The organism is Listeria booriae, assembly GCF_000766865.1.
Classification (GTDB): domain Bacteria; phylum Bacillota; class Bacilli; order Lactobacillales; family Listeriaceae; genus Listeria_A; species Listeria_A booriae.
The window spans coordinates 1-57,671 of the sequence record NZ_JNFA01000024.1; the positions used below are offsets into that span (position 1 = coordinate 1).

Annotated in this window: 54 protein-coding genes and 1 pseudogene; 42 read left to right on the forward strand and 13 right to left on the reverse strand. The window is 42.2% G+C overall.

The annotated features are described in order from the left end of the window. The 23 genes from EP57_RS16970 to EP57_RS09820 form a co-directional block, all read left to right on the forward strand. Positions 1 to 5,168 (forward strand): Ig-like domain-containing protein (locus EP57_RS16970; RefSeq protein ID WP_077916829.1); only part of this gene is annotated, 5,168 nt, incomplete at its 5' end. 195 nt (positions 5,169 to 5,363) lie between these two features. Then, positions 5,364 to 5,858: a DUF4352 domain-containing protein gene (locus EP57_RS09715; RefSeq protein ID WP_241480720.1), complete on the forward strand. Its 495-nt coding sequence runs from the start codon at positions 5,364 to 5,366 to the stop codon at positions 5,856 to 5,858. An 18-nt stretch (positions 5,859 to 5,876) separates the two neighbouring features. After that, positions 5,877 to 7,013: a glycosyltransferase gene (locus tag EP57_RS09720; protein WP_036086254.1), complete on the forward strand. Its 1,137-nt coding sequence runs from the start codon at positions 5,877 to 5,879 to the stop codon at positions 7,011 to 7,013. A gap of 12 nt (positions 7,014 to 7,025) precedes the next feature. Then, positions 7,026 to 7,688 carry a YveK family protein gene (locus EP57_RS09725; protein WP_036086256.1) on the forward strand — a complete coding sequence of 221 codons (663 nt, stop codon included), beginning with the start codon at positions 7,026 to 7,028 and terminating at the stop codon, positions 7,686 to 7,688. Positions 7,689 to 7,691: 3 nt separating this feature from the next. Further along, the gene (locus EP57_RS09730; RefSeq protein WP_036086259.1) at positions 7,692 to 8,369 is read left to right on the forward strand and encodes a CpsD/CapB family tyrosine-protein kinase; all 678 of its coding nucleotides are present in this window, start codon (positions 7,692 to 7,694) and stop codon (positions 8,367 to 8,369) included. Next, positions 8,356 to 9,759, forward strand: coding sequence for an O-antigen ligase family protein (locus EP57_RS17170; protein WP_241480721.1), 1,404 nt, complete (start codon positions 8,356 to 8,358; stop codon positions 9,757 to 9,759). The genes EP57_RS09730 and EP57_RS17170 overlap by 14 nt, the downstream gene beginning before the upstream one ends. Continuing rightward, positions 9,752 to 10,516 (forward strand): glycosyltransferase family 2 protein, encoded by a 765-nt coding sequence (locus EP57_RS09740; protein WP_241480722.1) that lies wholly within the window; start codon positions 9,752 to 9,754, stop codon positions 10,514 to 10,516. Before EP57_RS17170 ends, EP57_RS09740 begins: the two co-directional genes overlap by 8 nt. A gap of 101 nt (positions 10,517 to 10,617) precedes the next feature. After that, positions 10,618 to 11,271, forward strand: coding sequence for a sugar transferase (locus EP57_RS09745; RefSeq protein WP_052167632.1), 654 nt, complete (start codon positions 10,618 to 10,620; stop codon positions 11,269 to 11,271). A 3-nt stretch (positions 11,272 to 11,274) separates the two neighbouring features. Next, the gene (locus tag EP57_RS09750) at positions 11,275 to 12,723 is read left to right on the forward strand and encodes a flippase (RefSeq protein WP_036086261.1); all 1,449 of its coding nucleotides are present in this window, start codon (positions 11,275 to 11,277) and stop codon (positions 12,721 to 12,723) included. Positions 12,724 to 12,730: 7 nt separating this feature from the next. Then, positions 12,731 to 13,558, forward strand: coding sequence for a hypothetical protein (locus tag EP57_RS09755; RefSeq protein WP_036086267.1), 828 nt, complete (start codon positions 12,731 to 12,733; stop codon positions 13,556 to 13,558). Next, positions 13,555 to 14,889, forward strand: coding sequence for a nucleotide sugar dehydrogenase (locus EP57_RS09760; protein ID WP_036086270.1), 1,335 nt, complete (start codon positions 13,555 to 13,557; stop codon positions 14,887 to 14,889). Before EP57_RS09755 ends, EP57_RS09760 begins: the two co-directional genes overlap by 4 nt. A 3-nt stretch (positions 14,890 to 14,892) precedes the next feature. Beyond that, positions 14,893 to 16,101 carry a glycosyltransferase gene (locus EP57_RS09765; RefSeq protein WP_036086272.1) on the forward strand — a complete coding sequence of 403 codons (1,209 nt, stop codon included), beginning with the start codon at positions 14,893 to 14,895 and terminating at the stop codon, positions 16,099 to 16,101. A gap of 3 nt (positions 16,102 to 16,104) precedes the next feature. Next, entirely contained in the window at positions 16,105 to 16,341 is a 237-nt protein-coding gene (locus EP57_RS09770) for a helix-turn-helix domain-containing protein (protein WP_036086275.1), read from the forward strand. Between the two features lie 42 nt (positions 16,342 to 16,383). Next, positions 16,384 to 17,331 (forward strand): NAD-dependent epimerase/dehydratase family protein, encoded by a 948-nt coding sequence (locus EP57_RS09775; protein ID WP_036086279.1) that lies wholly within the window; start codon positions 16,384 to 16,386, stop codon positions 17,329 to 17,331. Between the two features lie 146 nt (positions 17,332 to 17,477). Next, the gene (locus EP57_RS09780; protein WP_036086281.1) at positions 17,478 to 18,104 is read left to right on the forward strand and encodes an MBL fold metallo-hydrolase; all 627 of its coding nucleotides are present in this window, start codon (positions 17,478 to 17,480) and stop codon (positions 18,102 to 18,104) included. Positions 18,105 to 18,117: 13 nt separating this feature from the next. Next, positions 18,118 to 18,516 carry a VOC family protein gene (locus tag EP57_RS09785; RefSeq protein WP_036086282.1) on the forward strand — a complete coding sequence of 133 codons (399 nt, stop codon included), beginning with the start codon at positions 18,118 to 18,120 and terminating at the stop codon, positions 18,514 to 18,516. Positions 18,517 to 18,564: 48 nt separating this feature from the next. Then, complete coding sequence (locus EP57_RS09790; protein ID WP_221629990.1) at positions 18,565 to 19,386, forward strand: AraC family transcriptional regulator; 822 nt, start codon at positions 18,565 to 18,567, stop codon at positions 19,384 to 19,386. Positions 19,387 to 19,458: 72 nt separating this feature from the next. After that, positions 19,459 to 20,535, forward strand: coding sequence for a Gfo/Idh/MocA family protein (locus tag EP57_RS09795; protein ID WP_036086284.1), 1,077 nt, complete (start codon positions 19,459 to 19,461; stop codon positions 20,533 to 20,535). Between the two features lie 14 nt (positions 20,536 to 20,549). Then, a complete protein-coding gene (locus EP57_RS09800; protein WP_036086285.1) occupies positions 20,550 to 21,287 on the forward strand; it encodes a sugar phosphate isomerase/epimerase family protein in 738 nt (245 codons plus the stop codon). Continuing rightward, entirely contained in the window at positions 21,287 to 22,009 is a 723-nt protein-coding gene (locus EP57_RS09805) for a ThuA domain-containing protein (protein ID WP_036086286.1), read from the forward strand. Before EP57_RS09800 ends, EP57_RS09805 begins: the two co-directional genes overlap by 1 nt. Before the next feature lies 1 nt (position 22,010). Further along, entirely contained in the window at positions 22,011 to 22,979 is a 969-nt protein-coding gene (locus EP57_RS09810; protein WP_036086287.1) for a sugar phosphate isomerase/epimerase family protein, read from the forward strand. A 10-nt stretch (positions 22,980 to 22,989) separates the two neighbouring features. Beyond that, positions 22,990 to 24,045, forward strand: coding sequence for a Gfo/Idh/MocA family protein (locus EP57_RS09815; protein ID WP_036086755.1), 1,056 nt, complete (start codon positions 22,990 to 22,992; stop codon positions 24,043 to 24,045). 27 nt (positions 24,046 to 24,072) lie between these two features. After that, entirely contained in the window at positions 24,073 to 25,068 is a 996-nt protein-coding gene (locus tag EP57_RS09820) for an Abi family protein (protein ID WP_052167634.1), read from the forward strand. Positions 25,069 to 25,249: 181 nt separating this feature from the next. On the opposite strand, the gene EP57_RS16665 is transcribed toward EP57_RS09820, so the two are convergent. From EP57_RS16665 to EP57_RS09830, 3 genes are read right to left on the reverse strand one after another with little or no spacing between them, the layout of a single operon-like run. Further along, entirely contained in the window at positions 25,250 to 25,387 is a 138-nt protein-coding gene (locus tag EP57_RS16665; RefSeq protein ID WP_077916830.1) for a FeoB-associated Cys-rich membrane protein, read from the reverse strand. 14 nt (positions 25,388 to 25,401) lie between these two features. Then, positions 25,402 to 27,387, reverse strand: coding sequence for a ferrous iron transport protein B (gene feoB / locus EP57_RS09825; protein ID WP_036086288.1), 1,986 nt, complete (start codon positions 27,385 to 27,387; stop codon positions 25,402 to 25,404). Then, positions 27,384 to 27,617 carry a FeoA family protein gene (locus EP57_RS09830; protein WP_036086289.1) on the reverse strand — a complete coding sequence of 78 codons (234 nt, stop codon included), beginning with the start codon at positions 27,615 to 27,617 and terminating at the stop codon, positions 27,384 to 27,386. Before EP57_RS09830 ends, feoB begins: the two co-directional genes overlap by 4 nt. A 155-nt stretch (positions 27,618 to 27,772) precedes the next feature. On the opposite strand from EP57_RS09830, the gene EP57_RS09835 reads away from it, so the two are divergent. Continuing rightward, positions 27,773 to 28,492, forward strand: coding sequence for a pseudouridine synthase (locus EP57_RS09835; RefSeq protein ID WP_036086290.1), 720 nt, complete (start codon positions 27,773 to 27,775; stop codon positions 28,490 to 28,492). 192 nt (positions 28,493 to 28,684) lie between these two features. Next, positions 28,685 to 29,662 carry a phosphate acetyltransferase gene (gene pta, locus EP57_RS09840; RefSeq protein ID WP_036086293.1) on the forward strand — a complete coding sequence of 326 codons (978 nt, stop codon included), beginning with the start codon at positions 28,685 to 28,687 and terminating at the stop codon, positions 29,660 to 29,662. Positions 29,663 to 29,725: 63 nt separating this feature from the next. Here the strand turns inward: pta and EP57_RS09845 are convergent, their stop codons facing one another. The 3 genes from EP57_RS09845 to pdxS all read right to left on the reverse strand — a co-directional run bounded on the left by EP57_RS09845 (position 29,726) and on the right by pdxS (position 31,843). Beyond that, on the reverse strand, positions 29,726 to 30,184 hold the full coding sequence (locus tag EP57_RS09845; protein ID WP_036086295.1) for a YehR family lipoprotein: 459 nt from the start codon (positions 30,182 to 30,184) through the stop codon (positions 29,726 to 29,728). A gap of 202 nt (positions 30,185 to 30,386) precedes the next feature. Next, the gene (pdxT, locus tag EP57_RS09850; RefSeq protein ID WP_036086297.1) at positions 30,387 to 30,953 is read right to left on the reverse strand and encodes a pyridoxal 5'-phosphate synthase glutaminase subunit PdxT; all 567 of its coding nucleotides are present in this window, start codon (positions 30,951 to 30,953) and stop codon (positions 30,387 to 30,389) included. Between the two features lie 2 nt (positions 30,954 to 30,955). Then, positions 30,956 to 31,843 carry a pyridoxal 5'-phosphate synthase lyase subunit PdxS gene (gene pdxS / locus EP57_RS09855; RefSeq protein WP_036086300.1) on the reverse strand — a complete coding sequence of 296 codons (888 nt, stop codon included), beginning with the start codon at positions 31,841 to 31,843 and terminating at the stop codon, positions 30,956 to 30,958. 921 nt (positions 31,844 to 32,764) lie between these two features. Between pdxS and EP57_RS09860 the strand changes: the two genes are divergently transcribed. Beyond that, the gene (locus tag EP57_RS09860) at positions 32,765 to 34,195 is read left to right on the forward strand and encodes an aminotransferase-like domain-containing protein (RefSeq protein WP_036086302.1); all 1,431 of its coding nucleotides are present in this window, start codon (positions 32,765 to 32,767) and stop codon (positions 34,193 to 34,195) included. Position 34,196: 1 nt separating this feature from the next. Further along, positions 34,197 to 35,024 (forward strand): peptide-methionine (S)-S-oxide reductase MsrA, encoded by an 828-nt coding sequence (gene msrA, locus EP57_RS17320; RefSeq protein ID WP_036086304.1) that lies wholly within the window; start codon positions 34,197 to 34,199, stop codon positions 35,022 to 35,024. Positions 35,025 to 35,072: 48 nt separating this feature from the next. Here the strand turns inward: msrA and EP57_RS09870 are convergent, their stop codons facing one another. Together EP57_RS09870 and EP57_RS09875 are read right to left on the reverse strand one after the other, a co-directional pair. Then, on the reverse strand, positions 35,073 to 35,414 hold the full coding sequence (locus tag EP57_RS09870) for a YxeA family protein (protein WP_036086306.1): 342 nt from the start codon (positions 35,412 to 35,414) through the stop codon (positions 35,073 to 35,075). Positions 35,415 to 35,435: 21 nt separating this feature from the next. Then, a complete protein-coding gene (locus EP57_RS09875) occupies positions 35,436 to 35,795 on the reverse strand; it encodes a YxeA family protein (protein ID WP_036086309.1) in 360 nt (119 codons plus the stop codon). Between the two features lie 189 nt (positions 35,796 to 35,984). Between EP57_RS09875 and EP57_RS09880 the strand changes: the two genes are divergently transcribed. The 14 genes and pseudogenes from EP57_RS09880 to EP57_RS09940 all read left to right on the forward strand — a co-directional run bounded on the left by EP57_RS09880 (position 35,985) and on the right by EP57_RS09940 (position 51,158). Continuing rightward, positions 35,985 to 37,325 carry an MATE family efflux transporter gene (locus EP57_RS09880; RefSeq protein ID WP_036086311.1) on the forward strand — a complete coding sequence of 447 codons (1,341 nt, stop codon included), beginning with the start codon at positions 35,985 to 35,987 and terminating at the stop codon, positions 37,323 to 37,325. 435 nt (positions 37,326 to 37,760) lie between these two features. Further along, positions 37,761 to 40,037 carry a ribonucleoside-diphosphate reductase subunit alpha gene (locus EP57_RS09885; RefSeq protein ID WP_036086313.1) on the forward strand — a complete coding sequence of 759 codons (2,277 nt, stop codon included), beginning with the start codon at positions 37,761 to 37,763 and terminating at the stop codon, positions 40,035 to 40,037. An 81-nt stretch (positions 40,038 to 40,118) separates the two neighbouring features. Then, positions 40,119 to 41,168 carry a ribonucleotide-diphosphate reductase subunit beta gene (locus EP57_RS09890; RefSeq protein WP_036086316.1) on the forward strand — a complete coding sequence of 350 codons (1,050 nt, stop codon included), beginning with the start codon at positions 40,119 to 40,121 and terminating at the stop codon, positions 41,166 to 41,168. Then, positions 41,165 to 41,605, forward strand: coding sequence for a flavodoxin (locus EP57_RS09895; protein ID WP_036086317.1), 441 nt, complete (start codon positions 41,165 to 41,167; stop codon positions 41,603 to 41,605). Before EP57_RS09890 ends, EP57_RS09895 begins: the two co-directional genes overlap by 4 nt. Then, complete coding sequence (locus tag EP57_RS09900; RefSeq protein WP_036086318.1) at positions 41,602 to 41,931, forward strand: thioredoxin family protein; 330 nt, start codon at positions 41,602 to 41,604, stop codon at positions 41,929 to 41,931. The genes EP57_RS09895 and EP57_RS09900 overlap by 4 nt, the downstream gene beginning before the upstream one ends. Positions 41,932 to 42,134: 203 nt before the next feature. Beyond that, positions 42,135 to 42,251, forward strand: a pseudogene (locus EP57_RS17185) (hypothetical protein); the annotation flags it as partial. Between the two features lie 2 nt (positions 42,252 to 42,253). Further along, the gene (locus EP57_RS09905; RefSeq protein ID WP_036086757.1) at positions 42,254 to 42,685 is read left to right on the forward strand and encodes an SMI1/KNR4 family protein; all 432 of its coding nucleotides are present in this window, start codon (positions 42,254 to 42,256) and stop codon (positions 42,683 to 42,685) included. Between the two features lie 440 nt (positions 42,686 to 43,125). Beyond that, the gene (locus tag EP57_RS09910; RefSeq protein WP_036086320.1) at positions 43,126 to 44,565 is read left to right on the forward strand and encodes a PTS mannitol transporter subunit IIBC; all 1,440 of its coding nucleotides are present in this window, start codon (positions 43,126 to 43,128) and stop codon (positions 44,563 to 44,565) included. A 15-nt stretch (positions 44,566 to 44,580) separates the two neighbouring features. Continuing rightward, positions 44,581 to 46,665: a BglG family transcription antiterminator gene (locus EP57_RS09915; protein WP_036086323.1), complete on the forward strand. Its 2,085-nt coding sequence runs from the start codon at positions 44,581 to 44,583 to the stop codon at positions 46,663 to 46,665. A gap of 2 nt (positions 46,666 to 46,667) precedes the next feature. Then, positions 46,668 to 47,102 carry a PTS mannitol transporter subunit IIA gene (locus tag EP57_RS09920; RefSeq protein ID WP_077912859.1) on the forward strand — a complete coding sequence of 145 codons (435 nt, stop codon included), beginning with the start codon at positions 46,668 to 46,670 and terminating at the stop codon, positions 47,100 to 47,102. After that, positions 47,099 to 48,244 carry a mannitol-1-phosphate 5-dehydrogenase gene (locus tag EP57_RS09925; protein ID WP_036086328.1) on the forward strand — a complete coding sequence of 382 codons (1,146 nt, stop codon included), beginning with the start codon at positions 47,099 to 47,101 and terminating at the stop codon, positions 48,242 to 48,244. The genes EP57_RS09920 and EP57_RS09925 overlap by 4 nt, the downstream gene beginning before the upstream one ends. Positions 48,245 to 48,293: 49 nt before the next feature. Continuing rightward, positions 48,294 to 48,599: a nucleotide pyrophosphohydrolase gene (locus EP57_RS09930; RefSeq protein WP_036086330.1), complete on the forward strand. Its 306-nt coding sequence runs from the start codon at positions 48,294 to 48,296 to the stop codon at positions 48,597 to 48,599. 158 nt (positions 48,600 to 48,757) lie between these two features. Continuing rightward, entirely contained in the window at positions 48,758 to 49,771 is a 1,014-nt protein-coding gene (gene mreB / locus EP57_RS09935; RefSeq protein WP_036086332.1) for a rod shape-determining protein, read from the forward strand. A gap of 145 nt (positions 49,772 to 49,916) precedes the next feature. Further along, positions 49,917 to 51,158 (forward strand): hypothetical protein, encoded by a 1,242-nt coding sequence (locus EP57_RS09940; RefSeq protein WP_036086335.1) that lies wholly within the window; start codon positions 49,917 to 49,919, stop codon positions 51,156 to 51,158. A 37-nt stretch (positions 51,159 to 51,195) separates the two neighbouring features. Here EP57_RS09940 and EP57_RS09945 read toward each other — a convergent pair whose 3' ends face one another. After that, positions 51,196 to 51,378, reverse strand: a complete 183-nt coding sequence (locus EP57_RS09945) for a hypothetical protein (RefSeq protein ID WP_036086337.1) — start codon at positions 51,376 to 51,378, stop codon at positions 51,196 to 51,198. A gap of 288 nt (positions 51,379 to 51,666) precedes the next feature. Between EP57_RS09945 and EP57_RS09950 the strand changes: the two genes are divergently transcribed. Further along, complete coding sequence (locus EP57_RS09950) at positions 51,667 to 52,683, forward strand: PTS sugar transporter subunit IIC (RefSeq protein ID WP_036086339.1); 1,017 nt, start codon at positions 51,667 to 51,669, stop codon at positions 52,681 to 52,683. A gap of 896 nt (positions 52,684 to 53,579) precedes the next feature. Here EP57_RS09950 and EP57_RS09955 read toward each other — a convergent pair. The 4 genes from EP57_RS09955 to EP57_RS09970 are packed head-to-tail and all read right to left on the reverse strand — an operon-like array spanning position 53,580 to position 57,666. Next, the gene (locus tag EP57_RS09955; protein WP_036086341.1) at positions 53,580 to 54,053 is read right to left on the reverse strand and encodes a GNAT family N-acetyltransferase; all 474 of its coding nucleotides are present in this window, start codon (positions 54,051 to 54,053) and stop codon (positions 53,580 to 53,582) included. Positions 54,054 to 54,068: 15 nt separating this feature from the next. Next, positions 54,069 to 55,304: an ABC transporter permease gene (locus EP57_RS09960; protein ID WP_036086342.1), complete on the reverse strand. Its 1,236-nt coding sequence runs from the start codon at positions 55,302 to 55,304 to the stop codon at positions 54,069 to 54,071. Continuing rightward, positions 55,297 to 56,193 carry an ABC transporter ATP-binding protein gene (locus EP57_RS09965; protein ID WP_036086344.1) on the reverse strand — a complete coding sequence of 299 codons (897 nt, stop codon included), beginning with the start codon at positions 56,191 to 56,193 and terminating at the stop codon, positions 55,297 to 55,299. Before EP57_RS09965 ends, EP57_RS09960 begins: the two co-directional genes overlap by 8 nt. A gap of 18 nt (positions 56,194 to 56,211) precedes the next feature. Continuing rightward, the gene (locus EP57_RS09970) at positions 56,212 to 57,666 is read right to left on the reverse strand and encodes an AcpB/EbpR/MafR family transcriptional regulator (RefSeq protein WP_036086346.1); all 1,455 of its coding nucleotides are present in this window, start codon (positions 57,664 to 57,666) and stop codon (positions 56,212 to 56,214) included. Positions 57,667 to 57,671 lie beyond the last annotated feature (5 nt).

A 57,671-nucleotide genomic window follows, 5' to 3' on the forward strand; every position in this document is an offset into this window, starting at 1 on the left:
AAAATGCAGTGGCAGAGGCCACACCAACTGCTGCACCAGCTAACGCAACAGAGGTATCCACATTCGCAGAGCTAAAAACAGCCTTGGATAGCAAAACGATAACAGATATTAAATTAATGGCGGATATTAAAGTAACAGCCACTTTTAATTTCACAACACAAAAAAATCTATACGGTAACGGGCACACACTTGATATGAATAATAACAAAATTGGTGTTGCCAAAGCAGATTCTGTCAACCGTATTGAAGATTTAACAATCACTAACCAAAATATTTATCCATTGTTCTGGTCAGAATATGCTGGCGTACAAGTTACTTATAAGAACGTAACGTCTAGCGGTAAACAGTTTATCTACAATGCTAAAGGTACAGCTATTTTGGAAGGAAATATTAAAGCAACTTCTAATCTTGAAGAAATTTTCCAAGGAACGAACTTGATCGTCAAAGAGGGAGCGGACGTTGATTTCTCTTCTGTTGATTCTGGTTTAACGGCACTTTACGTAGTGGGAAATCTAACGCAAGAAGCCAATTCGAGTATGAAAGTTGATTCGAAGTCATATACGCTTTATGTGCCTAATACCAGTACACAAATTTCTATCGCTGGAAATTTAGAGTTGAGATCTGCAACGAAACAAGCCATTTATACAACTGGCGGAAATATGGTCGTTAAAACAGGCGCTAAATTCAAGGCTGACGCAGGTGATACGGTTGAAGAAGGTATTTCTATTACAAACGGTAGCTTGACGGTTCAATCAGGAGCGGATTTCATTGCGACTTCTAAAGGCCTGCAAGGAACAGTTCAAACAGGTAAAGCATTAACATTTGAGAACGGTTCGAATTTTGCTATTACAAATACGAATGCTACTGGATCCGTTTTTGCGAACTATGCTGGCGCCTCTACTAAAATTAACATCAATTCCGATAGAGGACTATCTACTTGGGATTACGGTTTCATCAATAACGACAAACCAACGCACAACTACAACGACTTCAAAACAGCAACCTTTGACTTATCTGGTTGGGATAAAGGTAACTTGAGTCAAAAGAACCTAACGTCAAACAGCGCGCAATTCCAATCACAATTTGTAAGTAAAACAACTGGGAAATTATTTGGTGGTAGCTATGCCTTAACAAATATCGCCCAAACAACCATCGACGATCTTACAACAGATTCTACACAAGTAGTCGGCATAGCAGAGCCAAATGCAAACATCGTAATTAAGGATGCAGCAGGAAAAGTCTTAGGTTCTGGTCGTGTTGGATCTGACGGTTATTACGAGGTTACTATTGGGAAACAAGTAGCAGGAACAGTCGTAACAGCAACAGCTGACTCTAATGGCATTACATCTTCTGCATCAACGACAGTCATCCAAGCTTCTATTGAACAAACAACAATTGCTGCCCTAACTACAGATTCAAAAACAGCAACAGGAACAGCAGAACCAAATGCAGATATCGAAATTAAAGCAAATGGCGAAGTTATTGGTTCAGGAAAAGTAGCATCAGACGGCAAGTATAGTATCTCAATCTCACAACAAGATGTAGGTACAAGAGTAACGGCAACAGCGACAAAAGGAACAGCAACTTCTCATGCTACCACGACTGTAACACAAGGTGACCTTGACCAGACAACGATTTCAGCGTTAACAACAAAATCAACAACTGCAGAAGGAACAGCAGAGCCGAATGCAACGATTGAGATAAAAAATAATGCTGGTGACCTGCTTGGTTCAGGAAAAGTAGGATCAGACGGCAAGTACAGTATTACCATTCCGAAACAAACTGTTGGAACAGAAGTAATTGCGATTGCGACATCAAACGGTAAAACATCCACAGCACAAACAACAGTCGTTCGCGGCGAAATTGATGCGACAACAATTAACAAAGTTACTACGGAATCAGTATCTATTTCAGGAACAGCAGAACCGAATGCATCACTTCTTGTAACAGATCAAGACGGTGTACTATTGGCATCAGGTCGTGTTGGATCAGACGGAATTTATGGCTTAACAATTGGCAAACAACCAGAAGGAACAACGATTTCAGTATCAGCATCTTTAGGCGGATTCACATCTAAAGCGTCAACGATTGTAGAACGCGACGGTATCGATCAAACAACAATTAACGCACTAACAACGGATTCTGTGTCTGTTTCAGGAAAAGCAGAACCAAACGCAACCATCGTTATTACAGATCAAAATGATAAACAATTGGCAACAGGGCGTGTCGGATCAGACGGAATCTATCTCTTGACGATTGCGAAACAAGCAGAAGGAACAGTAGTAACAGCAACAGCTACAAAAGATGGCAAAACATCCAAAGCCAACACAACGGTAATCCGTGATGCAATCGCGTCAACAACGATTAACGCTTTGACGGCTGATTCTACAAACGCAACAGGAACAGCAGAACCAAATGCAGACATCGTACTCAAAAATGGAGCAGGAACAACAATCGGATCAGGAAAAGTCGGATCAGATGGTAAATACAACTTAACTATTGATAAGCAAACAGCAGGCACAGTAGTAACAGCAACGGCTACAAAAGATGGCAAAACAGCAAGTGCAGAAACAGTAGTAACAGCAGGTAAAGATATTGCACCAACAACGATTAACGCTTTGACAACTGATTCCGTAAACGTAACAGGAACAGCAGAACCAAATGCAGACATCGAAATCAAAAATGGGGCAGGAACAATCATTGCATCAGGAAAAGTAGGATCAGACGGTAAATACAGTTTGACAATTGACAAACAACCAGAAGGAACAGTAGTAACAGCGATAGCAACAAAAGATGGCAAATCAAAATACGCGCAAACAACGGTAATACGTGATGCGATTTCTCCAACAACAATTGATGCTTTAACAGCCGATGATACAGTTGTAAAAGGAACAGCAGAACCGAATGCGGCCATCGTAATTAAAGACACAGCGGGATCAACAATTGCATCAGGAACAGTCGGATCAGATGGTAAATACAGCTTCTTCATTTCCAAACAAGCAGCAGGAACAGTCATAACAGCTACAGCTACAAAAAATGGCAAAATAGCTACTGCAGAAACAGTCGTAGCAGCGGGCCAAACGATTGCTCCAACAACAATTAATGCCCTAACGACTGATTCCGTAACAGCAACAGGAACAGCAGAACCAAATGCAGACATCGTACTCAAAAACGGAGCAGGAACAACAATCGGATCAGGAAAAGTAGGATCAGACGGTAAATACAGCTTGGCGATTGATAAACAAGCAGCAGGAACAGTAGTAACAGCAACAGCTACAAAAAACGGTAAAACTGCGAGTGCAACCACAACCGTAGTAGACAATCATTTTGCAGCACCAACGATTAATGACTACTATGTGAACGACGGCTATGTTTCCGGTACAGCTCCAGCAGGCGCGAAAAAAGTAACAATTGAAGTAGGCGGAAACATCATCCGTACGGTAGATGTCGCGGCAAACGGCACATACAGAGTATACGTGAACGATAATGCAGCAATGGGACAAGCAGGAACAGTTTTCCATGCGTATGCAACAGATGCTAACGGCAAAACAAGCGACAAAGCATCAAGTACAGTCAAAGCAAAAGCAGTAGTCGTTGCTCCTCCAACAATCAATAACTATGTGGTAGACAGCGGTTATGTCACTGGTAAAGCAACAGCTCCAGCAACAAAAGTAACGATTTCTATTGGTGGTAAAGACGTTCGCACAGGTGACGTAGCAGCAGACGGCACATTCAAAATCTACGTGAACGACAATGCAGATTTTAAAGTGGTAGGTAAAGAATTTACAGCCGTTGCAAAAGACGCAGCAGGCAATGTAAGTCAACCAGCAAAATCAACCGTACAAGGTACGCAACTGGCGCAACCAACGATTGACGCTTACTACGCAGGTCAAGAATATGTAACAGGTAAAACCGACAAAGCAACAAGCAAAATTGGTCTTTACGACAAAGATGGCAACTTACTTCGTTATGGCGCAGTAGACGCAGCAACAGGTACGTACAAAATTTACGCTTCTGACAAAACATCTATGCGTGTTGTCGGCGACGAATTCTCTGTCAAAGCTATTGACGTAGCCGGCACAGCCACAGCACCAACGAAAAGCACCATTTTAACAGCGATTTTAGGAAAGCCATCGATTGATGATTACAATAAAGGCGATGAGTATGTAACAGGTAAAACCGACATTGCAACAAGCAAAATTGGTCTTTATGACAGCCAAGGCAATTTGCTACGTACAGGTCTCGTAAACCCAGACGGCACGTACAAAATTTATGCATCAGATAAAGCATTCATGCAAGTCATTGGCAATGTATTCACAGTTCGTGCGATTAACTCTGCGAACGTTCCTGGTGTAGCCGCAACTTCTCCAGTTTTAGGCGAACGTGTACCATCTAAAGTAACAGCAGCAGCTTACAACTTAGGCGATAACAACGTAACTGGAACATATTCAGGCGCTGGTGCGAAAGTACAACTCTTTGTTAACGGCGTATTGGTTAAAAACGGTGCGTTAGACACAGCAACAGGTACGTACCAAGTTTACGCAAAAGACTACATCAAAGCAGCAACAGATAACGTCGAAATCGTACTATACGATAAAAACTGGCAAGAACTAGATCGCACAAAAGTAGACGTAAAAGCAGCAGCAGGTCAAACATTAAAAATTACTCCAGATACGTATACAATTGGCGACTCTAACCTAACAGGAACATTTGATGGCGTAAGTCAAAGCATTAAACTTTACGTGAATGGCGAACTTGCCCGCACAGGTCAAATTAGCGGAGACGGCAAAACATTTGTTGTTTATGCACAAGATAAAATCAAATCAGTAACAGATGTTGTCACAGTAGTTGGCGTTGATAAAGACGGCAAGGAAGTAACAGCACCCGTAACAGTAAAAGCAGCAAGTGAAGCAGCAGATGCACTAAAAATTGGCGCTATTTCTTACAAATTAAACACAGACAACTTAACTGGTTCATATACTGGTACGATGAACGGCGTAGAACTTTGGGTTAATGGTGTCAAGGCACGTACAGGTGGATTTGATGCAACAGCACAAACATTCACTGTATACGCAAAAGACAAAATCACGTCGACAAGTGATGTCGTTCAAATCAAAGGTTATGACAAGAACTGGAATGTAGTAACAATTGATGTCACTGTAAACTAAATTTTTGGAAAGGCAGGCATCTTAGGCCGCTGGTTTAAGATGCCGCCTTTCAAATAATAAAAAAGCATTATCAAGTGTGTCACCAGACGCGCATTTAAAATGGCCAATAAATCTTGATACAGACAGGATTTTATATACCTTCCCATGACATATGGCAGATAAAAATAAGAAATAAGCGAAATGAGGATTTTTTCGATGAATAGATATAAAAAAGTAATGATTGCCGCAGCAACGGTTTTAACATTAAGTACAACAATGGTAGGCTGTAGCGCAGCAAAAGAAGACGCTAGTCCTAAGAAAACAGAACAAACGCAAACCGATCTAGGCAAGAAAAAAGTTATGGCAGATATTGAAATGACACCAAAAAACTTCACGTACAAACAAGACGACACTTTTAACGAAAAAGGAAAAGAACTAACGGTTATTCCGATGCATATTGCCAACAAGACAAAATCAGAATTCGGTGTTGGAGCAGGTGACTTCCATTTAGAAACAGCAGATGGCAAGAAAATCGACACATTCGGTTACCACGATAGCTTCGGCGATGTCATTCCCGCTGGAAAAACACTGGACGGCAACGCATACTTCGCTATTCCGAAAAACGGTAAAAATTATACATTAGTATACCACCCAACAAACGCTGCAAAAGAACGAACTCTAAAATGGACAATCGGTTCACCTAAAAAATAAAGAAGAGAAGGAAACGACATGTTACAAGAGAAAAAAATAATGATGTTCAGTTCCGTTCATGTTTGGAACGACACACGCATTTTTTATAAAGAAGCAATGACGCTCGCTGATGCGGGGTTTGAAGTTGACTTCTACGCGATTGATAACGGGATGGAAGTTGTGGAACACCCTGGCCTGCGGGTTCATTTACTGCCTGCAAGCACATCACGGTTGGCCCGTCCCCTTCGGTGGCGCAAACTTTATAAAATTGCCAAAGCATCCGATGCAATGTACTACCACATTCACGATCCAGAACTACTCCTACTTTTACCGAAGTTACGCAAGAAAAAGCCAGACGCGATTCTAACCTATGATATGCATGAAAATTTCCCAGCAGACATTGAAACAAAAACATGGATTCCAGCTCTTTTACGAAAACCACTCAAAAAATGGATTTTGCGGATAGAAAAACACACAATGGCGAGCTGTGATCACATTATTTTCGCAGAAGAATCCTATTTGGCAAGCTACGAACACATTGATTGCAAGAAAACCACTATTTACAATTACCCCACTTATATGGAAGCCATACCAAAAACAGCATCAGAATCCCCATTCACACTGATTTATGTCGGTAGCATTACGGAAGATCGCGGTATTTTTGAGATGTTAGAGCTGATTCGGCGCCTACAAGAAAAGCGACCAACAGCCTATTATTTGAAGCTCTTAGGTCCGATGACAAATAGTCTAGAGATAGAAGTGCAAGAGTTTATTACGAAACATAAGCTTGAAGCAGTTGTGCAAGTATACGGTCGTGTGCCTTATCCAGAAATTTGGCAAGCATACGCGGCATCTGATTTAGGTCTTTGTCTGTTACATCCGATTCCTAATTACCTTCAATCGATGGCGACCAAATTATATGAATACATGGCGGCATCGCTACCAATTCTCGCTTCTGACTTTCCAGATTGGCAAAATTTTATCGAAAAACACCAAAGCGGGGCGGTTAGTTCTCCCTTCGATACAGAAAAGCTAATAAGCGAAATCGAAAAACGGGCGGCGAATCCGCATTTGTACGCACAAGAAGGCGAGCGAGGCCGCTTGGCTTATGAGCAGGAATATCACTGGGGAATTGAAGCACAAAAAATGCTAAGCCACGTTTATAACACGCAGTAATTGGAGGAAATTATGAAACAAGGAATGAAAACAAAACAGATTTTACGCAGTTTTAAAAAATCGTGGTACTGGTTGGTTATCGTCCCTGCCATCCTTATCATGCTCACCTTTGGAATTGAGAAATTTTGGATTACTCCGAATTATACAACATCCACACAAGTGCTAGTCACAACCGTCACTTCCAAAAATGAAGTACAGGCTTCGGACAATGTACGATCCTCGATTCAATTGAGCGATACCTACAGTACAACGATTGGAAGCGCAAGAACAATGCAAGAAGTTATCGATAAATACGATTTAAATATGACACCAGAAGAACTTACAAAAAAAGTCACTGTGAAGGGGAACGTAAACTCACTCGTCTTTACGATTACCGTGGTGGATTCAAATCCAGAACAAGCCGAAATAATCGCAAATGGCATTGCATCCGTTGTTCAAAGCGATTTCCCAGAGCTATTCAGTGGCACCAAAATGATTAATTTAGAAAAAGCAAGTAAACCAGTCGCTGTTAGCAGTTTGACGAAATATATATTAGCAGCAGGCTTCGGATTAGGAATTGCGCTAGTGATTGTACTGTACCGAGCAAGCTACGATAATATTATCCGCCAGCGAGAAAGCTTTGATGATATGGGGCTTCGATTCTTAGGCGACATTCCATTGATAGAAGGAGAATAAAACATGGCTAGATTAAAGAAAAATAAACTGTTTTTTGACGGCAAATCCAAATCATTTGAAGCTGAAAAAATTCGTTCGGCACAAGTAAGTCTCCAATTTGCACTTACAACGCTGAAAAAAGCCCAAACCATCATGTTTACATCTGCCAATAAAGGCGAAGGAAAAACATTTTGTATTAGCAATATCGCCAAAGAATACGCCAAACTAGGCAAAAAAGTATTATTAGTCGATTTAGATTTACACAGGCCACGTCTGTCCCAAGCGATTGCCCCACGAGAACTCGGCGGTTTAATGCTGGGCGTACATGACCAATCGGTGTTGATGGATCAAATTATCCCTTTGGCTGAGGAAAATCTCTTTTTCTTACCAACAGGTCAATTACCCTCGAACCCGCTGGAAGTAGTTAGTTCAGGACTATTAGCCGAAATGTTTGCGAGATTAGAAGACGAATTCGATATGATTTTCATTGATACACCGCCGGTTCGCGTGCTGTCAGATGGTCGTATGATCGCCACATTATGTGACGGTGTAGTCTTAGTCGTGCGTAGTGGTGTGACTAAAGTGAATGAAGTAGAAGAAGCCAAAGCGCACATTGAAAATACAGGCGTTCCGATTATTGGCACCATTTTAAACGGTCAGCAGTATAACAAAAAAGAGAAGAACACCTATGCCTATTATTAACTGGCTACAAACGCATTTCAAACCAATGTTATTTATTATCGGCATCACGGCCATACTCCAAGCTTGCGTCTTCCTTCCTTACGGTTTCTTAGCCTTACCACTTTTCTTGGTTGCCGTCTTTATTTTTCTACCAATCAATATGGAAAAATTCACAACAGCACTTAGTTTTGTGATTATCTTTTCTGGCTTTTTTGGATCTTATTTAGGAATACCTGGTAACGAGAACATCTTTTTATTTCGCCTCTTAATCCCGATTCACCTTTTTCTCTTCGTATTCTTTGTAAAGAAAGATTGGCTAAGATTGCGCTACGTGAAAGTCTTTCTCTTCCTGTTTATTGCCTTCTTTATCGGGATGATGGCAACAGGATTTTGGGCACCGGAGTTAGGACAAAGCTTTCGATATCTGTATTTTATTTTTGAATGGTTGTATGTCATTTTTCTATGTGTTTACTACATTCGAACGGAAAAAATATATGATGCCTTTGCAAAATGGCTGACAGTACTGTATATCGGTATTTTAATGCTTGGTGTTTGGGAATGCTTGACTGGACAGCATTTGAGTCAATCGGGTTCGCTCTTTTATGAAACGACGACGAGTGCTTTTCAACCGACAGGATTTCAGTTTAATACGAATGATTTTGCTTCCTTAATCACTATTTTTTTCCCGATTGTGATGTTGTATATTACGACTTGGAAGAGGAAACTAATCATGCTTAGCGGTTTGCTAGGTGTTAGTTCACTCTCACTTTATCTCGTTATTATGACCAATTCTCGACTTGCAATGGTGGTGCTTGTGCTAGAAATGCTTGTCCTGTTGTTCGGATGGTCTAAAATTTGGTCTTTCGTGGCGGTTTATGTGTTAGGTATGGGCGCTTTGCTAGTTTCGACTTTTCATGCCTCTGGTTTCGTTCAAAAATTGCTCGGGATGGTGAATAATTCTTTCACGGACAAAGGAGACTCGACAAGTGAGCGGATACAAATGTACCAAGCTTCCTGGAATATGATCAAAGAATCACATTTTATGGGTATTGGCGCGGGAAATTTGCCGATTCGACTAGATGAATATATGTATGGTTTTGAACGTGCGTCTGATAATTACTGGGCGCCGCACAACTACTGGCTGGAAGCTTTGGCGAATGGTGGTTTGCTCGCTTTTATACCGTTACTTGCTTTTTTCATCACGTATTTTGTTTTTGCGATTCGTTATTGGGTGACGGAAAAGTACAGTGCATTCTCCGCGATTCCGCTTTTAATTGGTATTGCTTTTGTAGCAGCGAGCATTGGTCTTAGTAGCACGATTGATAAACGACACCTGAGTTTAGGTATCGGAATGGGGCTTGCGGCCTTGAATATTTATTATTTACAGAAAGGAAGGATAAAAATTGATTAGTATTATCATGCCTGCACATAACGCAGAAGCGCACATTCAAGCAGCGATAGACAGTGTTTTAGCACAAAGTTGGACTGATTTTGAGCTATTAATTTTAGATGACTGTTCGACAGATGAGACTGTGGCACTTGTTCAAGCCTATACCGATCCGCGGATTCGATTGTATATGCTCGAAGAAAATTTAGGTGCAGCAGGAACGCGGAATTATGGTATTCGTCAGGCGACGGGTCGCTATATTGCTTTTTTAGACAGTGATGATTGTTGGAAGCCGAAGAAGTTGGAGTTGCAACGAGCGTTTATGCAAGAAAATAAGGCGGCGCTTAGCTACACGGCCTATGATGTGATGAGTCCAGACGGAGAGCGCATAACCGGGCATGTCGATGTACCCGAATCGGTGACCTATCGCTATTTGCTGCGCAACACCATTATTGGTTGCCTGACAGTAATGATTGACACCAAACAAACCGGTCTAGTGCAAATGCCAAGTTTTAAAGGCGCGGAAGATACAGCAACATGGCTTTCGATTTTGAAAAAAGGATATGTTGCAAAAGGTCTGACCGAGCCACTAGCGCTTTATCGTAAAGGCAATGCATCGTTATCCAGCAATAAATTTCAGATGGCAAAACACATTTGGCAAGTCTATCGAAAAAGTCAAAACATGTCGGTGTTTACAGCATTGACCCATTTCCCATTTTATTTATGGAATGGGCTTGTGAAACATTTACGAACAGGTGGTTCCGTCAAACTCGTGAAGTAGATGACGCTCCACAAAACTACAACCAAACTCGCGGAATATACTACGCTGTGCCAGCTAGTTAACGAGTTTATCAAATAAAAGACAAGGAAGTGTCAGTAATTATGGAACAAAAAGCAATACTAGTCGTCAGTCATGAATACAGAAGAGCCAAAAGAATGTGTGACTTTGTTTTAGCGCTCATTGGAATCCTTTTGTTAAGCCCTGTTTTTCTCATCGTGGCACTCATGATTAAGCTCGACTCACCAAAGGAAAAAGTAATTTTTGTGCAAACCAGAACCGGTCTAAGAAATGAACCGTTCTCCATTTTCAAATTCCGCTCGATGCGAAAAAGTAACCAGCCTGGCGGTGCTAGAAAACATGTGTATGATTGGGAAAATGGCGTGCCGGATGATTTTGTTTTTAAATCGGTATCTGGAAATGATCCAGAAGTTTCTCCGATTGGTGCTTTCGTTCGCAAGTTCAGCTTGGATGAATTGCCACAGCTTTTCAATGTACTGCGCGGGGATATGAGTCTGGTAGGGCCACGGCCAGAAATACCAGCTATCACGGATCTTTATTCCAGAGCGCAACAAACACGACTACTTGTGAAACCAGGTGTCACAGGATGGGCGCAAGTTAATGGCAGAAGCAATATGAATCATGGCCAGAAAATGGCGCTAGACAGCTATTATGTACAGAAACTCAGTTTGAAATTAGACATCCAAATTATCGGTATGACGATAAAACAAGTGCTAACGGGTAAGGATGCGGTTTAATCGATGAAGAAAGTAACGACTAACTATATTTTCGTTTTACTTTATCAACTACTCATCATTATTACGCCGATTTTCACAATGCCTTATGTTATTCGGGTTTTAATGCCAGAGAATGTTGGTGTGGAAGCGTACGTGAGCTCGATTGTACAGATTTTCACAGCTTTTGCAGCGCTTGGCATGGGAGATTACGGTCGAAAAGTGATCGCAAGTGTTAAGCGCGAGCAAGATTTGAAAGTGGAATTTTACAGTTTGTATGTGGTGCAAAGTTTCTTTTCCGTTATTGTTCTCCTTATATATCTTATTTTCACCTTCCATACAAAGCAATACCAAATGCTGTTTCTGATTAATATTTTGACCATTTTGTCGTATGTTTTTGATATTACGTGGTTCTATACGGGACAAGAAAATATGAAAAACATCATGATTCGGAATATGGTGGTTCGCCTCGGTTCGATGATTGGTATCTTTAGCTTCGTGAAAGGAGCAGATGATTTAGCGATTTATGTTTGGATTAATGCAGCAACACTTCTTTTAGGACAACTCGTGACATGGCTGCCTCTGTTAAGAAAATGGAAAGGCTTTGAAGTTCGATGGGAGAAAGCAAAAAGGCATGTGATTCCCGTGATGACGGTTGCTATCGTGCCAATTATCACGCTCATTCCACTCGCTTTAAACAAAGTTATTTTAGGAAATATGACTACGGCGATGGATGTTGGTTTTTATAATCAAGCGTTTAAATTGATGACATTGTTTGTCGTATTTGTCACTGCTTTATCAACCGTTATGAGCCCACGAATGGTCAAACAATACAATGGTGCAAAAAAGGAAGACTTCGAACGCTCCATGTATTTTTCCTTTCGCTATGTAGCGCTTAGTACGTTACCACTTGTGACCGGTTTAATCGCAATCGCGCCGCTATTTATACCATTGTTTTTAGGTAGCGCTTTTCAGTCCTCGGTCCTTAATCTACAAATTTTAGCTCCTAGTTTATTTTTCTCCGGTTTAGCTGGTATTTTTGGTTTACAAATTTTAGTGACTACGGGCAAAAATAAAAGCTATGCCTTTAGCGTTCTTATTGCGGCGGTCATAAGTCTAGGCACGAACATTGTTTTCATTCGATGGTGGGGGAGCTATGGCACGGCAGTTTCCTACACGATTTTCATGACGATGACGTGTTTACTACAAGCTTACTTTGCTAGAAAATATTTTTCAATTAAAAAAATGATACAACAAATAGCCCCGTATGTGGCGGCGAGTTTGATAGCTTTTGCAGCAGAAAAAGGCATCGCATACGTCTTAAATGGGCATGCCGTGACAGTTATTGCCGCGCAGGTATTTGTGGGTGGGATTGTATATTTCGGAATATTGCTTCTTTTTCGGGACCCGCTTCTTTTGAAAGTCGGACAAATCATCCAATCAAAAATAGTACGTAAAAAACAAGCAGAAAGGTGATGCACACATGCTTAACTTTGACAGTATCCGAAATATGGAAGACCTACTTGCTAAAAAAACAGCAATGCTAGCCGAGTGTACCGAAGAAAAAGTCGTTTTACTAGGCGGAAGTAGCGTCCTATATGGCTTTAATACAGATGAAATACAACAAAGTCTCGGCAAACCGACATTCAATGCAGGCGTCAATGTTGGACTAGGTTTTCGATATTTGCTCGATAACATAGAACCGCATTTAAAACCGGGCGATCAAGTACTTTTGCCGTTGGAATTTAATCAGTATACCAATCCGCTTTATTACGTATTTGGCTTTGGTATTGATACATTTGTCCATCGCGAGTACTGGAAAAACCGAAGAAAATACCGACAAAAATGGAAGTTGCTCCTTATTTCTCTCAAACATGCCAGAACTTCGGCGACACCGGAAAAACTGGCGAAACGTAAAGCCGCGACACTCACAGAAACAGGCTGTTATCTCGGATTGGATACCCAGTTGCGAGACCCAGCGACCTTAAAAGCAATCCCCGTCCCAGAAACGTTCCAAGAAACCGACACGATGAAAGAAATCGCCGCATTTATGACGAGATGCCAAGAGAACAAAATCGGTGTGACACTGTTACCGCCAGTTTTCTACGCGAAAGAATTACGTACTGCCTATCTCGAAAAACTGTACGCCTATTTTGGCGAATCGATATCCCCAGAGCTGTTCCGATTAGACGCAACCGAAGTATATGACTCCGTTTACCACGCTAATCAAGCCGGTCAAACGCGCGTGACACAACGCCTTATTCAATTGTTAGAACAACCCCAAATCAGAAAGGAATTAAACGCAATATGAAAAATAAATTTTTAAATAAAGAAGCAAAAATCGCTATTATCGGGCTTGGCTACGTAGGTTTACCGCTCGCCGTGGCTTTTGTCCAAAAAGGATTTCAAACGATTGGCTACGATACAAGCGCCAAAAAAATTCAGTCGCTCGCAAGTGGCATGTCCGATATTGCCGATATTTCGAATCAGACACTTCAAACGTGTTTAGACACGAACGCTTTCGAGTTATCAGCCAGTCCAGAAATTTTGCACGAGGCAGATGCCATTATCATTTGCGTCCCAACACCGCTAACCGAAGCAATGGAACCAGATATGGGCTTTATTAAACACGCAGTACAAGATATTGTCATCCACGCCAAAGAAGAAGTCTTTATTTCACTTGAAAGTACCACATATCCAGGCACAACACGCGAACTCATCTGCGCACCAATGCTCGAAAAAGGCCACATCCTAGGCCACGATTTCTTCGCATGCTATTCTCCAGAACGCGTAGATCCGGGCAACAAGAAATTCCACACATTGAACACACCAAAAGTCGTAGGTGGCGTGGACGCGACATCTAGAGAGCTCGGCGAAATTTTATACGGGCAAGTCATTGATACAGTTGTTCCAGTTAATTCCGCAGAAGTTGCTGAAATGAGTAAGCTTTTAGAAAATACATTCCGCAGCATCAATATCGCTTTTATTAATGAAATGGCACTTTTAGCTGAAAAAATGGAGATTGATATTTGGGAAACGATTGAGGCAGCGAGTAGCAAACCGTTTGGCTTCATGAAATTTACACCAGGACCAGGAATCGGCGGCCACTGTATTCCGCTTGACCCGATGTATCTATCTTGGAAAGCCAAATCAAAAAACTTCTATAGCCGTTTCATCGAATTAGCGCACGAAACCAATCATTTAATGCCAGAGAAAATGGTCGATCACGCAGCAGAAGCACTAAATCTACATCAAAAATCGATTAACGGCTCTAAAATTCTTCTTGTCGGCATGGCATACAAAGAAAACAGTAATGATCTGCGCGAATCTCCAGGCCTTCATATTTATGAACAACTATGTGCACGAGGCGCGGATGTTTCATTTTGTGATCCAGAAGCTCCAGTATTCCGAGACGCCAATGGAAACACGCAACAAAGCATTCCCGTTGATTATAAAGCCTTCTCTAACTATGACTTAGTGGTGATTGTCACACCGCACCAAGTATTCGATCTCGAACAAATCGGCACAGAAAGCCAACTAATTTTAGATACAAAAAATGCACTAAAAGACACGTTCCAAGGAAAGAAATGGGCGTATGGCAAGGTGCATATGACACAGGTGATGACGAAAGGAGTTCAATAAGTCATGTGTAAACAAGTTTTGTTTTTTGTAACAGAGTTTCCGACGCTTTCCGAAACATTTATTTTAAACCAAATAACAGGAGCGATTGATTTAGGCCATGAAGTCACGATTTTAGCGCTAAAAAGAGGAAATACAACACAGATGCACGCGGATGTGACGGCTTATCAGTTACTAGACAAAGTAGTATATGTCGATTTACCTGACAATAAACGAAAACGCGTCTTTCAAGGCATTGCTTGCGGCATAAAAGCACCAATCCGTACTGCAAAACTGCTCAATAAGAAAAAGTACGGCGCGATTACAAACTCGCTACAACCCATTTTAGTGGCCCAAAAAGTACCGGCACACGATTTTGATCTCATTATTGCGCATTATGGCAATGTTGGCTTAGTCGCAAGTATTTTACAAGATCAAGGGATATTATCCGGCAAGCTAGTAACGTTTTTCCATGGCTACGATGTGACGCGGACAATCCAGCAAAAAGGAACCACTTTTTACAAGTTTTTATTTAGTTCAGATACAACGCTACTACCAATTAGTGATTTCTGGGCGCAACGATTAATCCAGTTAGGTGCAGACAAAGAAAAGATAAGTGTGCATCACATGGGCATTGATACGCAAGCTTTCCAGATGCAGTCACTAAAAGCGATTCAACCAACGCTACAGTTACTACTCGTAGCACGTTTGACAGAGAAAAAAGGAATTTCGGATGCGATTCATGCCGTCCAGATGTTGCAGAAACACGGGATAGATACCATATTGCACATCGTTGGAGACGGGGAAGATCGCGCGTCTTTAGAAGAAATGGTGAAGCAACAAGGACTTCAAAACCAAGTCCAGTTCCACGGCTTTTTAGATCAAGCGCAGGTGAAAGAACGATTTGGTGCGAGTGATATTTTCATTTTACCGAGCGTGGTTGCACAAGATGGGGATATGGAGGGGATTCCAGTGTCGCTGATGGAAGCAATGGCACAAGGAAAACCTGTGATTTCGACGGTGCATAGCGGTATTCCAGAGTTAGTCACACACGGTGAATCTGGCTTTCTTGTTCCAGAAAGAGACGCGGAGGCACTCGGACGCGCCATTATGGACTATCTAAACTTAACAGAAGACCAAAGAGCGCAGATTGTAACCAATGCCCGCCAAAAAGTAGTCGCAGAATTTGATATTCACCATTTAAATATCGCTTTAATGCAGGACGGGGCGTGGTGAGTCATGCTAAATCTCAATCGAAAAGAGCAGCGCCAACTATTGGACAACTATTTCCTTTCAACCACAGAGGCACTCGCGATTTTACGCATCTCCAAACAAAATTTCTATTCTCTCATTCACCGAGATAAAATTACAAAAATAAAGAAAGATGGCGCTACCCTTTTCTTTAAAGAAGAAATTCTTGCTCGAGCTAACGCCCAAAACCAGTTGCGCCAAAAATATCGACCGTATGATTTTTAACCGATTCCATTTCCCACATTTAAACGAGGAGGCATGCTAGTAATGAACACGATTTTAGTAACAGGCGGAGCGGGCTTTATAGGAAGCCATTTAGTAGAAGCATTAGCCAAAAAAGAGGCGAATAACGTTGTTGTTTTCGATAATTTAAGCACGGGGCATCTTGAGAATATTCCGAATCAGAAAAACGTGCAGTTTGTTAAAGGAAATGTGCATTATGAAACTGATATTGCGAACTTATTTCGCGCGTTTTCGTTTGATTATATTTATCATTTGGCCGCGGTTGCCAGTGTTGCAGAATCAGTTCAGCAGCCATTAGCGACGCACCAAGTGAATATGGAGGCCACAATCTATTTATTAGAAGCAGCTCGCGCCCAAGAAAAAACGGTGCGTAAATTTATTTTTGCATCATCTGCCGCGGTGTATGGCGCAGAACCAACATTGCCAAAAACAGAAGCGTCGGTGATTGATCCTATTACGCCGTACGGGATTGATAAATATGCATCCGAGAAATATGTAACATCTTATGGACATTTATACGGCTTAAATGTCGCAGTCGCGCGGTTTTTTAATGTATATGGCCCCCGCCAGAATCCAGCATCACCGTACTCAGGAGTGTTATCGATTTTAACGGAAGTAGCGCGACAAGTGAAACAAGGGAAAGCTGGGTTATTTCGTGTATTTGGAGACGGAGAACAAGTGCGTGATTTTGTGTTCGTCGAAGATATTGTGCAAGGTCTGATCCTGCTTGGCACGAAAGCTGAAAGCCAGGCCAACGCGTTTAACATCGGTTCTGGCGAGAAGCACTCGCTTCGTGACATTATTTCGGCCTATGAAACTTTGCTAGACACGATGATTCCAGTAGCTTACGATGAAGCACGCGCAGGAGATATTAAATATTCTTACGCCTCCATTGAAAAAATAACACAACTAGGCTACCGACCACAATTTTCGATTATGCAAGGTTTAGAAAAATACATGGCGAACATCTGAGTCGTAAAAGTACGTTTTTCCGCATCATGGAGGCGTACTTTTTAATACATAGCGGTCAATTATGAAGCATTGCAGTGCTCCTCCTTGGTTAATTTTTTCGTTTGCGCTATACTTTAAGAAACAAGAAGAAAAAGGTGGCGTATTCGATGGTGAAAATTAGTGGTTTAGCAACGGGATTGTTGCAGGAGAATTGTTACGTAATTTATGATGAAAAACATTGTCTTATTGTAGATCCAGGAAGTGATGCGGAAAATATTATTGCCCAAGTGGAGGAAACGGGAACAAAGCCCGTCGCGATTTTATTGACGCATTGTCATTATGATCATATCGGAGCGCTAGAGGAAATTCGGGCGCATTATCAGGTGCCGGTTTATGTGAGTCCGCTAGAGCAAGAATGGCTTGGCAATCCTGAATTGAACGGCTCGGTTGGGATGTCGCAGTATAGCAATAAGGAAATTATCTGTGTGCCTGCGGAGAACGAGTTTGAGATTCGTGATTATAATATAGAAGGAATTACGTTTCGCGTGGTGCCAACGCCGGGTCACTCAATTGGTAGTGTAAGCTTTATTTTTGATGATTTTGTAGTGGTTGGGGACGCGTTATTTAAAGGTAGCATTGGTCGTTCGGATTTGTATACGGGGGACTTCGATACGTTGATTGAAAGTATTACGACGCAGTTGCTTGTGCTACCGGATGAGATGCCTGTGTACGCGGGGCACGGAGATGCGACAACGATTGGTCATGAGAAGGCAACGAATCCGTACTTAACGTGAGGAGGAAGCTAGAATGAGAATTAATGTCACGAGTATTTTTGTGGATGATCAAGAGAAGGCGCTGCGATTTTATACGGAGATTTTAGGGTTTAAGAAGCGCTCGGATTTCCCTGTGTCGGACGCGTTTCGCTGGATTACGGTCGTGTCAAAAGAAGAACCGGACGGCGTGGAGTTGTCGCTGGAACCGGATGATAATCCTGCGGTTGGCCCGTTTAAGTCGTCGATTTACGCGCAAGGGATTCCGTTTATGTCTTTTGCGGTGGACGATGTGTACGCGGAACATGAACGCTTGCGGGAGCTTGGCGTTGTTTTTAAGCAAGAACCAATGGCGCACGGTCCTGTCACGGTCGCGATTTTTGATGATACGTGCGGTAATTTGATTCAAATTGCGCATATGAATGAGGCGGCGTGAGGCGTGGGACTTTATTTAGAGTTTCCGGCGCTGGACCGCGATTTTCCGATGCGGAGTTTTACGAATGAGGGCGGAGTCATTGTTTATCCGCATTGGCATAAGGAGATTGAGCTGATTTATGTGACGCAAGGTCGGCTGAATTTGGGCGTGAATGATGTGCCGATTCAGATGGCTGAGGGCGAAATTTATGTGATTAATGGCGGGGATGTGCATTATTTCCTGGCATCGCCGAATAGTGAACGGATTGTGCTGCAGTTTGATTTATCGGTTTTTCAAGAATTTTCATTGACGGAAGTAGAAGGCAAACGATTGCGCGATTTGTTTTTGGAAGTCGTTCCCGCAAGTAATGATTGGGATGCGGATGTGGCGAAACGGGTTGCTGGTCTTTTGCAAGTGATTCATGAAGAGAGTTTCGCGCGCCGTGAGGGCTATCGCTATGTGGTGAAGGCGAAGCTGTATGAAATGCTGGCAGTGCTTGATCGCGAGGTTCCAAAGCAGGTGCGTGATGTGGCAGAAGATATGACGAGCAAATCGCAAGACACGTTGGAGAAATTACAGCAGATTTTTGCGTATGTGGAAGATCATTATCAAGAAACGATTACGCTGCAACAGGTCGCGGATCATGTTGGCTTTAGTTCGTACTATTTTACGAAGCTTTTCAAGCGCAATATGGGGATTACTTTTATGACTTTTGTGAATGATTATCGGTTAAGCAAGGCAAAATGGATATTGTTAAATGAGGAAACCCCGGTGACAGAAGTAGCTGAGCTGGCGGGTTTTAGTAGCGTGAAGACATTTCACCATGCTTTTAAACGGGCAATGGGTGTGTCGCCGCTGAAATATAGGAGGACAATATTCGGGAATAAATAAGCAAGAAATTAGGAAGAAAAACCTCGGTTTGTTTTGTATCATGGAGATAATAAAACAAATGGAGGTTTTCTTATGACTTTAAAAATTGGAATTATTGGTTGTGGCGGTATTGCAAATGGGAAACATATGCCGAGTTTAAAGAGTGTTGCCGAAGCAGAAATGGTAGCATTTTGTGATATTGTAGAAGAACGTGCGGTGAAAGCAAAAGCGGATTTTGGTGATGCTAATGCAAGCGTATACACGGATTATAAAGAGTTGTTGGCGGATAAAACGATTGATGTGATTCATGTTTGTACGCCAAATATTTCGCACGCAGAAATTTCAATTGCCGCGATGGAAGCTGGCAAACATGTGATGTGCGAGAAACCAATGGCGAAATCAACCGAAGAGGCACAGTCAATGATTGACGCTAGTAAGAAAACAGGCAAGAAATTAACGATTGGCTATCAAAACCGTTTCAGAAAAGATTCACAGTTCTTGCAAGAAGTATGCGCTAACAATGAGCTAGGCGAAATTTATTACGCGAAGGCAAAAGCAATCCGTCGTCGTGCCGTGCCAACTTGGGGCGTGTTCTTAGATGAAGAAGCACAAGGCGGCGGTCCACTAATTGACATCGGTACACACGCACTTGATTTAACGTTATGGATGATGGACAATTACAAACCGAAATACGTTGTTGGAAACGCGTATCATAAGTTATCGCAACGTGAAAATGCTGCGAACGCTTGGGGACCTTGGGACCCTTCGAAATTTACAGTAGAGGATTCTGCATTTGGTTTTATCACGATGGAAAATGGCGCAACAATTGTGTTGGAATCAAGCTGGGCGCTTAATACACTGGATGTCGGTGAAGCAATGACGGCGCTTTGCGGGACAGAAGGCGGCGCGGATATGGAGAACGGATTGCGCATCAACGGTGAATCACATAGCCAAATGTATGAAAAACAAATCCAGTTAGAAGCAGGCGGCGTTGATTTTTACGATGGCACTGGTGATGATCCGGCAGAACTTGAGGCACAGCAATGGATTGATAGTATTTTGAACGACACAGACCCTGTTGTAAAACCAGAGCAAGCACTTGTTGTGACGCAAATTTTAGAGGCAATTTACGAATCTTCACAAACCGGAAAACCAGTATTTTTTAATTGAGAGGAGTCTTTAAAATGGCAAAACCGATAGCGCTTCAGTTGTGGAGTGTGCAGGATGCGTGCCAGGAAGATTTCTTCGGGACGCTCGAACAAGTAGCGGAAATGGGCTATGACGGCGTGGAGTTCGCGGGATATTACGGTAAATCAGCGGCAGAACTGAGGGCGAAATTGGCGGAGCTTGGCCTAGCTGTTGCGGGTTCACATATTCCTTACGAAGATTTTCGGGACAAACTGGATGCGGTCATTGCGTTTGAGCAGGAGCTCGGTAATGAATATCTCATTTGTCCGTGGGCAGATTTTGAGACGGAGGCAGAATGGCTAGAATTCGCGAAAACATTGCGTATTATCGCCGAAAAAGTACGTGCCGCGGGACTTCATTTTGTATATCATAATCATGCACATGAATTTGAAAAGCTGGGCAATGATTATATTTTGGACGTGTTGTTGGCTGGTGTGTATGGTTTAGAAGTAGAATTGGATACTTATTGGGTGCATCATGCGGGCGTTGATGTTGTGACGTATATGCAACGTTGGGCAGATCGGATGCCACTGGTGCACTTGAAAGATATGAAACGCGATCCGGTGGAAAGTACGGAAATCGGTAACGGCGTACTCGCTATTAAGCGCTTCGCAGAATTGGCGGAGCAAAGCGGTGTGAAATGGCTTGTAATTGAACAAGAAGCCTTCGATAAAGACCCGCTTGAAAGTGTCAAAATTGGGCTTTTAAATCTAAGAAAGCTGGTGGAAAAGTGATGACAAAAGTAACAGTTTGGAATGAATTTCGTCATGAGAAGGAAAGCGAAGAGGTTGCCGCGATTTACCCAGATGGGATTCACGGTCAAATCGCTAAATTCTTGACGGCATCAGGTCTTGATGTGAAAACAGCGACGCTAGATGAACCAGAACATGGACTCACAGAAGCCGTTTTGGCAGAGACAGATGTCCTTGTTTGGTGGGGTCATATGGCGCACGATGCGGTAGATGATGCCATTGTGAACCGGGTGCATAAACGAATTTTGGAAGGCATGGGTTTGGTTGTTTTGCATTCGGGTCATATGTCTAAAATTTTCATGAAACTGATGGGCACGAGTTGTGATTTGAAGTGGCGTGAAGCGGATGAGAAGGAGCGGCTATGGGTTGTGGCGCCGAATCACCCGATTACAGATGGCATTTCGGAATATATCGAATTGGAAAAAGAAGAAATGTATGGCGAACACTTCGATATTCCAGCTCCAGAAGAATTGATTTTCATTAGCTGGTTTGAAGGTGGGCACGTATTCCGTAGTGGCGCAACGTATAAACGCGGTAACGGCAAGATTTTCTACTTCCAGCCAGGCCACGAAACATACCCAACATACCATAACGAAGCGATTCAAAAAGTCATTACGAACGGTGTCAACTGGTGTGCGCCAACGTCTTGGACATACCCGAAATATGGAAACGCAGAAGCCCTAGAAAAGATCGGAGGAAAATAAGATGAGATTAGGTGTTTTTACCCCATTATTTGCAAATTTAAGTTTGGAAGAAATGTTGGATAAAGTAGCAGCAGCAGGTCTTGGCGCAGTAGAAATTGGAACAGGTGGAAATCCTGGCAACCATCATTGCCCAACTGACGAACTACTTGAAAGTGAAGAAGCACGCTTAGCTTATTTGAAGAAATTTGAAGATCGTGGCTTGATTATTAGTGCGTTTAGTTGCCATGATAATCCGATTTCGCCAGATCCAGAAGAAGCAAAAGCTTCCGATGAAATTTTGCGAAAAACGATTCGATTGGCTTCTATGATGGGTGTTCCAGTCGTTAATACGTTCTCAGGGACAGCGGGTGACAGTGAAGATGCGAAAGCTCCAAACTGGCCAGTAGCGCCTTGGCCGAACGTATATAGCGACATCAAGAAATGGCAATGGGAAGAAAAACTGATTCCATATTGGAAAGAAATTGGTCATTTAGCAGAAGAATACGATGTCAAAATTGGTATCGAGCTTCATGGCGGTTTCTTAGTCCACACGCCACATACATTACTAGCGTTACGTGCGGCGACAAGCCCAGCAATTGGCGCGAATCTTGACCCGAGTCATTTATGGTGGCAAGGAATTGATCCAGTTGGCGCGATTAAAATTCTCGGAAAAGAAGGAGCAATCCACCATTTCCACGCCAAAGACACGTATTTAGATCAAGACAATATTAATCGTTACGGCTTGTTAGACATGCAGCCATATGGCGACGTACAAACACGAGCATGGACTTTCCGCTCTGTCGGATGTGGTCATGATGTGAAAGAATGGTCCGATATGATGAGTGCACTACGCACGTACGGCTATGATTACGTTGTCAGCATTGAGCATGAAGATCCATTAATGACTATCGACGAAGGATTCCAACGCGCCGTGACGAATTTACAAAGTATTTTAATCAAAGATGAACCGCTAGACATTTGGTGGGTCTAGGGAAAGGTTGATAGAAATGAAAAACCTGGTTATTGTTGGTTTTGGCGGTATGGGAACATATCACGTGGAGTTAGTTGGTGCAGCAGAAGGCATTACCGTTACTGGCGTGTATGACATTGCCGAAGCACGGTTACAAGTCGCTAAAGAAAAAGGCTTGCAGACTTATCCGAGTTTTGAAGCCGTTTTGGCCGATGAAGCGGTAGATGCAGTATTGATTGCAACTCCAAACGACAGCCATAAAGACCTCGCGATTCAGGCTCTAGAAGCTGGGAAGAACGTCGTTTGCGAAAAACCGGTCACGATTACGAGCGCAGATTTAGAAGCCATTTTAGCCGTAGCAAAAAAAGAAAACAAGACATTCATGGTACACCAAAACCGTCGTTGGGACAGCGATTTCCTCATTGTCCGTGATATGGTACAAAAAGAAGCGCAAATCGGTAATGTTTTTCACGTCGAGTCCCGCGTCCAAGGCGCAAACGGTATCCCCGGTGATTGGCGTCATTTGAAAGCACAGGGCGGCGGAATGGTACTTGATTGGGGCGTTCACTTGCTGGACCAGCTTTTATTCATGACAGACAGCCGAATCAAGACTGTATCTGCAAACCTCAGTTTCATTCTCGGTGACGAGGTCGATGACGGTTTCACAAGCTTCATCACTTTTGAAAATGGCACAACAGCCTTAATCGAAGTAGGAACGACGAACTATGTGAAACTACCACGCTGGTATGTTAAAGGCACAGAAGGCACCGCGGTCATTCAAGATTGGGATTTAAGCGGCGAAATTATCGCACCAGACCGCACCGTCGCAAAAGTAGAACCAAAACCAATTCAAGCCGGTCAAGGCCTCACCAAAACAATGGCACCACCGTCCGAAGAATCCACAACAAGAAGCCCCATTGTGCAAGTAGCCCCAGACATGGCAGGTTTTTACGATAATTTTGTAGCAGTTCTAAACGGCACAGCAGAACCTATCGTCAAAAACGAAGAAGTTCACCGCGTATTGCGCCTAATTGAGGCCATTTTTGAAGCAGGTGAAGAAGGTAAAGTAGTCTATTTTAACGAATAATAAAAAGGCGCTGGGAATAGCTAAATAATGGCTTATCCCGGCGCTTTAGTGTACAATAATGGTACATCTGGGGGATATATATTATATAGAAAGGCTAGATGTAATATGCATATATCCGTAAAACCCTTGTTGACCTTTGACGAACTAATCGAGAAAATGAAAGACCTCGGCATCCATTTTGACCGAGTAACGGAAACAGAAGCAAAAGATTTTCTTTCTAATTCCAACTATTTCTTCAAAATTGGCGCTTTCCGAAAGAATTTTCATAAAGATTTCGAGGGCAGGTATAACATTGACTTTAGGCAGTTGCAGGAGCTTGCAAGACTCGATATGAAATTAAGGTATTTGCTGCTCCAATATTGTTTGGATATCGAACACTCGATAAAAACCTACCTGTTGCGCCTGATTACAAATGACCCTGATGAAGATGGATACGACATTGTACAGCATATTTTTAGTACACAAAGAAACGCAACTGAATTCAAAAATGCGATATTTAGCAGCGTCCGATTTTATGACAAAGGCAAATTGAAATTTATCGATGGTTTTCAGAAATACTATGAGAAGCCGCCTGTCTGGGTTGTGTTAGAAATTATGACGATGAGTAAATTAAAACCGTTTATTGTCTATTTATCTAATGCCAAGCCTAGGAATACAAAGCTAAAAAAGATGAGGAACGGTATTAGGTATACATCGATGTTGCGAAACGAATGTGCCCATAATCGCCCAATCATCTTCAATTTAAGGAATAACAACCATCATATAAGTAAGCCAATTTATACGAATGCCAAACGAAAAGGGTTTACCAATGAGGAAATCCAAATTTATAAAGTGGCGCAGATTTTTGCGTTAATGGACTTACACGCTTTGGTTTGTGGTGATGGAATGAGAAGGAACAGATATAAGGATTTTGTAGTTTTCAAGCAAGAATTTCAGCATGTGGAGGACTTATTTCAAGATAATAAATACATCTCTCGTTTTCAATCTGCAATCAATCGTCTAGTTGACATCTACCAAATTTAATGCTACAATGGTATCAGATTAAGGGATGAGCGTTTTGCTATCCCGCACCACCTTTCTTATTAGTTAGGTGCTGTAGACGGAGAAGAGGTAGTTTGCTTTTATGCAGGCTATCTTTTTTCTTTGTAATGTGAAAAAAAAGTCTAGAAACAGCGATGAGTTCGTCGCAATTCTAGACTTTTTTTTATTGTTGTGTTTCGTGATCGCAAGACTTTTCTAAGTCACAGCCGCCACACTTGCCTTGTTTACTTTTACGAATGTATTTAACGAGCGCATAGGCCGCATAGCCAAAAATTAGTCCACCAATAATGAAATTTACCAAATCAAGCGCCTCCTTTATATGAATAATGAACCGATTTGATAGACGAGTAAGGTTATTACATATGCTGTCACGAGTGGATAAACGACTGAAAACGCCGTCCACTTAAATGACAGAACTTCTTTTCGAATGGCTGCGACCGTTGCCAAGCACGGAATGTACAGCAAAATAAACAACATAAAACAATAAGCCGAAAGTGGGGTATAATGCGTACTAACGACAGCGGCAAGCGTACTTTCTTTCACTGAATAAATAATCGACATCGTTGAAATAATGACTTCTTTCGCCAAAAATCCCGGAATCAACGTCGCACCAGCTTGCCAAGTCCCAAAGCCGAGTGGTGCCAAAATCGGAGCAATAAAGCCACCAATCATCGCAAGGAAACTCTCACCCATCGGAACATCAATACCTGCAGGACCTGTATAATTAAGTAACCAAATAATCACCGAACCGGCAAAAATAAATGTCCCAGCTTTGCGCAGAAATCCTTTGCCTTTCTCCCATGTGCTACGCCACAAAGTTCGCAATGACGGCGCACGATAAGGCGGAAGCTCAATAACAAAAACCGAATTTTCCTTTTTAAGCAAAGTCACGGATAAAATTTTTGTTACGAGTAGCGCGAGAATAATGCCGATGAGATAGAAAGACAAGACGATAAGCGCCTGATTATGTGGGAAGAAAACACCTGCAAAAAGGGCGTACACCGGCAATCGTGCGGAACAAGACATAAACGGTGTCACAAGAATGGTCAATGTTCGCTCTTTCGACTCTTCAATCGACCGTGCCGCCATAATCCCAGGCACATTACAGCCAAACCCGATAATCATCGGAATAAAAGCCTTCCCATTTAATCCAAAAAACTCCATCACTCGGTCCATTACGACAGCAATCCGCGCCATGTAACCCGAATCTTCCAACAGCGAAATAAAGAAAAATAACACTAAAATCTGCGGAATAAAGACGAGCACACCGCCGACTCCTGCAATAATCCCGTTCACAACTAAATCAATAATAAATTGTGAAGCGCCGATAAAGCTGAGTCCGGCAGTAACCCAATCCGATAACGTGCCGCCGAAGAAACCATCCAACATATCCGAAAGCGGCACGCCAATCCAAGTGAACGTCACCTGAAAAATCAAGTACATCACGCATAAAAATAGCGGAATCCCTAGCCAAGGATGTGTGAAAATGCGATCAAGTTTATCCGAAAGCGGCATATTGTGTTGCTTCGTATATTCCACCGACTGCAAACACAGATCCTCGATAAAAGCCTCCCGAACCGCGTAAAAATGCTGAGATAATGGAACAGCTAATTCTGTGGCCAAACCTTCCCGAATCGCTAACGCCTCATCTAAAATACCATATTGCACTAAATACGGCTGAACGGCCTCATTTCCGCTTAAAAACTGAACGCTAAACCATCGTTTTTGTTTAGCAGGTACAAACGCAATCAATTTAGAAAAAGCAGCAATGGCATCTTCCACATGTGTACCGTAAGGCAAAACAAGCCCGCGCGCTGACGCCACCTGATCTTCTGTAATTGCCGTCAACACATCGTCTGCACCTTTGCCAGTTCTCGCAACAACAGGCAACACTGGAATGCGTAGCTTCCGCGCAATCGCAGGAATATTAATCCGCACACCACGACCAGCGGCCACATCCACCATGTTCAGTCCCATCACAACAGGCGCCCCGTATTCTAATAGCTGAACCGTCAACTGCAAATTCCGCTCAATTTGCGAGGCATCGATAATATTTAAAATCGCATCAAACGACTCTTCCAACAAAAAACGAGTCACAACCGTCTCATCACGAGAAATAGGACTCAAATCATAAATACCCGGCAAATCAATCAATTTCCCAGCATTTTTGCGAAGCGTGCCTAGTTTTTTCTCAACGGTTACACCGCTCCAATTCCCAACGGTTTCATAAGAGCCAGTGAGCGCGTTAAAAAGCGATGTTTTTCCTGTATTCGGATTTCCAAGTAAACAAATCGTTGTCATTGCATTTCTACCTTGATGGCACATGCATCACAGTTTCGGATGCTAATGTACTGCCCTTTCGTTTCAAATGTACAAGGTCCACCAAATAAACCCTTTTGTTTGATACAAACTTCACAACCCGCTTTACAACCAAGCGCTAAAAGCCGTTTTTCAAGCATTGGGTTCGTTACATCTAGCTTGGTGATGGTCGCAAATTCCCCGATGGCCACTTCATTTAGCTGTTTTTCCATGCGTAAAGCCTCCGTTCTTATGTATAATGATTCTCATTCTCATTGTAGCACAAATCTCCCCACCCGAAAAGCAAAATCCTGCAATCCAATTGTCAGAACGCGAATGAACCGTTAGAATAAAGTTATAGAAGAAACGAGGGGAGACGCAAAAAACAATGAGACTCGATAAATTACTAGCCAATAGCGGTTTCGGCAGCCGGACCGAAGTCAAGCAATTATTGAAAACAGGTGCTGTCACAGTAAACGATGTCCGCAAAAAAGAAGCCAAATTCCAAGTAAATGAAAACACAGATCGCATCGAAGTTCACGGCGAATCCGTACACTACGAAGAATTTATATACCTCATGTTGAATAAACCGCCAGGCGTTGTCAGTGCCACAGAAGATAATTGGGACGAGACGGTCATTGATTTATTAGAACCTCAAGATCGTGCGAAAAAAGTTTTCCCAGTAGGGCGTTTGGATAAAGATACAGAAGGCCTGCTGCTCATTACAAATGACGGCGTGTTGGCGCATGATTTATTATCTCCGAAGAAACACGTGGACAAGACATATTTTGCGGAAATCGAAGGGATAGTCACAAACGAAGACATCGCAATTTTTCAAGAAGGTGTGACGATTTCGGATAATTACACGTGCAAACCCGCAACATTAGTTATTTTAAAAGCAGAAAATGGCGCATCAGAAATTGAAATCACGATTCAAGAAGGGAAGTTTCACCAAGTTAAGCGGATGTTTGAAGCCGTGGATAAGAAGGTAATTTATTTGAAACGGCTAAAAATGGGACCGATTATGCTGGATGAGGCGCTTGAACTAGGCGAGTATCGCGCGTTAGAAGATGAGGAACTAGACCAGCTGATGAATGCAGAACGATAAACTGTACTATTATTTTTTATTATTTCTGTATTACTGTTTTAGTGGAGCGCTACAAAGCTATCGTCTTACTTGTACTAATACAAAATGAGAATTTTTAAAACTGTTATAACTGATTTGAAATACTATTCAAGTACAGATTTTCGTAGTAGAATGTAAGTAGTATATTATTATCCATTGGAGGAAAAAGAAACTATGAGTGATTTATTTACAACGTTAAAAGCGCAAGTAACTGGGAAGAATTTACGAATCGTATTACCAGAAGGCGAAGATGCGCGTATTGTTGGTGCGGCGGCAGAACTTTTGAAAGACGGTATTGTAACACCGATTTTATTGGGGGATAAAGAAGCGATTGCGGCAACTGCGAAAGAATTGCAAGTATCATTGGACGGAATCGCAATTCACGAACCAGCGACAGATCCTCTTTTTGACGAATTGGTAGCGGCTTTTGTAGAACGTCGTAAAGGAAAAGCAACGGAAGAAGATGCTCGTAAGATTCTTGTAGATCCGAACTATTTCGGTACGATGTTGGTTTACACTGGAAAAGCAGACGGACTTGTAAGTGGCGCGGCGCATTCAACAGCAGACACAGTTCGCCCAGCATTACAAATTATCAAAACAAAACCAGGTATTTCTAAAGTAGCAGGCGCCATGATTATGGTTCGCGATGATGAGAAATATGTTTTCAGTGATGTTGCGATTAATATTGCACCTGAAGCACAAGACTTGGCGGAAAATGCGATTGTCAGCGCTCAAACAGCTTCTGTATTTGGCATTGATCCTCGCGTAGCAATGCTTAGCTTCTCAACAAAAGGTTCCGCAAAATCAGCAGAAACAGAAAAAGTAGCGGAAGCAACAGCACTTGCAAAAGAAAAAGCACCAGATTTAGTATTAGACGGCGAGTTCCAATTTGACGCAGCGTTTGTTCCTTCTGTAGCAGCAAGCAAAGCACCAGATTCCGTACTAAAAGGAGACGCAAATGTTTTCATTTTCCCAAGTTTAGAAGCAGGGAACATTGGCTACAAAATTGCACAACGCTTAGGTAACTTTGAGGCAGTTGGCCCGATTTTACAAGGTTTGAATGCACCTGTGAATGACCTTTCACGCGGATGTAACACGAAAGATGTGTATAATTTAACGTTAATTACTGCAGCTCAAGCAGTAGCAGAATAAGTGAAAATAAAGAAGCTGTGCCCGTGTGCGATTCGATTCGCGAGGGCCCAGCTTTTTTTGTATTTATTTCTTCTCTGTAAAACCTTGTTTTTCAAGTACTTCCTGAGATTTCTTCATACTGATTCCTTTTTTCGTATTGCCACTTATAAGCATACCTGGAATCTTCGCTAATTTGTCTAGGTCAGCATTTTCATAGTCCACTTCGACGCTTTCTACAACATTATCATCATTGTATGTCAGGCTTTCTTTTAGGCCTTTGACTCCTTGATATTTATCAGATAACGCTTTTAATGATTTTTCAGCATCTTCTTTTGTTGAAACGCCAAGTGTTTTATAAGGGATGACGTTTTTCGTTGTTTGTTTTGTCACTTTGTCGCCTTTGTACGTGTAGGTCAACTCCATCTTCATGCCGTTTTGTTCGCTTGTAAATGTTTTTGATTCTTCTTTACTACCGCATCCTACTAATCCTACAGCTAAAATTAGCAATAATAGTAGTGACACTCCCTTTTTCAGTAAGTTCATAATTGTACTCCTTTTTTGCTTTATAGTTCTAACTGCTTTAATGATAGCGAAAAAAAGGAGTCAGCGCAATAGTGAAATTGTGTACATATTTTAAATGAATTATATAAAAAACGCACTGTTTAATCCTAAAATCCTCTACTTCCTATCTTGACATTCTCGAAAAAAAGAGACTGGCATTATGACATACCAATCTCTTACTTATTTATAATCTGTCAATAAATAATTCAAGCAAGCGCGTGTCCCCAGTTAATTCAGGATGAAAAGCTGTGACAAGCGTTTTTCCTTGTCTTGCCGCGACACATTTATCATCAATACTTGCTAAAATTTCGACTTGTTCACCGGTAGCAGAAATATACGGAGCCCGAATAAACACTGCTGAAAAAGCCGGACCTTCTATACCTTTTACCTCAATCATGGCCTCAAAACTGTCTTTTTGTCTCCCAAAACCGTTTCGAACGACTGTCGTATCAATCAATTGAAGCGTCTCATCTTGACTGCCATCGATAGCACGAGCCGTTAAAACTAAGCCAGCACATGTTCCAAAAACACCTTTTCCAGATTTTGCGAAGGTTTGTAATGTTTCAAAGAGATCATATTTTTTCATTAGCCGACGCATTGTTGTGCTTTCTCCGCCGGGTATAATCAACCCATCAAGCTGTTCTAATTGATCAGGATGCTTTACCGCAACACCAGTAGCACCAACGCTTTCAATGGCTTTTAAATGCTCCGAAACCGCGCCTTGTAACGCTAAAACACCAATAGTTTTCATGCTTACCAGCCTCGGTCTTGCATACGATCTTCAGGATTCAGGCGTGAAATTTCGATGCCTTTCATTGGAGCACCGAGTTCTTTAGACAGTTTTCCGATGAGTTCGTAGTCTGTGTAGTACGTCGTTGCTTGCACGATGGCATTCGCGAATTTTGCCGGATTGTCCGATTTGAAAATCCCAGAACCGACGAACACGCCGTCCGCGCCAAGTTCCATCATTAACGCCGCATCTGCAGGAGTAGCCACACCACCAGCCGCAAAATTAACAACTGGCAATTTGCCAAGCGCTTTAATTTCTTTTAAAAGTTCGTATGGCGCGCCTAGATTTTTGGCTTCCGTCATCAGTTCATCATCGCTCATCGCGCTTACTTTGCGGATTTGGCTGTTGACTTGACGCATATGACGAACCGCCTCAACGATATTTCCCGTCCCAGGTTCTCCTTTTGTACGAAGCATCGAAGCACCTTCACCGATCCTGCGAAGCGCTTCACCTAAATCACGACAACCACATACGAATGGTACAGTAAAATCACTTTTTAGCAAATGAAATTCATCATCAGCAGGCGTTAAAACTTCACTTTCATCGATATAATCGACGCCCATTGCTTCTAGCACACGAGCTTCCGTGATGTGCCCGATACGCGCTTTAGCCATAACCGGAATAGAAACGGCGTTCATGACTTCCTCGACAATACCCGGATCAGCCATCCGAGCAACCCCGCCAGCCGCCCGAATATCAGAAGGCACCCGTTCCAAAGCCATTACAGCAACAGCCCCAGCTTCCTCCGCAATTTTCGCCTGTTCCGCATTGATAACGTCCATAATCACGCCACCCTTTTGCATTTGCGCCATCCCACGTTTAACGACCTCACTACCAACTTGTTTTTCCATTTAAGATTCCTCCTTCATATGTAAAACTTCTGCTTTGGCATTCTGTAAATTCTATGTTAAGCTATAACCACTTTTTAAGAAACGTCCAATTGGAGGGAGAAAAGGTGGTCCAATTATGAAAAGCTGAAACAGCCCGTTTAGCCCTGAAAGAGCTTGGAGCAGGCGCAGTAAAAATCCTCTCTTGATTTTTGCGGAGGCTGTGAAAGCTCCGAAGGGCTGGCTGTTGAAGCTGGATCGCGAGACAAGAATGAGAGACCGTAGACATTGAATACCTTAAAAACATGATTACCAGACACAGAAAGACCACCAACCCGAGAACAAGTAACTAAACCAAAAAAATTCTGGCACCAGACCAATTTAAGTAGGGGAGTATTCTTCCAAAAGGTCCAAACATTGTTTTGCGTCATAAGAACCGCTGAAGGATTACATTTTCGCTTCGCTCTAATGCATATTGAGGTTCTAATTCAGCAAACGACGCTTCATAAGAACCTCAACAAAACACAGAAAGACCACCAACCCCAGAACAAGTAACCAAACCAAAAAAAATTTGGCATCAAACCAATTTAAGCAGGGGAGCATTCTTCCAAAAGGTCCAAACATTGTTTTGCGTCATAAGAACCGCTGAAGGATTACATTTTCGCTTCGCTCTAATGCATATTGAGGTTCTAATTCAGCAAACGACGCTTCATAAGAATCTCAACAAAACATAGAAAACCACCACCCCCAGAACAAGTAACCAAACCAAAAAAATTTGGCATCAAACCAATTTAAGCAGGCGAGCATTCTTCCAAAAGATACAAACATTGTTTCGCGTCGTAAGAACCACGGAAGGATTACATTTTCGCTTCGCTCTAATGCATATTGAAGCTCTAACTCAGCAAAGTACGCTTCGTAAGAGCTTCAACAAAGGAGGCAAAACCCATGTGGCAAATCCCAAAAACCACCCAATACCCAATCTACCAGCAAATCATCGCCCTCATCGAAACCCACATCCAAGACGGCAATCTACTTCCCGGCGATAAACTCCCCCCAGAACGCGAGCTCGCAGCAACACTCCAAGTCAATCGCTCCACACTCGTCCGTGCACTCGACGAACTCAGCGCTCGCGGCATCGTCACCCGAAAACAGGGCAGTGGTACCAGAATCAGCGAAGACAAATGGGGCGTCTTCACAGGCCGCAAAACCAACTGGCGTCATTACGTCTCACAAGGCGCATTCCTACAAGCTACGCCATATCTCGACAAAATCAAACGCCTCCAAACCGAAGCACCCCAAGACATTATCGACCTAGCATCCGGCGAACTGCCCGTAGACCTCATCCCCAAAATCTCAACACCAGCACTATCTTGGCAAAGCTTCCTATCCGAAGAAAGCTCAGAAGACATCGCAGGCTACAAACCATTACGCTCCACTATCCAAAAAATGCTAGCAGACAACTATGACATCCCAACAAATCTAGATCAAATTTTCATCACATCAGGCGCCCAACAAGCCTTATTTTTAATTACCCAATGCTTACTAAAAAGCGGAGACGCCATTGCCATTGAAGCCCCGTCGTACTTTTACGCATTATCCCTTTTTCAATCGGCAGGACTGCGCATATACGCATTACCAATGGATGACGCCGGCGTGAAACTACCAGAACTCGAACAACTCTACCGAAAACACCGCATCAAAATGGTATTCGTAAACCCAACGTTCCAAAACCCAACCAGCCTAACGATGCAAACGAAAAGAAGACACGATTTCGTCGCGCTATGTTCCAAAATGCAAGTGCCCATCGTAGAAGACGACCCATATAGCCTTCTTCATTTCGACGAAGAACAAGAACAGCCCGAATCACTCAAAAAAATCGACCCAGATAACGTATTATACATCGGCTCCCTATCAAAACTGATGGGCTCAACGACCCGAATCGGCTGGCTTGTAGGACCAGTAGCCGTTGTAAAAAGACTAGCCGAAGCAAGACAGGAAATGGATTTTGGGCTAAGCATTTTCCCACAAGTGCTCGCTAATCACGTGCTCAACGACATTGCTTTTACTTCTCACATTGCGAACTTACGCGAAACATTGGCCAAACGGCGCGACGCACTAATCGCCACCTTACCAAAAGAAGTAACCTATACAATTCCCGCAGGCGGTTTCCATCTCTGGTGCCAACTCCCAAATGAAAAATGGGAAATGCGCGACTTCGATATTTTCTTACAACATAAACTCCTAGTCATGCCAGCGTTCCTATTCGGCGTCCACGAAAGCGCCATCCGTCTCACTTTTGCACGACTAAACGAACAAGACGCACCAAAAGTCGGCGAAATCCTGCAAGATATCTTCACCAAGAAAGGACGGTCCTAAAATGAAGCAAAACCAAGAAGAAGTCCTGAGAGACCTTTATAATCTCATTCTCCATCCAGGCACCCGAGACTGGGAACGTTCCTTAATGCAAACTGCAAAAACGCAAATCGAAAGCGGCGCGAATGTCGACAACCAAATCGCAAAACTAGAGGCAGAATTGCGCCCCCTTGCGCTAAGAAATAACCTAACTCCCGACGTCACCGATTTTTATTTAAAAATTACCGATAATGCCACCGCTGAAAACACATTTGATACGTCCAAACATTACCAAGAAGATGCGCCATATCAAGCACGCGCGATATTTGCTGGGGGCTGTTTTTGGTGTATGGTGGAGCCGTTTGAGACAAAAGAAGGAATCATCTCCGTTTTATCGGGATACACTGGTGGTCATGTGGACAATCCAACGTATGAACAAGTGCTTGGTGGCTATACGGGGCATGTAGAAGCCGTTGAAATTATTTTCGATACTAGGATTTGGAGTTACAAGGCGCTAGTCGAACTATATTGGCAACTGACAGACCCAACGGATAGCGATGGCCAAATGGCTGATCGGGGTAGTAATTATCGACCGGTTATTTTCGTGATGGATGAAGAACAACGTGAAATCGCCGAGCGTGAGAAACAAGAACTAGCCGAATCCGGTAAATACAAGCGCCCCATTGTGACGGCAATCGAACCAGCCACGACCTTTTGGCCAGCAGAGAACTTCCACCAACAATTTTACCGAAAAAATCCGAAGCGGTATAAAAAAATTCAGCGCACTCGCCAGCAGTTTTTAGCATTCCAGCGTTTGCAAACAAGAATTCGAGGCTGGAAAAAGCGTTCTTGAATAAAAAAAGAAGCCATGCACTAACACAGCTTCCTACTAGTTATTCTCTTATTTCTCCGCATAATACTGAATCGTTGATGGCAGTTCTTTCACTTGTTTATAATTAGAAACAAGCTGATTATTCGCTACGTGAATCTTGAACTTTTTATTCTTAGCTAATTTATTGGCGGAGTAGAACGTACGTGTTTCTGAACTGCCGTCTTTTTTGTAGCATTTCAATGTATATTTATAACCTGAAAATTGGTTTTTTTGGACTTTTTCCCCGTTTGTGTTGACATTAACGAAATAGGCTTTAGCTGCGGCGTCTGAAGGTAGTGCGTATTCACAAATAACGCATATTGCAACAAGTAATCCAGCTAGTGTAAGCAACAATCCTTTTTTGTTTTTCATTTTCCTCAACCTCTCTATCTTTTAGTTTAATTGCTCAGCGGCTTTTTTCGGAATGTCCGCTTTTTTTACTTCTTCATATGAGGTAACGCCTTTATCTTCTTTCCAGAAAACTTCTAAATACGCGTCTTTTCGTAAATTCTTCTGTGCAATAAATTCCATGTCTTTTTCTTTACCGTCTTTGTTGTAACCTGGGAGATTGTAGTTGTAGTCGGTATAAGCACTGCCATCGCTTGCATGTCCGCTTGTTATTTTAGGATCTTGGGTTATTTTCACGTAATATGTATCTGCGCCTAGTCGGTTGAAATTTATAAAACGTATAGCCAGCATTGCGCCGCCAATAATTACGATAATAACAATGAGTGAAATAAATAATTTTTTTATAAGTTGTCAGCTCCTTAACTTGATACTCTTATTATAACGTGGCTTGCGACGGGGTTCCCGCTTCCTAACTAACAAAACAGGGGAGGAACCTTACAATTTTGCAATGTTCGCTGTCATGTTGCATTTTTTCTATAAATATGGTTAAATGGTATAGTTGACTAATTAACGTTAGGTTAGGAAGTGAGAGAAATGAAAGAAATCGATCAAAGAATGGAAACAGATTCAGTTGGAAAGGTGTTTTTACGCTATTTAATTCCTTCGTTAGTCGGGATGTTGCTCATGTCGGTGAACATTGTGACGGATGGGATTTTTGTTGGACATAGACTCGGTGGGGTGGCGCTTGCTGGGATTAATATTGCTGTGCCGGTATTTTCGATTTTCACGGCGATCTCGCTTTGGATTGGGATTGGCGGAGCCACGCAGTATTCGTTCGCGCTAGGTGAGAAGAACATTCCTGAGGCGCAACGCATCTTCACTCGTTCTATTATTATGGTGTTTTTAATTACAATTACATTAGCAGGTATCGCGTTTATTTTCCGGGTGCCGCTTGCCAACGTGCTTGGTGCGAATCCGGAAACATTGCCTTACGTGATGGATTATATGACGATATTATTAATGTTCGGCTTTGCTTTTACAGTGGAAAATATTTTGAGTATTTTCGTGCGTAATGACGGGGATCCGAACTTGGCGATGATTGCCCTGATTGTAACGGCAGTCGTGAATGTCATTTTGAACTATTATTTCCTATTTGTTTTGGATTGGGGCGTTAGCGGTTCAGCAGGAGCAACAATTATGGCTGTGACTGTTGGTATCGGCGTACTTTCCATCCATTTCTTCAAAAAGAGCAGTCGCCTAAAATTCGTGAAATTCCGCTTTACGAAAAAATCAGTCGCAAAAACGTTTTCTATCGGGATGCCGAGTTTCCTATCTGAATTAGGATTATCCGTCTTCACAATGGGTTACAATATCGCGATTGCCGCTGTTGCCGGAACTGCTGGTGTCGCGGCGTTCTCGGTCTTAAACTATACACATAGCGTGATTCTGATGCTATTTTTAGGGATGAGTTCGGCAATTCAACCCCTTATTAGCTATTATCGCGGAGCAAAAAGACAAGATCGCGAGCAAGCAACTATCCGTTTAGCGATTAAAACAGCGATTGGAACGGGGCTAGGATTCTTCATCATCGGCCTCTTCGGCGCGAACCATATCGTTCGGATGTTCGGCGATTTCAGTCCAGAGATTGTCAATCTAGCGACAATGGCTGTCCGTATTTTCTTTGCTGGTTACATTTTCATGGGCTTCAACTTCGTGATGATGACTTATTTCCAAACGAGCAATCGCGTTGGTATGGCGATTTGGATTACAGTGGCCCGCGAAATGTTATTTATGGTCGCTTTCCTCATTATATTGCCACCGTTCTTCGGAGCAGAGGGTGTTTGGGCCTCCATTCCACTCTCAGAAGCAGTAGTCGCAGCGTCTATCGTCATTTATGCACGCCGCAAACACATTTTCACAAAAGGAATTCAGTAAAAAACACCGCTTAGTCAAAAATTTCAGTCTTGGCTAAGCGGTTTTTTATGGAGTTTGTGAATTAAAAAAATCAGGAAAAAACTTGACACCAAATGTTGTGTTAGCCCATCCTGATATCACAACTTATAGTGAATTCATGTAGGTCTATTCACAAGGAAATCTCCCAAAAAAATAAAAATTTTAATAGAAAAACCTTGCTGTCAAACGCTTTTAAGGAATTGCTAAAAAATTCCCTAAGCACTATATCTTGCATTCACATTCAAAAAGAGATACTATATATAGTATCGAAAGCCGTTAAAACACGATTTGCTATTTTAACTTTTACAAAGGATCAGACTTTTGCAAAAGTTAATTTTTTTGTTCCGAATGGGCTGGTTCGATAGATGAGTGAAGCTGAGTATAACTTGGAATATATGGAAGAAATGGGGATAACAAATGACAACTTACATAGTGAAAGACGGAGGGAATCGCAAACTACCTTTCGACAAAGAACGACTAAACCGATATCTAGATACGATTCATGCAGAATTTCCAGCTTTAGAGATGGAAGACTACAAACGCAAGATTTTCACATTTATTGAGAAGAAAGAAGATTATGCGGCGGATGAATTAGTAGATTACTTGATTCGTGAAGCAGAAGCGCGTACAGATATTCATTTACCAGCGTGGGAATTGTTTGCAGCACGTCTTTATTTGAACAAGTTATATAAGAAAGCGAGTAAGAATCGTTTCTATAATGATGATGATAAATATGGTTCGTATGTTGGCTTACAAGAAAGCCTTGGCGAACGCGGTATTTACTCAGGAAGCATTTTAAAGAATTATTCAAAAGATGAACTTATCAAAGCCGGTGAAATGATTGAACCAGAAAGAGATAAGCTGTTCACATATAATGGTTTGTATTTGTTAGCAACACGTTATTTAGCAACAGATCAGGCGCGAAACGTCTATGAGTTGCCACAAGAACGTTGGTTGACGATTGCGCTTTATTTAATGCAAGATGAGCCGAAAGAAAAACGGATGGACTTAGTGCGCGAGGCTTATTGGGCATTGAGTAATCTTTATATGACGGTTGCCACTCCGACATTAGCAAACGCTGGTAAAGTTGGCGGTCAATTATCCAGTTGTTTCATTGATACAGTAGATGATAGTTTGCAAGGTATTTATGATAGCAATACTGATGTAGCACGTGTAAGTAAACATGGTGGCGGCGTTGGTGCTTACCTTGGTTACGTTCGTTCCTCAGGCGCGGCAATTCGCGGTGTACGTGGCGCAAGTGGCGGCGTTGTTCCGTGGATTAAACAATTAAACAATACGGCAGTTAGTGTCGATCAGTTAGGCCAACGTAAAGGTGCCATTGCGGTTTACCTAGACGTTTTCCATAAAGATATTGAAGCATTCCTTGATCTTCGCTTAAACAACGGTGACCAACGTCTGCGTGCCCATGACGTGTTTACAGCGGTTTGTATGCCTGACCTATTCATGGAAACAGTAGAACGCCGCGGCGACTGGTACTTATTTGACCCACATGAAGTCAAAGAGAAGAAAGGCTGGTACCTACAAGACTTCTACGACGAGCAAAAAGGTGACGGTTCTTTCCGTGAGAAATACGAAGAACTAGTAGCGGACGAAACAGTTAGCAAAAAAATTGTCAAAGCTATCGATATTATGAAACGCATCATGGTGAGTCAATTAGAAACAGGAAATCCATTCATGTTCTATCGCGATGAAGTTAATCGTATGAACCCGAATAAACATGCCGGCATGGTTTACTCAAGTAATCTATGTACCGAAATCATGCAAAACATGAGCCCGACACGCATGATTCAAGAAATGATTAGTGGCGACCAAATCGTCATTACGAAACAAGCTGGAGACTTCGTTGTATGTAACTTATCTTCCGTGAACTTAGGTCGTGCAGTGCTTGCAGAAGACCCAGAAACATTGGAACGCCTGATTGCCATTGAAGTTCGCATGTTAGACAATGTTATCGACTTGAACGAACTACCAGTACCACAAGCAACGATTACAAATAAGAAATACCGCTCTATCGGTTTAGGTACTTTTGGATGGCATCATCTATTAGCCCTTAAAAATATTGCTTGGGACAGCGAAGAAGCAGAAACATTCGCCGATGAGTTATATGAGCAAATCAACTTCCTAACTATTAAAGCAAGTGCCGCATTAGCTAAAGAAAAAGGCGCGTATTCCGTATTTAAAGGCAGTGACTGGAATACAGGCGAATATTTCGAACGTCGCGACTACACATCGGAAGCATGGCAAGAACTTGCAGCTGACGTCGCACAAAACGGTATTCGTAACGCCTATCTTGTAGCAGTAGCACCGAACATGAGTACAGCTCAAATCGCAGGCTCAACGGCTTCTATCGATCCAATTTTCAGCCCGTTTTATTATGAAGAGAAGAAAGATTACCGCCGTCCCGTGATTGCGCCGGACTTATCGCTTAAAACATATCCGTACTACGGAAAAGGCGCGTACCAAGTCGATCAATTCGCAAGTGTACGTCAAAACGGTCGCCGTCAACGTCACGTCGATCAATCATTAAGCTTTAACTTCTACGTGCCAAGTGGTATCAAAGCAAGCAAATTGCTAGAACTTCACTTACAAGCATGGAAAGAGGGCTTGAAAACAACATATTACGTCCGCTCTAACGATATTGATGTAGAAGAGTGCGAATGGTGTTCAAGCTGATAAACGAATAGCAACAGCGAGCAAAGCGTCTGTCTTTGCTCGTGCTTTACATATGGATATACCTATGAGGAGGTTTTTTAGATGACGGAACAAAGAGAAGAATTGCACCGTATTAAAATATTAGAGCCGCTTAGTCCGAACCGTTCGACGGCTATTATAAATGGTGACACGAGTGGGATTTTGAATTGGAATGATATCCCGTATCCATCGTTTTACCGTGCATACAAGGAATTATCGACAAACTATTGGATTCCTGATGAAGTAGACATGAAGGGTGACGCGAAACAATACCCAGAGCTGTCTGAAGAAGAGAAGTACGCTTTTGATGCTATTATTGGTTTGCTAGCGACATTAGATTCTCCGCAAACACGGTTTATTTATAATGTCGCAGAATATATTACAGACCCTGCTGTACACGCAAATACAGCGATTATCGGTCAACAAGAAGTGATTCACAACGAAAGCTATTCTTACGTGCTTGCTTCGATCACGAACTTACAAGAACAGAAACGTATTTTTGAATTGGCGCGTACGCATCCGACGATTATTAAGCGTAACGAACCAATTATGGAAGCTTACGATAACTTTATGAATAACAAAACAGGCGAGAATTTAGTAAAAGCCCTGATTCAGTCATCGATTTTAGAAGGCATTAATTTCTACAGCGGTTTTGCATATTTCTACAACCTTGTTCGTCAAAATAAAATGACGGGAACAGGTAAAATTATTAGTTTTATTAATCGTGATGAATTGGCACATTCGAAGTTCATTTCGGAGGTAATTCGTGCGATTCTTGGTGAAAATCCGGAATTGCAAACCGATGAACTCGTAGAATATACGCATGAAGCATTCCGCCACGCTGTGGAGCTAGAAATCGTTTGGTCAGAAGAAGTACTAAATGGTATCGAAGGAATCGACGTTTCAGAAATGGTTGATTACGTGAAATACCGTGCCAACAAGATGCTAGGCATGCTAGGAATTCCAGAGCTATATCCAGGTCATAGCGATAATACAATGACATGGATTAAAGCTTACGCAGATAATTTTACAGAAACAAAAACGGACTTTTTCGAAATGCGCAATAGTAGTTATAAAAAGACAAACATTGACAACGGTTTTGATGACCTATGAGAATCCTCTTGGCGTATGATTCTCTGAGTGGGAATACAAAAATGGTAGCAGATGAGGTAGAGGCGGAACTTAAGAAGGCGCAACATGATGTGACTTCCTTTCGCGTTCACCCAGATGCCCAGTACCCACTTGAGACGGACTACGATTTGTTCATTTTAGGGGCATGGACAGCAGATTTAGGTAGGACACCGCCAGATATGAAGGATTTCATAGCAGAATTAGGAACGAAACCACCGCACGTCGCGATTTTTGGGACAGGTGAAACACAATGGAGTATGGCATATTTTTGTGGGGCAGTGGACCGGATGGCGAAGTATTTCGACTCCCAATATCCGACACTGAAAATCGAACAAATGCCACATACCGAGCGTGATCACACAGCAATTCAAGACTGGGTCGCGCAAATATTGTCCATGAGAGAAGGGGTAGTAAAATGACAAGTATCGAAATTAAAACAATGGAAGAATTCGAACAACATATAGCAGCAGGAGAGTTAGTATATGTAGACTACTGGAAAGACAACTGTCCGAACTGCAAAATGCTAGACCTATCATTTCAAGAATTCAAAAATTCATCGATTGCTGATAAAGTAAAAGTATTGAAAGTAAAACTAGAAGAAGTCGGCGAAAACTTCTTTTTTGATCGCAATGTTCGCCAAACACCAACATTAGTGTTATATAAAGGCGGCGAAGAAGTTTCGCGTTTGAATGGGTTTATTCCTCCAGAACATATCGAGGAAGCAGTTGTGGCGCAAGAGGCTTAATATGAGATAAACTAAGAAATCGATAAATGGTTTCTTAGTTTTTTTGTGCTTTCGGCTTAAAGGCATCTAAAGTATTTATTTTCCTGGTATTAATAAAAATAATATTATAGTTAAAAATATGTATGGAGAACAAAATAATATAGCAAACTGTCTCCCGCGGAAAGGAAAACTCATAGATGTGATTTTAATTAATTTAAATCCATTTTGGTGGAGAACACGAGTGGTGGAATATTCATCCTGCAAAATTTCCTAACGAGCATCAAGCGGGAATTCATGGATCCGGTTCACCAGGGAATGAATTGTTCAAAGGAGCGAAATAATGATGAAATATAAGTTTTTAGTAGAGCAAAATTATAAACATTATCCAGTAGGCTTAGAGGATATTAATAAGGCGCAGAATGATTTGGATATCGTATTCCCTCAAGAATTATTGGACCTTTATAAAAATGTTGGATATGGATTTATTAAAGGATCGAGACAGAATATTAATAGGGTTATGGATCCATTATCTGTGCGAGATTTCCGATTAAAGCAAAATGACTTTGAATTTTTTCCAGATATCGAAGTGTATGATGATTTGGAGGATGAATTAATTTTCTTTGAAGCCAACGAATCTGCCATGATATCGATTGGATTGTCGAGTGATAAACTGGGTATGATTTTTTATGATGAGTTCAAAATAGCGGATTCTTTATGTGAATTTCTAGAGAAGATAGTAAAGGATGATATGTATTATATCAGTCTGATTGACTGAGGAAGGGGAAAATATCTACATATTTATTAAATATGTAGATGCATAACTGATGAATTTCTTCTATTTTTTCTAAAGGGAGAATTATTATTTATATCTATAGAGAATAAGACATTCTGCTCACATGAGAGTAGGCCATGTCTTATTCTTTTTGCACTTGCATGAAAGTGTACGGATTTAACCAAATCATTCGCCCAGCTTTTCTAAAGATCTTCTCCTTCTCCAATCTTGTCCACGGCTTTAGGACAAATTCCAATTTTGATTGTATTGCTATGTTGTTACCGCTGTCATACAATGGATATATGAGCTAGGCTGATAGGCGAGACTAAGGATTGGAATTGCGCAGTTCCATTGGTCGGTCAGGTGTAGCAGTGCTTCGAAGCAGATTAATTAAAGGGGCTTCTTTTTTAGAGTATTAGAAAAGGGCGGAGGAGGACATAGAAATGGAGCAACAACAAGCGAAATCTGGTTTTCGTGTGAAGGTACAGCATTTTGGTAGTTTTTTAAGTGGTATGATTATGCCGAATATTGGGGCATTTATTGCGTGGGGGCTAATTACAGCGCTATTTATTCCGACTGGTTGGTATCCGAATGAGGAGATTGCGAAACTGGTTGATCCGATGATTAAGTATCTATTGCCGCTTTTGATTGGGTATACGGGTGGTAAGTTAGTGTATGATACGCGTGGTGGAGTCGTAGGTGCGGCTGTGACGATGGGAGCGATTGTTGGGACATCAATGCCAATGTTCCTTGGGGCAATGATTCTCGGGCCTCTAGCGGCTTGGTTGATGAAGAAATTTGATAAATTAATCGAAGGTAAAGTTAAGGCTGGTTTTGAAATGCTGGTGAACAATTTCTCAGCGGGGATTTTAGCAGGGATTTTGGCGATTGTATCTTTGAAAACGATTGGGCCTGCGCTTCAAGCGGTGAACACGACGATGGCTTCGGGTGTGCAGTATTTGATTGATCATCATTTGTTGCCGTTAGTTAGTATTTTAGTGGAGCCTGGAAAAGTACTTTTCTTGAATAACGCGATTAACCAAGGGGTTTTGGCGCCGCTCGGGATTGATCAGGCGGTTAATACGGGGAAATCGATTTTGTTCTTAGTGGAAACGAATCCTGGTCCTGGTCTGGGGATTTTGCTGGCGTACACGATTTTTGGAAGTGGAACGGCAAGACAGACGGCTCCTGGGGCAGCAATTATTCAGTTCTTAGGCGGGATTCATGAGATTTATTTCCCGTATGTATTGATGAAACCAGCGTTACTGATTGGTGCGATTGCTGGTGGGATGACTGGTATTATTACGTTTAATTTGTTTAATGTAGGGTTAGTTGCGACGGCTTCTCCGGGTAGTATTTTTGCGATACTTGCTTTGACGCCGCGTGGGGATTATTTAGGCATTATTTGCGGGGTTCTATTTGCAACACTGGTTTCCTTTGCGGTATCTGCGGTTATTTTGAAAACATCGAAAGCAACGGATGATGCAGAACTCAAGACAGCGGAGACAAAAATGGCTACAATGAAAGGTAAGAAGGCAATGGTAGCGAGTGCGGTTGTTGGGACGAGTGATGCGGAACTTGCAGCGGAAGGTATTCCATTGGATACACGCAAAATTATTTTCGCTTGTGATGCGGGAATGGGGTCCAGTGCGATGGGGGCTTCGGTCTTGCGGAACAAGGTGAAAAAGGCGGGGCTTGATATTGAAGTGGTGAACTTTGCGATTTCGCAGTTGCCGCCGGATGCGGATATTGTGGTAACACACCGTGATTTAACGGACCGCGCAACGGAGAAACTACCTAAAGCCTATCATATTTCGGTGGACAATTTCTTGAACAGTCATAAGTATGATGAGTTAGTGGAGAATTTGTCTGGTCAGAAATAACTGGGGGAATTTAGAATGTATATTTCGGCGAGAACGAGACTTATTTTGGAGCAGCTTTTAATGAGCCATGAACCTGTGGCCACAGCGGAGTTAGCGGAATATATGGATGTGAGTGAACGGACGATTCGGCGCGATTTGAAGGAAGTGGAGGCTGTGCTTGGCTCTTATCAGTTAGCATTGGAACGTAAAGATGCGAAATTGACGGTTTTTGGCTCGGAGTCTAGCCGCCAAGCTTTCAAATGGCAGTTGCTCGACTTGTCTTACAATGAGTTTACACCGATGGAGCGGCAACAGTTTATTTTAAAAGCGTTGTTAAAAGAAAATGAACCAATCAAATTAATCGCGCTGGCCAATGATTTAAATGTAACGATATCAACGGTCAGCAGCGATTTGACAAAATTAGAAGATGAATTAATCGGACGTGCCGAAATTGAGCGTAGACGTGGTTATGGCGTGAAATTGATGGCGGATGAGATGATGAAACGTACGTTGCTTAGTGATTTAATGACGTTATCGGGGTCTAAAAATTCCCTTTTCCAATTGTTTCAGCAGAAGAAGCAAGATGAGGTGGAAATGCTTGCGGATGAGCGGTTGCTTCATGTTGTGGACAATGCGCTGATTCAAAAAGTGGAGCAAAATGTGCGTGCTTGGCGCAAGGATTTGGCGTATGAGATTACGGATGATGCGTACTTGACGTTAGTTGTGCACATTGCGATTTCAGTGGAGCGCATGATTAACGGGAATTATTTGCAGGAGATGAAGCCGGAACAAGAGTATTTTCGGAATTTTCCAGAATTTGTTGTGGCGAAAGAATTGCTAGCGGCATGTTTGGAAATGGAGCCGTTTGTTGTGCCGGATGGGGAAGCGTTTTATGTGACCATGCATATTCGTGGGGCAAAGGCGCAAGGTGAGACGGGGATTTTCTCTGGGAATGAGAATGTGCAGGCGGTAACCATCGCCAAACGCTTAATTTCAAAAGTAGAGGCGGAACTTGGGAGTCATTTTCAGGAGGCGTCATTGCTTAATGGGTTGACGGCGCATTTACGGCCAGCGTTACGGCGGATGGATCAGCAAATGCGGATTCACAATCCATTGATTAAAACGATTAAACATGATTATCCAGAACTTTTTCAAATTGTGAAAGTGGCGTTTCGGGAAATTTACCAGCAAGCGGATGTGCCGGATGAGGAAATTGGTTATTTGGTTCTGCATTTCGGGGCAGCGTTATTACAGAAAAATGAAAGTCGTGTTTTCTCGGGGCTTGTCGTTTGTTCGAGCGGGATTGGAACGTCGAAAATGTTGGCTACGCGCTTAAAACAAGCGTTACCGCAATTGAAGGATTTGCAAAATGTCTCGTTGTTCGAGCTTTTAAATCAGCAAAATACGAAACATTTCGATGTGATTGTGTCGACGATTGATCTTGGAAAAGTAGATTTTGAGTATTTTCTAGTGAGTCCGATGTTGTCGGACCGGGAAATTTCGCAAATTGAAGTTTTTTTGAAGCAGAAGGAAATGTTTGTTCCGCAGAAGGCGCCGCAAGAACAAGAGGAGCAGATGACATTGCTTGAGGCGGTGCATCATTTGGAGGCGGAGCAGGAATATACGAACACGGTTTTGGCGATTTTGAAAGGGTTTCAGGTGGCCAAGATGGAGGAGACGCAGCATAATTTGGAAGATACGTTGCGCGCGGTTTGTATGGCGATGTTTGAGCAGGAACGGGATATTCAGGTGGAAATATTGCTGAAATCATTGTTAGAACGCGAAAAATGGAGCGGATTTGGTATTCCAGAAACGCAGTTAGCGCTGTTTCATGTTAGAAATGAGTTTGTCCACAAGCCAGTGTTTCAGGTTTTTACGTTGCAGGACGCGGTAGACGTGCCGGCAATGGGAGGCGGGAATGTGGCGGCCACGACGTTACTTGTATTGCTTGCACCAGAGAGGCTAGCACCGCAGGGCTTGGAAGTGATGAGTTTTATTAGCGCGATGGTTGTGGAGAGCGGGGAGACGACGCGGCTTTTGGAGTCTGGAAACGGAGCGGACATTACGGCGTTTGTGATTAGTAAATTAAATCAATTTTTGCAAGATATGAGGAGGAAATAAGGATGGTAGCATTGGAAAATAAGGATATTGCGCTGAAACAGGCGTTTAGCACGAAGGAAGAGGCGATTACGGCGGCGGGGCAGTTGTTAGTGGAGCAAGGCTATGTGGATGCGCCTTATATTGAAAAAATGAAGGAACGCGACGCGATGACATCAACGTTTATCGGTAATATGGTGGCGATTCCGCATGGTACGGATGATTCGCGTGATATGATTAAAAATTCGGGGATTGTGTTGTTGCAAGTGCCGGACGGTGTTTCGTTTGATGGCAATGAGGTGAAAGTGCTGATTGGGATTGCGGGCGCTGACGGGGAACACATGGATTTGCTTAGCAGTATCGCGATTGTGTGTTCGGAGGAAGAGAATGTGGCGCAAATTGTTGCGGCTGAGTCGAAACAGGAAATTATTGCTTTCTTTGAAGGGAGTGAGAGCGCATGATGGCAGTACATTTTGGCGCTGGGAATATTGGACGGGGATTTATTGGACAACTGCTGCATAAAGCGGGGTATCATGTGACGTTTGTGGATGTGAACAAGACGGTTGTGGATGCTTTGAATGAGAAGCAAGAGTACAATGTTATTTTGGCGGATAATTCGAAACAAGTCGATTTGATTACGAATGTGGATGCGATTAATAGCCAGGAAAATCCTGACCAAGTCATCCGCGCGATTTCGGAAACGGAGCTCGTGACGACGGCGGTAGGCCCGACCATTTTGCCATTTATTGCGAAAGTTTTAGTGGCTGGAATTAAAGCTAGAACGGCGATTCAAAAACCGCTCATCGTGATGGCTTGTGAAAACATGATTGGCGCTTCGGCTTCGCTCAAGGAATATGTATACGCAGAGTTGACGGATGCGGAGAAACAATATGCGGATCATTTCGTTTCGTTTCCAAATGCGGCGGTGGACCGTATCGTTCCTAATCAAACGCATGATGACCCGCTAACCGTTTTGGTGGAGCCATTTTATGAGTGGGTAGTGGAAGAAACGGCGATTAAGAGCGAAGTGCCTTTCATTCCTGGGATAACGTATGTGAAAGATTTGACGCCATATATCGAACGCAAACTTTTCACAGTAAACACAGGCCACGCGGTAACAGCTTACATCGGGCATATGAAAAATATTGATTCGATTGAAGCCGCGATTCACAATGATAAAGTATTGTTCGCAGTTCGCAGTGCGTTAGAAGAAACGGGCGCGCTGTTAGAAAAGAAATTCGACTTCCCACACAAGGAACATCAAGCTTATATTGACAAAATTATCGAAAGATTCAAAAATCCGCATATCTCAGATTACGTATCCCGTGTTGGACGTTCGCCAATGCGTAAACTAGGACCCAATGATCGTTTTGTGCAACCGGCGCGTCAATTTGTCGAAGCGTTCAATGAAACACCAAAAGCATTAGCAGACGCCATTGCAGCAGCACTTCGTTTCAATGATCCAGAAGATGCAGAAGCGGTTGAATTGCAAGCTTTAGTCGCAGCAGTAGGCTTAGAAAAAGCAATTGCTGACGTGACAGGAATCGAAAGTTATTCCAAACTATTTGAAAAAGTAAAAGATTCTTACTTAAAACTAGCGTAAAGAAAGCGAATTATGCTACACTTTTCCTAGAGAAGTGAGGCGAAGCGTTATGGATACAATAAAAAAAGATGTCCATCAGTTTTTAGTAGAAAGAGGCTGGGAAAATCAATACCAAGTCCCGAAAGATTTAGCTATTTCATTAACATTGGAAGCGACGGAGCTATTAGAATGTTTCCAATGGAAAAGCGATAAAGAAGCGGTAGCGCAAAATCGTGTGGCGATGTCAGAGGAGCTTGCTGATGTGTTTATTTACGCAACACAGCTTGCTACAGCGCTTGATTTAGATATCGAAACGATTGTTCAGGAGAAGCTAGCTAAGAACGCTACGAAATATCCGCCGAAAAGCGTCAAGTAAGATTAGATGCTTTTTCGCGGTTTTTTGTACATTTTTTCATAAAAGTTCATTGTTTTGTCATGGATTATATTTTTTATACCTGATATACTTAATATTGGATAGCTATTAGAACAGATATGTTTTTGAAAATGAGCTTTTGGGAAAGTGGGAAAAGAATTATGGGGAAACCGACAATCGGTATTGATATCGGAACGGCGAATATTAGCATCTACTCAGATACGGAACAAATGATTTTTCATGAACCTACCGTTCTAGCGTATGACACGAAGAAGAATAAAGTATTAGAAATTGGTCACGAGGCGAAAGATTTAGCTGAGAAAACGCCCGGATCTATTGCAGTTATTAGCCCGCTTCAAGGCGGTATTATTGTTGATTTTGATATGACATTGCGTCTGATAAAGAAGGTTGAAAGCCGCGTTAGTGCAACAACTGGTAAACGTTTCAAACAGATGAACTTGGTTGTTTCTTTACTGCCAGGTGCGACAAACATTGAACGACAAGCGATTGGTGACATTCTTTTCTCGCTGGGTGTAAGGTCGCTTTATTTTATAGAAGGTTCGCTCGCTGCCACAATCGGCGCAGGGCTTCCATTTGAGAAACCGATGGCGAATGTAGTCGTAGATATCGGTGCTGGAAAAATTACCACATCGCTCGTATCTTATGGCGGTATTGTGACAAGTGCGACGGTCCGTAAAGCAGGTAATGAGTTAGATCGCGAAATTGCGCAATTAGTGCGTAATAAATACAATGTGTTAATCGGTTTAGAATCAGCAGAGAAAGTGAAATGGCAGTTGCGTTGCGACATGCATAATGACAGTGAAATGATTGAAATCGAAGGCCGTGATTTAGTGACAGGTTTTCCGATAACAATCGAAGTAGCATCAAGCGAATTCCAAGCAGGTGTAGACGAGTTCTTGAATCGCGTTCTAAGCGTTGTTCAGACAACATTGGAGAACAGCCCGCCGGAACTTAGCGGCAACATACGAGCAAGCGGTTTGACCTTAACTGGTGGTGGCGCCTTACTAACCGGGTTATCAGAGTGGTTAAACAGCAAAGTGTCCGTGCCAATTCACGTCTCAAAAGCACCATTCGAAGCTGTTGCATTAGGCACAAGCATGGCAATGCAACACATCGACCGACTTATAAATATCGAAAAAGTAACACCGAGATAAAAAATAATGGAGAGTGCGATTCATGCGCTGTCCATTTTTTTGTATAAGGAATATTAAATAAAAGTTACAAATATAACCTTGTTTACAATATGAAAACAGGGTATACTAGTTTAGAACATAAAAAATAGAAAGATGTGATTAAAACATGAAACACAAACGAGCGCTCAAGGTAATCCTGATTATTTTAGGGAGTATACTACTTTTACTTGGAGGCTTAACAATTTTAAACAAAACGTATCACACTAGCTATGATAAAATGGATACGACGGATCAGTCTTTTTTCAAGCAGTTAAACACGCTGTACACTAAAACAACTAAGGAGCCGTTGTGGCAAGATTATAATTTGGCGGATAAGCCGGTTCTTTTTGTCAGAAAAGGAGACCATCTTAATTTTAGCGAAGATACAATAAACTTAATTCGTGGGAATGTTTATGCGGTTGGCGTGAAAGGATTGGAAGGAAAGTGGTATGCGACGAAAATTGCGATGCCCCGTTCTTATAAAATGCCAGATGTATATCGTTTAGCTGTAACAACGCCAGGTATTTGGTCAACGTGGAATCCGATTGGGAACTTCTCTTCTTTTTCGATAGATGACTCTGGAAAAGAAGTGCGCTCTAACATGCAGTTAGCGGATAGTTCTTATGTGTACTATTTTAAATACGGCAAGAATAATATCGAAAATCCAGTGAAGGCGTCACAGTCTGCGATGCCGTTTTTTGCGCATGAAGCTTTTCATTATTTGCAACAATATGATTGGCACACAACGGATGGCAATATTGATGTCGCATCCAAAGATGTTGACTGGTATAGTTTACTAGGGTTGCAATACAGCATTTTAGACACAATCATGGATGCGACTGGAAAACAGGATAAAGCAGCACTAGAGAAGGCATTATCTGACTATGTCGTCGTATCTGATGCTAGAAGAAAACAAGGCACAAGTGACTACCAAAATGAAAAACAACATGAAACAATAGAAGGCACCGCAACTTACGTCGGAATTAAAGCATCTGCAATCACAGGCGGCAAGCCAAAACAATTGAAATTACTAGAAGGCGCTAGAGACGAGAAAAGCAGGAAATTCGCCGTCTTATTCGAAGGCATTGCCTATGATCCAAGCTTCGTCTCAGAAATCAAATGGAATCGCTATGATTCGGGAGCACTACTTTCTTCCGCGCTAGATATAGTAGATAGCCCAGATTGGCAAACAACATTCAACAAAAAAGCCAGCGCAAACAAAGCTTTTACACTAGATGATGAGTTACATCAATTAAATAATCTAGCGAAACCACGAACGCTTGCCGAAATAGAGAAATCCTATCATTTCGAGAATATCCAAGCATTAAGCAAAAAAATCGTAGATGGTTTGCAGGATGGCAACAATTAAAAAACGCCCCACCAAGTTTTGGCGAGACGCATCTCATTTATCTATACGAATAAGAACGACTGCGTTTTCGTTTGGCGCGAATCATAAATAAAATGCCGAACACAACAAAGACAACCGAAACTAAACAAGTAATAAAACCTACAATTCCAGTAATGCTAAATGAAAAACCAAAGCCAACAATGCCTAGGATAAGTAGTAGTAAGCCAATAAGTTTACTCATAGAAAGACTCCTTTCAAAAATTAAGTATGTAATTATTATAACTAACATTGCAGAAAAAGATAAGGGCATTTCGGCATGAAATAAAAATGAAATACTACGCTAAACAATATATTAAACATTTCATAGGTTTTCAAGAAGGTGAATAGCGATATTCATCTTTTTTTGGCTGTATCATTGCGTTTTGTTCGGAAAGTGATTTTTCGTGTGTTTAGTAAGTAAAACATTCTTTGCTTAAAGTCCTGTTTCTCGTTAAGATGAATAAGATTAAATGAGAAAAGGGGAAAGAACATGAAAGATTATATCGTGGATCGCTCGTACAAAGCTTCAATGGGAATTGCTAATGCGGTGCTTGTAACGTTAGGAATTGGTTTATTACTGCAAACGATTGGACAGATGGTAGGTTTTGAATGGCTAGCACAAATTGGAGCGGTTGGTAAATTACTCTTAATTCCAGGTTTAGGTGTCGGTATTGCGATATGCCTCGGCGCGAATACTCTCGTCGTGATTAGTGCGGCGGCCGCGTCAGTTATTGGTGGTGGTGCGATTCTAGCACTAGATAACGGAGGATTTTCGATTATCGGCGGTGAGCCAATTGGTGCGATTCTAGCCGTGATTGTGGCCGTGTGGGTCGGGAAACGGGTTACTGGGAAAACAAATTTCGACATGATTTTAATTCCAGCGGCGGCACTTTTAGCAGGGGGGATTAGTGGCTTACTTTTCTCCAAAATTATGGCGCCAGTTTTGACGGCAGCTAGTGGTGGGATTACATCGCTTGTGTCGGGTTCGCCGATTTTGTCTTCCATGGTGATTTCACTTGTGTTCGCGATTCTTATTTTGAGTCCAGCGTCATCGGCGGCACTTGCGATTGCGTTGCAGTTAGATCCGACGGCGAGCGCTGCGGCACTTATCGGCTGTTCGGTTCAGTTTGTTTCTTTTGCGGTACTAGGATTTCGTGATAATAATTGGGGTGCTTTTTTCGCACAACTGATTTGTACGCCAAAATTGCAGACGCCAAACATTATTAAGCGTCCGGCGGTCATGATTGTGCCGTTGCTTTCAGCTGTGATTGCCAGCCCCATCGGCGTATTGGTATTTCATTTGCAAGCTTCAGCGGAAGTTGCGGGTATGGGATTATGCGCTTTTGTGGCACCGTTATATTTGATTGCCAATTCAGGATGGCTTGCGTTTGGCGCGTTTCTTTTAGTAGCGGTCGTGATTCCAGCCGTGATTGCGCTTATTGCCAGACCATTTTTACTGAGGTCGTCGTGGTTGCGAAGTGGGGATTTGCGAGTAGAATTAGAATAAAATAAAAAGAGGATGAAGTAGGAAATCGATATTAGAAACATCGACTCCTATTCATCCTCTTTCCTCGTGATGTGTCGGAATTTGTCTGAATAACTGGATTTGATAAAAATGGCGGAATACGTTAGTTTCTAAAAATAACCGGTAGACCTGAATTAGAAAATCCCGATATTTACTAGACAACTTTGGACTAATAAACATCAACTACCATAGGTTATTAAGTAGAAACATAAACTGAATACGAAACTTTTTCGCTAGACATATTAGAAGTGAGGTAAAATAATTCTAACATGTTTGGAGCGCGTGTCACGTAATTCCGTATTCCTTGCCTTAACGAGTGGGTATAACTCTTGACGCGACCTTTTCATTTACCGTGGTCTTCCTCAAGCTCCCGCAAGACTGACCAGTTACTAAAATTTCCTTCACCAGACGATATCCGACTATAGCAAAGTTTGGGTATCTTATCCATACACCTATATGCACAATTAGTGAGACAAAACATATAGATTACTCGCACGATATTCCATAAAAACAAATATCGCTTTCGTTAACGAGAATGGGGAGTAAGATACGAAAACTTGTGCAGACTAGAATCAAGATAATCGCATGACACTTCAACTAATAATTATTTCTTAAAAACTGGCTGCTCCGACATTGTCATTGGTTAACTTACAAAACTGATTCTTGGCATCCGTGGCTAATTTGTCCTTTTCACCATTTCGCTTACTTTTCAGTCTGTGCGATTCTGTCACCCAATCACCTCTTGTTCTTTTGATACTATACATTAGCCGTTTTTTTTCAAGTTGAAACATAAAAAGTGAAAAATGATGCGTTGGAAATATGTCCTAATAATCATGTGTGGGTTTTACTTCCAATTAATGAAGCGAAAAGTAATCGATTTATAGGAAATAAGCCATTAAAATATCATCTACATAGTCGCCGTTTAAGATAAATTCTTTATGCAGGCGTCCTTCGACTTGAAAGCCAAGTTTCGTATAGAACTTAATGGCTTTTTCGTTGTTGGACAGCACGCGAAGCAGGAGTTTTTCTTTATTTTCGGCTTTTGCGATGCGGAATAATTCGTCCATGAGCGCAGAACCGACACCATTCTTTTGGAAATCCGGATGAACAGCGATGTCTAACGTAAGGACGTGTTTGTTTGCCGGAACTGGGATTGGCGAGTGATAGCCAAGGATTCCAGCGATTTTGCCATCGATTTCAGCGACAACTTTGGATCCAGCAGGATTTCTTAATAAGTATGCCGCCTCATTTTCGAAGTGAGTTTCACCAGGTGTAGTTTCTGGTGTCCACACAAGATGTTCTAGTTCTAACATGTCTGCTGCATCTTGTTGTGTTGATTTACGAATAATCATTTTAAAACCTCGTTTCTAATCGCGTTTTGCGTATTTTAAAGATGTTTTCCATGTTTTGAATAGGCCGTCGTTGCTATAAAGCAGGACATTGCCGCGGTATAGCTTGATTGCGAGCCAAAAAGCAAGTACATTAGTCAAAACTAGCAGGCCAAGTGAAATGAAGATTCCCGTGGCATCAACGGCTAGCAAGTCCATTCGGGCAAGCATCATCATCGGTGAAAAAGTCGGGACATAAGAACCAATAATAACGAGCATATTGTTCGGCGCATTTGCAGCAGCAATCGAACCCCAATAACCAATAATCGCAAGCATCGTCATCGGATACATAAACTGCGATACGGTCTCCACATTCGGGGCCATCGAACCAATAATAGCTGAAATAAGAATGTAAAGCATTAAACCTAGCACGACAAACAAAATATTTAAAACTAAATAGTAAGCTGGGAATTCGGCGAGTTGTTTAATAACGCCTTGAATCGCTTCTGTGCTCTTACCGCCAATCATGACAACCGCAATACAAATCCCATAAAAAGCAATCTGGGTGAGCAGCATGAGTAAAATAGCGGTTAGTTTCGCCAGTAAGTGCGTCGTGGATGAAACGCTAGATAAAATAATTTCCATGATTCGCGTACCTTTTTCGTTGGCGATTTCTGCTGCAACGATGCTAGCGTAACTCATAACAAAGATGAAAATTACGAGTGTAAGCATTAGAATTGCGGCGCTCATCGCTTCTTTTTGACTGCTTGTTAGCTGGTCGTTAGAAAGTAGTTCGTTTTTGACTGGAACTGGTGTTGTTAGGCTTGCGAGTTGTTTTTCGGTGATGTTATAGTCTTTGATTTTTTGTTGTAGTGTGACGCTTGTGATGTCATTTTGTAGTGCAGTAATCAGGGCGTTTCCGGCTGTTTCTTCGGATGTGTAGACGGCTGTTACTTCTTTGCCGACGGGTGTAATCGTGACGAAACCATCAATGTCTCCATTTGCCAAGGATTTCTTGGCTTTTTTCTCGGTTTGGATGTCCTTATCTACTTTGAAATTGGCTTTATCTGTAGCGATAGCCATTGAAAAAGCAGGATTTTCTGCGATGACCGCGATTTTGCTCGGTTCGTCACTGCCGCCGAAATAGTCGATGATTTTAGGCAAGGCGAAGATGAGTGCGCCGATGATCAGTGGTAGGAGTAGCGAAACTAGAAATGATTTTGTTTTGACGCGACGTTTGTAGACTTGTGATGTGATGACCCAGAATTTACTCATTGTTTTCCCCCGCTTTCCATTTGAAAATTTCTTCGAGTGTTGGTGGTTCTAAGCTAAACATCGGAATAAAACCATCTTTCGTAACAAAATCAAACACGGTGCTGGCGTCGGATTCTTCATTCAGATGCACAATGCGGATGCCTTTATGGTTTTCCACTTGGGTAACACCTGGCAAGGCTGCAATGGCTTCTGTTGGTTGTGGTGCGTCCAGCATGATGCGCTTGCGACCAAAGCTGTTTTTAACGTCTTCGGATTTACCGCGAAGGACTGTTTTGCCGCGTTTTAGCATGACAAGCGAGTCGCAAAGTTCGTCGACATTTTCCATGCGGTGACTGGAGAAAATAATAGTCGCGCCGTCTTCTTTTAAATCGAATACGAATTTCTTTAGGATTTCGGCGTTGACAGGATCGAGCCCGCTGAATGGTTCGTCTAGAATAACTAGTTTTGGTCGGTGGATAATCGTGCTGATAAGTTGAATTTTCTGTTGATTTCCTTTAGACAGTGTTTTGACGAGGTCCGTTTTTTTACCGACGATTTCGGCGCGTTCCATCCAGCTGTCGATTTCGGGCTTGATTTTAGCGCGTGAAAAACCTTTTAATTCCGCGAAAAAGATAATTTGGTCCTCGATGGTGACGTTTGGGTATAATCCGCGTTCTTCTGGAAGGTAACCAATGACATCTGTATTGATTTTAGTAATTTCTTTGTTGTCCCAGAGAATTTCGCCGCTATTTGGTTTTAAAAAATTAAGAATTAAGCGGAAAGTTGTTGTTTTTCCAGCGCCATTTTGACCGATTAAGCCTAAAATTTCCCCTGCGTTAATCTGAAAATGGAGATCGTCGACGGCCAGTTTATCGCCGAATTGTTTGGTTACATTGTTTACTTGTAGCATGTGTTTTCCAGCTCCTTTTTACAATAAATCTTCTTTTTCGTGTGTTGTATGTGCTTCTAAATAGGCGTCTAGCATTTGCCAATCGCGCGCTGTCGGGTTGGTATTCCAGACAAGTTGCGGAATGTCACTATGTGGTAAAGGTAAATCAGTAATAATAAAATCGGCTTGCTGCGGATACGTGTTCGCGACAATGACGAGTTGCTGTGCGGAATAACGAGACCGAATCGTCTTTTTCACGAGATCTTCCCACAAAAACCCGTTTTGCGAAAAAATCTTAGCGGTTAAAACATCGGTTTGAGCGACGCGTTGTTTGGCGCTCTGAATGCTCATGCCGATGCGGTACATCAAGACTTCGTGGTTCTCGTGAAGGTGCGAATACATCGGTTCATCTGTGAAATCATCGAAAATCCGGAGAATCGCACGTTCTAAATCAGGGGACAAAATGTGCTCTGACTGAACTAAAAAGCGTTCCTGCGCCAAAAATAAAGGGCTTTCCACAGCATGAAACATCGAAAACGTATCAATCAAGCTAACTAATAAATCATCGGCATCCCAACCAATATTCGGCAAAATCTCATAGATCGCTTCGACGAGACGGTAGGTCACGGGAGATGCTTGTTGGCAAACGGTGATGCGCTCTTTTTTGGACGCGGTGGAATTATACGAAAGCGAGCAGAAAAACATGCAAGACAGCATAAAAATCGATTCGTCCTCGGAAATCTCGATGTTCAATTCATCGGCAAGCATTTGGAAACAAGCCGCCAAATCATTTTGTTCATTGAAAAATTCCCATGTTTTTGTCGTCCGCATACCGCGAATATCAATAGGATGCCCGTTTTTAATCCGCGAAAGTGACAAGCCAATCCAGGTTGCGTATTGAATTTTGGCGGCGGGAGAGAAGTAAATCTCTAGTCGCTCCATCAATTCTTCAATAAAACGGTCAATCATGTGCCAGCTAATGTTTGTAAAAAATAAATCATGCGCAGGGTAAGCATTGAAAAACAAATCATAGAAGAGAAAGCGAATTTGTGATTCCTTCCCGTTTAGATGTAGCGGCGTGTTCTCAAGTTCTAAATGAATTGATTTTAAATAGCGGTGAACGGGTTGCAATTTGCGGTACACGGTGGCTTGGCTAATGAAATTTTCTTGGCACCACATCGCTAAAGTCAGCTCTTTCTCGTCGTAAATGTCGTAGCAAATTCGGAATAAATAGGTGTCGGCGAAAAAGGCAGAGAACAGGTGAATAAAGTTATCGCCGAATGGTTTTTCAAGTAGGATGCCTTCGATGCTGTTGATTAATTGCCAGTTTGGCGGTAAGGCTTGTTTGAGATTTTTGAGTTCGCGGGCCAATGTTTTTTTAGAGCATTGGACGCGTTCGCAAATTTCTTGGCGATCCCATATTTTGTGTTCGGATAATAATACTTTGACGATAAGGAGTTGCCGTTCTTTATCTTTTTCTAAAATACCTTGCATAACGA

Excerpts from the sequence above, each read along its gene's own strand:
- EP57_RS09715 (WP_241480720.1), top strand. The coding sequence starts at position 5,364 with ATGAATAGATATAAAAAAGTAATGATTGCCGCAGCAACGGTTTTAACA.
- EP57_RS09720 (WP_036086254.1), top strand. The coding sequence starts at position 5,877 with ATGTTACAAGAGAAAAAAATAATGATGTTCAGTTCCGTTCATGTTTGG.
- EP57_RS09725 (WP_036086256.1), top strand. The coding sequence starts at position 7,026 with ATGAAACAAGGAATGAAAACAAAACAGATTTTACGCAGTTTTAAAAAA.
- EP57_RS09730 (WP_036086259.1), top strand. The coding sequence starts at position 7,692 with ATGGCTAGATTAAAGAAAAATAAACTGTTTTTTGACGGCAAATCCAAA.
- EP57_RS17170 (WP_241480721.1), top strand. The coding sequence starts at position 8,356 with ATGCCTATTATTAACTGGCTACAAACGCATTTCAAACCAATGTTATTT.
- EP57_RS09745 (WP_052167632.1), top strand. The coding sequence starts at position 10,618 with ATGGAACAAAAAGCAATACTAGTCGTCAGTCATGAATACAGAAGAGCC.
- EP57_RS09750 (WP_036086261.1), top strand. The coding sequence starts at position 11,275 with ATGAAGAAAGTAACGACTAACTATATTTTCGTTTTACTTTATCAACTA.
- EP57_RS09755 (WP_036086267.1), top strand. The coding sequence starts at position 12,731 with ATGCTTAACTTTGACAGTATCCGAAATATGGAAGACCTACTTGCTAAA.
- EP57_RS09760 (WP_036086270.1), top strand. The coding sequence starts at position 13,555 with ATGAAAAATAAATTTTTAAATAAAGAAGCAAAAATCGCTATTATCGGG.
- EP57_RS09765 (WP_036086272.1), top strand. The coding sequence starts at position 14,893 with ATGTGTAAACAAGTTTTGTTTTTTGTAACAGAGTTTCCGACGCTTTCC.
- EP57_RS09770 (WP_036086275.1), top strand. The coding sequence starts at position 16,105 with ATGCTAAATCTCAATCGAAAAGAGCAGCGCCAACTATTGGACAACTAT.
- EP57_RS09775 (WP_036086279.1), top strand. The coding sequence starts at position 16,384 with ATGAACACGATTTTAGTAACAGGCGGAGCGGGCTTTATAGGAAGCCAT.
- EP57_RS09780 (WP_036086281.1), top strand. The coding sequence starts at position 17,478 with ATGGTGAAAATTAGTGGTTTAGCAACGGGATTGTTGCAGGAGAATTGT.
- EP57_RS09785 (WP_036086282.1), top strand. The coding sequence starts at position 18,118 with ATGAGAATTAATGTCACGAGTATTTTTGTGGATGATCAAGAGAAGGCG.
- EP57_RS09790 (WP_221629990.1), top strand. The coding sequence starts at position 18,565 with ATGCGGAGTTTTACGAATGAGGGCGGAGTCATTGTTTATCCGCATTGG.
- EP57_RS09795 (WP_036086284.1), top strand. The coding sequence starts at position 19,459 with ATGACTTTAAAAATTGGAATTATTGGTTGTGGCGGTATTGCAAATGGG.
- EP57_RS09800 (WP_036086285.1), top strand. The coding sequence starts at position 20,550 with ATGGCAAAACCGATAGCGCTTCAGTTGTGGAGTGTGCAGGATGCGTGC.
- EP57_RS09805 (WP_036086286.1), top strand. The coding sequence starts at position 21,287 with ATGACAAAAGTAACAGTTTGGAATGAATTTCGTCATGAGAAGGAAAGC.
- EP57_RS09810 (WP_036086287.1), top strand. The coding sequence starts at position 22,011 with ATGAGATTAGGTGTTTTTACCCCATTATTTGCAAATTTAAGTTTGGAA.
- EP57_RS09820 (WP_052167634.1), top strand. The coding sequence starts at position 24,073 with ATGGCTTATCCCGGCGCTTTAGTGTACAATAATGGTACATCTGGGGGA.
- feoB (WP_036086288.1), bottom strand. The coding sequence starts at position 27,387 with ATGACAACGATTTGTTTACTTGGAAATCCGAATACAGGAAAAACATCG.
- EP57_RS09830 (WP_036086289.1), bottom strand. The coding sequence starts at position 27,617 with ATGGAAAAACAGCTAAATGAAGTGGCCATCGGGGAATTTGCGACCATC.
- EP57_RS09835 (WP_036086290.1), top strand. The coding sequence starts at position 27,773 with ATGAGACTCGATAAATTACTAGCCAATAGCGGTTTCGGCAGCCGGACC.
- pta (WP_036086293.1), top strand. The coding sequence starts at position 28,685 with ATGAGTGATTTATTTACAACGTTAAAAGCGCAAGTAACTGGGAAGAAT.
- EP57_RS09845 (WP_036086295.1), bottom strand. The coding sequence starts at position 30,184 with ATGAACTTACTGAAAAAGGGAGTGTCACTACTATTATTGCTAATTTTA.
- pdxT (WP_036086297.1), bottom strand. The coding sequence starts at position 30,953 with ATGAAAACTATTGGTGTTTTAGCGTTACAAGGCGCGGTTTCGGAGCAT.
- pdxS (WP_036086300.1), bottom strand. The coding sequence starts at position 31,843 with ATGGAAAAACAAGTTGGTAGTGAGGTCGTTAAACGTGGGATGGCGCAA.
- EP57_RS09860 (WP_036086302.1), top strand. The coding sequence starts at position 32,765 with ATGTGGCAAATCCCAAAAACCACCCAATACCCAATCTACCAGCAAATC.
- msrA (WP_036086304.1), top strand. The coding sequence starts at position 34,197 with ATGAAGCAAAACCAAGAAGAAGTCCTGAGAGACCTTTATAATCTCATT.
- EP57_RS09870 (WP_036086306.1), bottom strand. The coding sequence starts at position 35,414 with ATGAAAAACAAAAAAGGATTGTTGCTTACACTAGCTGGATTACTTGTT.
- EP57_RS09880 (WP_036086311.1), top strand. The coding sequence starts at position 35,985 with ATGAAAGAAATCGATCAAAGAATGGAAACAGATTCAGTTGGAAAGGTG.
- EP57_RS09885 (WP_036086313.1), top strand. The coding sequence starts at position 37,761 with ATGACAACTTACATAGTGAAAGACGGAGGGAATCGCAAACTACCTTTC.
- EP57_RS09890 (WP_036086316.1), top strand. The coding sequence starts at position 40,119 with ATGACGGAACAAAGAGAAGAATTGCACCGTATTAAAATATTAGAGCCG.
- EP57_RS09895 (WP_036086317.1), top strand. The coding sequence starts at position 41,165 with ATGAGAATCCTCTTGGCGTATGATTCTCTGAGTGGGAATACAAAAATG.
- EP57_RS09900 (WP_036086318.1), top strand. The coding sequence starts at position 41,602 with ATGACAAGTATCGAAATTAAAACAATGGAAGAATTCGAACAACATATA.
- EP57_RS09905 (WP_036086757.1), top strand. The coding sequence starts at position 42,254 with ATGAAATATAAGTTTTTAGTAGAGCAAAATTATAAACATTATCCAGTA.
- EP57_RS09910 (WP_036086320.1), top strand. The coding sequence starts at position 43,126 with ATGGAGCAACAACAAGCGAAATCTGGTTTTCGTGTGAAGGTACAGCAT.
- EP57_RS09915 (WP_036086323.1), top strand. The coding sequence starts at position 44,581 with ATGTATATTTCGGCGAGAACGAGACTTATTTTGGAGCAGCTTTTAATG.
- EP57_RS09920 (WP_077912859.1), top strand. The coding sequence starts at position 46,668 with ATGGTAGCATTGGAAAATAAGGATATTGCGCTGAAACAGGCGTTTAGC.
- EP57_RS09925 (WP_036086328.1), top strand. The coding sequence starts at position 47,099 with ATGATGGCAGTACATTTTGGCGCTGGGAATATTGGACGGGGATTTATT.
- EP57_RS09930 (WP_036086330.1), top strand. The coding sequence starts at position 48,294 with ATGGATACAATAAAAAAAGATGTCCATCAGTTTTTAGTAGAAAGAGGC.
- mreB (WP_036086332.1), top strand. The coding sequence starts at position 48,758 with ATGGGGAAACCGACAATCGGTATTGATATCGGAACGGCGAATATTAGC.
- EP57_RS09940 (WP_036086335.1), top strand. The coding sequence starts at position 49,917 with ATGAAACACAAACGAGCGCTCAAGGTAATCCTGATTATTTTAGGGAGT.
- EP57_RS09945 (WP_036086337.1), bottom strand. The coding sequence starts at position 51,378 with ATGAGTAAACTTATTGGCTTACTACTACTTATCCTAGGCATTGTTGGC.
- EP57_RS09950 (WP_036086339.1), top strand. The coding sequence starts at position 51,667 with ATGAAAGATTATATCGTGGATCGCTCGTACAAAGCTTCAATGGGAATT.
- EP57_RS09955 (WP_036086341.1), bottom strand. The coding sequence starts at position 54,053 with ATGATTATTCGTAAATCAACACAACAAGATGCAGCAGACATGTTAGAA.
- EP57_RS09960 (WP_036086342.1), bottom strand. The coding sequence starts at position 55,304 with ATGAGTAAATTCTGGGTCATCACATCACAAGTCTACAAACGTCGCGTC.
- EP57_RS09965 (WP_036086344.1), bottom strand. The coding sequence starts at position 56,193 with ATGCTACAAGTAAACAATGTAACCAAACAATTCGGCGATAAACTGGCC.
- EP57_RS09970 (WP_036086346.1), bottom strand. The coding sequence starts at position 57,666 with ATGCAAGGTATTTTAGAAAAAGATAAAGAACGGCAACTCCTTATCGTC.